Source organism: Bradyrhizobium sp. 137 (assembly GCF_023074095.1).
In the GTDB taxonomy this organism is placed as follows: domain Bacteria; phylum Pseudomonadota; class Alphaproteobacteria; order Rhizobiales; family Xanthobacteraceae; genus Bradyrhizobium.
In genome coordinates this window covers 224,407-274,654 of the sequence record NZ_JADPKU010000099.1, presented here as the reverse complement: position 1 = coordinate 274,654, position 50,248 = coordinate 224,407, and the positions used below count along the sequence as shown (strand labels likewise).

Below are 50,248 nucleotides of genomic sequence, written 5' to 3'. Positions count from 1 at the left end.
AACCACAGACCCCATCAGGCCTTGGCAGGACAAACTCCCAAGGCCTTCGCCGCTACCAAGACCACCGCGATCCAATCAGCGAATTATTGAACATCGACAATTGCGAGCGCAGCGAAGCAATCCAGAGTCTTTCCGCGGAGGGATTCTGGATTGCTTCGCTCCGCTCGCAATGACGCGGAGAGGCCGGTCGGCCGCTCCAGCATTCCTGCCTGGCTCACATTCGCGACGACAACGGCGGGCCTACACCCCCGCCATCATCACGTATTTGATCTCGACATATTCGTCCATGCCGTGATGTGAGCCTTCGCGCCCGAGGCCGCTCTCCTTGACGCCGCCGAAGGGGGCCACTTCCGTGGTGATGAGGCCGGTGTTGACGCCGACCATGCCTGATTCCAGCGCTTCGGCGACGCGCCAGACGCGACCGAGATCGCGGGAGTAGAAGTAAGAGGCGAGGCCGAACGGCGAGGCGTTGCACATCGCGATGACATCCGCTTCGTCCTTGAAGCGGATGACGGGCGCGAGCGGACCGAAGGTTTCCTCCTGCGACACCAGCGAGTCCGGCTTGACGTCGGCAAGCACCGTCGGCTCGAAGAACGAGCGTCCAAGCTCGCTGCGCTTGCCGCCGGTGACGACCTTTGCTCCGCGCTTGACGGCGTCGGCGATATGGCGCTCGACCTTGTCGACCGCCTTCATGTTGATCAGCGGACCCTGCATGACACCGCTCTCGGTGCCGTCGCCGATCTTCATCGCCGCGACCTTCTTCGACAGTTTCTGCACGAACTCGTCGTAGATCCCGTCCTGGGCGTAGAGTCGGTTGGCGCAGACGCAGGTCTGGCCCATGTTGCGGTATTTCGAGACGATGGCGCCTTCGACTGCCGCGTCGATGTCGGCATCGTCGAACACCACGAACGGCGCGTTGCCGCCAAGCTCGAGGCCGAGCCGCTTCACGCCGACGGAGGCCTGCTGGTAGAGGATCTTGCCGACGGCGGTCGAGCCGGTGAAGCCGACGAAACGCACCGCCGGATGCTCGCACAGCACCTTGCCGATCGGCGGCGCGTCGCCCGTGATGATGTTGAACACGCCTTTGGGCACACCAGCCTTCTCGGCAAGCGCCGCGAGCGCCAGCGCCGAGAGTGGCGTTTCGTTCGCGGGCTTCAGCACCACGGTGCAGCCGGCCGCGAGCGCCGGCGAGACCTTTCGCGTGATCATCGAGTTCGGGAAATTCCACGGCGTGATCGCGCCGCAGACGCCGATCGGCTGCTTGATCGCGAGCAGCCGCGCATCGCTCCGCTGCGTCGGAATGGTCTCGCCATAGACGCGCCTCGCTTCCTCCGCGAAGAACTCGACATAGGCGCCGCCGATATCGACCTCGCCGAGCGCCTCGGCGAGCGGCTTGCCCTGCTCGGAGGTGAGGATCAGCGCCAGGTCCTCGCGGTTGGCGACGATCAGCTCGAACCATTTGCGCAAGATGTTGGAGCGCTGCTTGGCGGTGAGCTTGGCCCAGGCCGGAAACGCGCGCTCGGCGGCTTCTACCGCCTTGGTGGTATCGTCCGCGCCAAGTTGCGGGACTTTTGCAAGCTCGATGCCGGTGGCGGGATTGTTGACGGCGAAAACCGGCGAGCCGACCCAGACGCCATCGATGTAGCAGGCTTCCTTCAGCAGCGACGGGTCCTTCAACCGGTCGCGCAGATTGGACGAGGCTTGCGGGGCGCGGGCGGCGGCGGTCGGGGTCATGGCGTTACTCCTCAGGGGGCGATCGGATCGGCCCGGAATATAGGGACAGACGGCGCGCAATGCACCGCCCGGCAACGCACATCTGCTGGGAGTTAAACTGAGAGCCGCAGGTCCCTTATCTCTCTCCAGCCGGGAGAGGTAAGGCATCGCGATCGCCGACATAGCTAGGCCGCGCCGCTCAGGTAAGTCTCGCGGCGGCCGATCATGCGCTCGGCTGCGGCCTTGGCGTCGGCCTTCGAGGATGTCGCACAGGTGCGGTATTCGAGATCGGGGACATGAGAGGTGTCGCGGCGACCGAACCAGGATTTTGAACCGACCGGCAGCAATGCGAGCGCCTGCGCCAGGTTGTCGACCGCGCCGAAGGAATACAGCGCGCCGGTACCGGCGATGCGGACTTCGTAGATCCCTGGCGAAATAGGCGCCTCCAGATTCTCGCCCCGTCCGGGACGGGGATAGCGCTTCCATTCACTCCAGGTCGAAATCATCTGAGGTCCCCCTCGCCGGTCGGCAACATTTGCATCAAGTCTTAATCGGTCCATCGATCGGGCCGGGTGCTGAACGCGACAGCTCACGAAATGTTTCAAGCGCTCGAAAACTCACGAACATATTGCCTGAAGCCATTCAAGGTGAGCGCGAAGTGCGGTCGTCCACCGCAGATTGTGTCACCGTTCAGCCGCTGTCGTGCTGCGCTGGTCGGGGGCCGTCAAGTCACGACATCGCGACCGCCGCGGCAGTTGAGATGCTTGCTGCACGCGACCTCCGGGAGGACAATCGATCACTTCCAACAATAATCAAACCGGAGGAAACCCGCATGCAAAGCCAAGCCCAGATCGACGAAGTTCTGCGTCAGAAGAGCGACGCCAAGGAAATTCCCGGCGTCGTCGCCATCGCCGCCAGCGGCAACGACGTGCTGTATCAGGGTGCGTTCGGCAAGCGCGACCTATCGAAGCCCGACGCGATGACTGCGGACAGCGTGTTCTGGATCGCATCGATGACGAAGGCGGTGACCACTGCCGGCGCGATGCAGCTCGTCGAACAGGGCAAGCTGTCGCTGGATGCGCCGATCGGCGAAGTGCTGCCCGACCTTGCCGAGCCGCAAGTGCTCGAAGGTTTCGACGCCAAGGGCGAGCCGAAGTTGCGGCCAGCTAAGGGGCAGATCACGCTGCGCCAGCTCATGACCCACACCGCCGGCTTCTGCTACAACATGTGGAACGGCGATCTCGCGGTCTATCTGGACAAGACCGGCATTCCCGCCATTACCACCTGCCAGAACGCGGCGCTGAAGACGCCTATCATGACCGATCCCGGCACGCGCTGGGAATACGGCACCAATATCGATTTCGTCGGCAAGGCGGTGGAGGCCGTCAGCGGCAAGCGGCTCGATGCCTATTTGCGCGATAATATGTTCGCGCCGCTCGGCATGAGCGACACCGCCTTCAAGATCACCGACAGCATGCGCAAGCGCCTGGTCGGCATGCATGCGCGCGGCGAGGACGGCCAGTTCGCATCGATCCCGTTCGAACTCGAGCAGGAGCCGGAATTCCACATGGGTGGCGGCGGCCTCTATTCGACCGCCGGCGACTATATCAAATTCACCCAGATGATTCTCAACAAGGGCCGCGGCAACGGCAACCAGGTGCTGAAGGCGGAGACGGTCGCGACGATGGGGCAGAACCACATCGGCGATCTTGCCATGGGCAAGATGACCACGGCGGCGCCGATGTACACCAATGACGTCGATCTCTACCCGGAGCAGATCAAGAAGTGGGGTCTCAGCTTCATGATCAACACCGCCAAGACCGCGGAAGGGCGTAGCGCAGGCAGCCTGGCTTGGGCGGGCCTCGCCAACACCTATTACTGGATCGACCCTTCGCGCGACGTCACCGGCGTCATCCTGATGCAGCTGTTGCCGTTCGCCGACGCGAAATGTTTGGAGGCGTTCGCGGGCTTCGAGCGAGGGGTTTACGCCGGGCTCGATGCTGCTGGGAGCGGGCAGAAGGCGGCGTGAGGAGCTGATGCTCTCGCCATTCGCGGCGGATCGGCTGTGTCGAAGTGAGACGGCGGCAGAGACGTGAACTCCCATCCTGCCCTGGAGGGGGAGGATCGGTTCGCATGTAGCAAGGCTGCATGCGAACCGAGGTGGGGTGAAACCGCGGCGAAGATCTCATGTAGAAGGCCATGTAAAGGCCGCGAATGCACGCGAGCCAGAACGCACCACCGAACGCGCTGAAAGACCTTCACCCCACCCCGCTCGCGCTGCGCGCGATCGACCCTCCCTCTCCAGGGGAGGTAGGAGCTACCCCGTCACCCCGCGCTGCTCCGCGAGCTCCTTCAGCGATACCTGCGGGCGGGCGCCGATATGCTGGATCACTTCGGCGGCGGCGAGCGCGCCGAGCTGGCCGCACTGCTTGTAGGGCAGGTTGCGCGCCACGCCATAGAGGAAACCCGCGGCGAAGAGGTCGCCGGCGCCGGTGGTGTCGACCACCTTGTCGACCGGGAATGCCGGCGCGGCAACGGAATCTTCCGCTGACACCACCATGCAGCCCTTCTCGCTGCGGGTGACGACGCCGAGATTGACGTCGTTGCGCAGCTGCTTCAGCGCGGCATCGAAGTCGGACGTCGTGTAGAGCGAATGCAGCTCGGCCTCGTTGGCGAACACGATGTCGACGGTGCCGTTACGCATCAAAGACAGGAACTCGTCGCGATAGCGATCGACGCAGAAGGAATCCGACAGCGTCAGCGCCACCTTGCGCTTGGCGTCATGGGCGATCTTGGCCGCCTTGACGAAGGCGTCCTTGGCGTTCTTGGGGTCCCAGAGATAGCCTTCGAGGTAGACGATGCTGGCGCCAGCGACCTCGGCTGGATCGATATCGGCGGGCGACAGATCCTGCGCCGCGCCGAGATAGGTGTTCATGGTGCGCTCGCCGTCGCCGGTGACCAGGATGTAGGAGCAGCCGGTGGCGGGGCCGTCCGTTGCGGCTGGCGTGTTGAAAGCGACCCCGGCGGCGCGGATGTCGTGGATATAGAGCTTGCCGATCTGGTCGTCCTTGACCTTGCCGACATAAGCGGCGCGTGCCCCTAAGCTGCCGATGCCGACGATGGTGTTGGCGGCCGAGCCGCCCGAGACTTCCGTCGCCGGGCCCATGTCCTTGTAGATGGCGGCCGCCCGTGCCTCGTCGATCAGGGACATGCTGCCCTTGGTCATGCCATGCTTGGCCAAAAAGGCCTCGTCGGTCCTGACCAGCACGTCGAACAGCGCGTTGCCGATGCCGAGAACGTCATATTTCACGTCAGCCATTCACCTTGATCCTGTTGCCCGATTGCGATTACCGGGGAAATCCGCTTCCTGTCGGCCTGAAATCCGGTTCGCGGCCTATCACGACCAGCCCTTCGCGGGCAAGCAACGGTATTATTGCGCCCGATGATCCGCTCCTTCCTGACCGTCTCGACGGGAACGCTGGCCTCGCGGCTGCTGGGCTTTGCCCGCGATTCCCTGATTGCGGCGCTGCTCGGCACCGGCGCCGTGGCGGACGCGTTCCTGGCCGCGTTTCAACTCGTCAACGTGGTGCGCCGGCTGCTCAGCGAGGGGGCGCTGAATGCGGCGCTGGTCCCGGCCTGGTTGCGCGTCCGCGACCGCGATGACGAGACGGCTGCGGCGGCATTCGCGGGACGGGTGCTCGGCACGGTCTGCGCGGCCCTGGTCGCGATCTCGATCGGCATTGCAGTGTTGATGCCGCTGATCATCACGGTGATCGCGCCGGGATTTCTCGGTAGCGGGACGCTCGATCTCGCCGTGCAGAACGCGCGGCTGATGCTGCCTTATCTCGCTTTCGCCGGCCCCGTCACCGTGCTGATGGGGCTGCTCAACGCGCAAGGGCGGTTTGCGCTGACGGCGTTCTCGCCGCTGCTGTTCAACATCGCGCTGATCGCCGCGATCGCGGCGCTGTTGCTGTGGCACGCCGATGCGGCCCTCGCTGGGTGGATGCTCGCCGCCACCGTCGGTATTGCCGGTCTGCTGCAATTGCTGATGCTGCTATCGCAGCGAAGCGCGCGCCTTGCAACGCCACTGCGCGTGAGTTTTGACAAGGAGATGCGGGCCTTTTTTGCCAAAGCTATTCCCGGCATGATCGCAAGCTCGGGCCCGCAATGGCTGATCGTCGCGGGCGCGATCATCGCCTCCGCAACACCGTCGGCCGTATCCTGGCTCTATTTCGCCAACCGCTTGGTCGAGCTGCCGCTTGGCATCGTCGGCGTCGCCATGGGTACGGTGCTGGTGCCGGAGCTGACCCGCGCGGTCGGTAGCGGCGACCACGTCGCGGTGGCGCACGCGGAATCGCGTGCGCTGGAGCTGGCGACTGGCCTCGCCGTGCCGGCCACGTTCGGTCTGATCGTGCTGGCCGACCCGATCGTACGGCTATTGTTCGAGCACGGCGCCTTCAGCGCCGATGACAGCGCGGCCACCGCGCAAGCACTGGTGTCGCTGGCGCTGGGCCTGCCGGCGCATGTGCTGATCAAGGCGCTGTCACCGGCCTTCTATGGCCGCAGCGACACGATGACGCCGCTGCGCGCAATCGCCAACGGTTTCGTGGTGACCGTCGTACTCGCGCTCCTGCTCGGTCATGTCTTCGGCGCGAGCGGGATCGCGGCGAGTATCGCGGCCGGTGCCTGGAGCAGCGCGCTCTCGCTGCTCCGGAAAGGCACGAGCGAGTTCGGCTTCTCGGTTGACGCGAGCGCCCGCACGCGATTGCCGCGGATCGTGCTGGCCGCCTCGGCGATGGGCGCCCTGCTCTGGCTGACCAGGGGTCTCGTACCTGCCGAGACCCATGGCTTCATCAAATTCGTCGCGCTGGGTGTGCAGATCGCGACCGGGATCGTCGTCTACGGCCTGCTCCTGCAAATTCTCGGCGCAGCCTCCTGGCGCGAGGCGGTTAACGCGTTGAAACGACCGGCCTAAATCGCGAGCCGCCCGAATTGCCCTTGACGGGGCTGCGCCGCTGTTGGAAACGACGGCCGAATAGCTTCAGGAAGGCTTGCCAGGAAAACTAACCATGCCATTCGTTGAACGGGTATTTTCGGGCGTCCAGCCGACGGGCAATCTGCATCTCGGCAATTACCTCGGCGCGATCGTCAATTTCGTGAAGATGCAGGAGACCCACAACTGCATCTATTGCGTCGTCGACATGCACGCGATCACGCAAGGGGTCGACGTCTGGGGCGGGCCGGCCGAGCTCACGCGCAACACCCGCGAGGTGACCGCGGCGTTCATCGCTGCCGGCATCGATCCCAGGAAGCACATCGTGTTCAACCAGAGCCAGGTCTCGGGACACGCCGAGCTCGCCTGGATCTTCAATTGCGTCGCGCGCATGGGCTGGCTCGGCCGCATGACCCAGTTCAAGGAGAAGGCCGGCAAGGACCGCGAGAACGCCTCGGTCGGGCTGTTCGATTATCCCGTGCTGATGGCGGCCGACATCCTGCTCTACCGCGCCACCCACGTGCCCGTCGGCGAGGACCAGAAGCAGCATCTCGAGCTGTCGCGCGACATCGCGCAGAAGTTCAACAACGATTTCGGCGACTCGATCCGCAGCCAGGGCGGCAATGACGGCCTGTTCTTCCCGCTGCCGGAACCCCTGATCACGGGTCCGGCAACGCGCGTGATGAGCCTGCGCGACGGCACCAAGAAGATGTCGAAGTCCGATGCGTCGGACAATTCGCGCATCAATTTGACCGACGATGCCGACACCATCGCGCAGAAGATCCGCAAGGCGAAGACCGATCCGGAGCCGCTGCCGACCGAGGAGAAGGGCCTGGAGGCACGCCCCGAAGCCGACAATCTCGTCGGCATCTTCGCCGCGCTCTCCGGCCGCTCCAAAGCCGACGTGCTGCGCGATTTCGGCGGCGGCCAGTTCTCCAGCTTCAAGAACGCGCTGGCCGAGCTGTGCGTGACCAAGCTCGCGCCGATCGCGGGCGAGATGAAGCGCCTCGTGGCCGACCCCGGCCATATCGACGCGATCCTGAACGAAGGCTCGGACCGGGCCCGCGCCATCGCCGACGAAACGATGAAGCTTTCGAAAGACATCGTCGGCTTCATCCGCCGGCGCTGATCAACGCGTCTGGCCGGCGTCATAGCGCCGGCCACTCCCCTCTCCCAAACATTGCGGGAGTGTGGCAGCATGCCAGCCGTGCACACGCCGGGACATGCATGACCAGCAAGCGACTTTGCTTCGAGCCGGGTCACAAGCCCAAATGCCTCGTCGTCGTCGATGACACCGCCGAATGGGATCGCGCGGTTTATTACGCCAGCCGCTGGGCGATCCGCGGCGGCGGCGGCGTGGTGATGCTTCGCATCATCGAGCCCGACCAGCAGAGCCAAGAATGGCTGGGCGTCGCCGACATCATGCGCGCCGAGGCGCATGAAGCGGCGGAAGCCGCGCTCGACCGCGCCGCCGGGAGAGCCAACGGGATCGCGGCGATCACGCCGGAACGGGTGATCCGGGAAGGCGCCGCGATGGAACAGCTGCTCGCAGTGATCGACGAGGACCCCGACATCGCCATGCTGGTGCTGGCCGCAAGTCCTGGTGCGGAGGGACCGGGGCCATTGGTCTCGCTGCTTACGCATGCGCTTGGAACGTTTCCCGTTCCTGTGACGATCATCTCGGGTGCGCTGAGTGACCAAAGCGTGGACTCGCTGTCGTAGCGGTGCCTCTTACCCTCCCCTGGAGGGGGAGGGTCGGCACGCGATCGAGCGAAGCGAGACGGGTGACGGGGTGGGTGATCTCTCCGCTCGGGCACCGCATCCCTGGAGAGACACCCCGCTATGCATTGCGCTTCGCTTCATGCGTAGCGACCTTCCCCCTCCAGGGGAGGGTAAATGGCCCAAGTCTCTGATTTTCATTAACTAATGTCTCTTCTCCCCTTGATCGTGCGTTCCCCATCGCCATCTGCTAGGGAAGAGAGCACGCGCCGGCCTTGAACCGGCGACGTCTGGAGAGAACCATGTTCATTCAAACCGAAGCCACCCCCAATCCCGCCACGCTGAAGTTCATTCCCGGCCGCGTCGTCGTCGACGGCAGCCCAATGGAATTTTCGAGCCGCGAAGCCGCAAGCCGCTCGCCCCTCGCCGAAAAGCTGTTCGACGTGCCCGGCGTCACCGGCGTGTTCTACGGATCGGACTTCATCACCGTGACCAAGGCGAGCGGTGAGTGGCAGCAGCTCAAGCCCGCAATCCTCGGCGCCATCATGGAGCACTATATGTCCGGCGCGCCGCTGCTCGCCGACGGCACAGCGCAAAGCGATGCCGAGCTCGACGACGAGGACGAGTTCTTCGATGAGGCCGATGCCGAGACGGTCGACATGATCAAGGACCTGATCGAGACCCGCGTGCGGCCGGCGGTCGCCAATGACGGCGGCGACATCACCTTCCGCGGCTTCAAGGACGGTATCGTCTATCTCAACATGAAGGGCGCCTGCTCGGGCTGCCCGTCGTCCACCGCAACGCTCCAGCACGGGATCCAGAACCTCTTGAAGCATTTCGTGCCCGACGTCATCGAAGTCCGGCCGATGTGAGTTGCACGGTCTGCGCATCGATTTCGCGCCGTCATGCCCGGGCTTGTCCCGGGCATCCACGTTTTTTGGGGCCGCAAAGTCGTGGATGGCCAGGTCAAGCCCGGCCATGACGGCCAGAACTTTAGGCATCATCCAATTGCCAATGCTATGATCGCGTTATGCTGATCCTCGCCATCGATACTGCGCTCGACGCCTGCGCGGCCGCGGTGCTCGACACCGAAACGGCCGAGCTGCGCGCGCAGGAATCGGTGCCGATGAAGCGCGGGCATGCCGAAGCGCTGATGCCGCTGATCGCGCGGGTGATGAAATCGGCAGAGCTCAGCTTCACCGTGCTCGACCGCATCGCGGTCACGGTCGGTCCCGGCAGCTTCACCGGCCTGCGCGTCGGTATTTCGGCGGCGCGCGGCTTTGCGCTCGCGGCGAAGCGGCCGGCCATCGGCCTGACCACCTTGTCGGCCTATGCGGCCGCCGTCGTCGGCCAGAACAGATCGGCGCCCGTGATCTCCGCGATCGACGCGCGGCACGACCATGTCTATTTCCAGATCGTCGCCGGCGACGGCAGCCAGCTGGTGCGACCGAGGGTCGCCGGCATCGATGAGGCGATCGCGGCCTCGCAATTCGGCGCGCCGCATCTAGTCGGCAATGCCGCAAACATTCTCGCCGAGCGCTGGCCGAAGGATGCACCGCAACCCGTCGCGGTCGACGCACAGGCTGCGCCTGATATCGGCTGGGTCGCCTGGCTCGGCGCCGCGGCCAATCCCGACACGACCCCAGCGCGGCCGTTCTATCTGCGCGCGCCCGATGCCAAGCCGGCCGCGCAGCCACAGCTCGCAGCAAAAGCCGCAACCTCATGATGAGATGGTTATCGCAATGGTGGCGCGGCGGCACCGCCGCCGTTGAGCCCGCGTCCGCGCGCGATGCCGCACGGCTGGCGCAGCTTCACGGCGCCTGCTTCGCACGCGGCTGGGGCGAAGGCGAGTTTGAGACCATGATCAGCGAGCGCAACACGCTGGTGCATCGCTTGCGTCTCGGCCGCAAGACGATCGGCTTTGCGGTGTCGCGGATCGGCGCGGACGAAGCGGAAATCCTCTCGATCGCGGTCGATCAGGCTCATCGCGACCGGGGTCTCTCCCGCACGCTGCTGATGACCCATCTCGGCCATCTCGCGGGACGCGGCGTGCGCACAATATTTCTCGAAGTCGAGGAAAATAACCAACCGGCGCGCCGACTCTACGATCGGGCCGGATTCACGGTGGTCGGACGGCGCGAACGCTACTATAAGCAGCCGACCGGGGAACAGCTGAACGCCCTTCTGATGCGACGTGACTTGGCGTAACATTGATGGCAGAAAGCGCCCCGTCAGGCAGACAATCATGACCGCACTGAAAACTTCTTCCGCATCCAAGGCGTCCGGCATCGAGGCACGGTGCGCCGCCACCGGCATGCGCATGACCGAGCAGCGCCGCGTCATCGCCCGCGTGCTCGCGGAATCGGTCGATCATCCTGACGTCGAGGAACTGTACCGGCGCTGCGTCGCCGTCGACGACAAGATCTCGATCTCGACGGTCTACCGAACGGTGAAGCTGTTCGAGGATGCGGGCATCATCGAACGCCACGATTTCCGCGAGGGCCGCGCGCGCTATGAGACGATGCGCGACAGCCATCACGACCACCTCATCAACCTGCGCGACGGCAAGGTGATCGAGTTCACCTCGGAGGAGATCGAGAAGCTCCAGGCCGAGATCGCCCGCAAGCTCGGCTACAAGCTGGTCGATCACCGGCTCGAGCTCTATTGCGTCCCGCTCGACGACGACAAGCCGACGTCTTAGTTTAGTGCCTATCGATCTCATCATCTTCGACTGCGACGGCGTGCTCGTGGACAGCGAGGTGATCTCCTGTCGTGCGCATGCGGATGTGCTGACCAGGCACGGCTATCCGATCACGTCGGATCAGGTGTTCGAGCGCTTCCTCGGCCGCTCGACGCGGCAGGCCAATCTCGAGATTGAGACCGAGCTCGGTCGCAAGCTGCCCGAGGCCTATCACGGCGATCTGCAGGACGAGCTATTCCGCTCCTTCGAGGCCGACCTCGAAGCGATCCGCGGCATCCATGATGCGCTCGATATCGTTACCCAGCACGTCTGCGTCGCCTCGAGCGGCTCGCACCAGCGCATGCGCGTGAGCCTGGGGAGCACGGGCCTCTACGAACGCCTCGCGCCGAACATCTTCTCGGCCTCGCAGGTGAAGAACGGCAAGCCGGCGCCGGACCTGTTCCTGTTCGCGGCAAAGCAGATGGGCGTGCCGCCGGGGCGCTGTGTCGTGATCGAGGACAGCCTGGCCGGGATTGCCGGCGCCCGGGCGGCCGGGATGGCGGTGTTCGGCTTTTACGGTGGCAGCCATTGCCGCGACGGCTACGCCGAAACGCTGCGCCAAGCCGGCGCCGACCTGCTCTTTGCCGACATGCATCGGCTGCCGGAGCTGATCCGGCGGGCCGAGGCGAAGGCCCTGGCGGGCTGATTTTCGGTCTCTGACCGCCATCCGGGTCGGCGCGAGGCGCGTGAACCCGGAATCGCGCCAAAACCTCTGGATTCCGGACTTTGCGACTGCGTCGCGCCGGAATGACGGCCCAAGGGGGCGCCATTCGCTGGATTTTCGCCGCTCCAGCCTATATCTGAGGGCCGTCCTCCACCTCAATTCCGGGTTCCATGACGCCGCCGCGCAAGCTGCACATCAAATCATATGGCTGCCAGATGAATGTCTACGATGCGCAGCGCATGGTGGACACGTTGGCTCCGGAAGGATTCGTGGAGACGGCCAGCGTTGATGACGCCGACCTCGTTATCCTCAACACCTGCCATATCCGCGAGAAGGCCTCGGAAAAAGTCTATTCCGAACTCGGCCGGCTGCGCGTGGCCAAGGACGAGGCGGCGCGGGGCGGCCGCGCGATGCAGATTGCGGTCGCGGGCTGCGTGGCACAGGCCGAGGGCGAAGAAATCGTGCGCCGCGCGCCCGTCGTCGACGTCGTGGTCGGACCACAGAGCTATCATCATCTGCCCGAGCTGTTGAAGCGCGCGAGCGACGAGGGTCGCGCGATCGAGACCGAATTTCCCGCTCAGGACAAGTTCGGCTTCCTGGCGCAGCCGAAGCCCGACGCGATTCGCGCGCGCGGCATCTCCGCCTTCGTCACTGTGCAGGAAGGCTGCGACAAGTTCTGCACGTTCTGCGTCGTGCCGTATACGCGCGGCGCCGAAGTTTCCCGTCCGGTGGCAAAGATCGTGGAGGACGTGAAGCGGCTCGCCGACAACGGCGTGCGCGAGCTGACGCTGATCGGGCAGAACGTCAACGCCTATCACGGCGAGGGGCCGGACGGAAAAACCTGGCCGCTCGGCCGGTTGCTCGAGCATCTGGCGCAAATCCCGGGCATCGCGCGGCTGCGCTATTCGACCAGCCATCCCCGCGACGTCGATGACAGTTTGATTGCGGCCCATCGCGATCTCGGCCCGCTGATGCCGTTCGTGCACCTGCCGGTGCAGTCGGGCTCGGACCGGATTCTGGCCGCCATGAACCGCAAACATACCGCCGATGATTACCGGCGGGTCATCGATCGTTTCCGCACCGCACGCCAAGACATTGCTTTTTCATCAGATTTTATCGTCGGCTTCCCCGGCGAGAGCGAGCAAGATTTTCTCGCCACTCTCGCGCTCGTCACGCAAATCGGCTACGCTGCGGCTTATTCGTTCAAATACTCCGCCCGGCCGGGAACGCCGGCCGCGGATATGCAGGAGACGGTGTCCCCCGCCGAGATGGACCAGCGATTGGAGCGGCTCCAGGAACTGATCGACAGCCAGCAATCGGCCTTCAACAAGGCTGCGATTGGCTCAACGGTGGACGTGCTGTTCGAGCGTCCAGCCCGCAAGGAAGGCCAGATCGTCGGCCGCACCGCTTACCTCCAGCCCGCGCATGTGATGGCCTCGGCCGACATCATCGGAGAGATCCTGTCGGTCCGGATCGACAGCCTCGAACGCTACAGCTTTCTCGGCGAGCTCGTGACGCCGCGCAACGCGCGCGAGCCCGCTTTATCGCAAGCCACTGGAGCCTGAACCCTTGCCAAAAAGCGCATCGGATTCGCCTTCGTTCGCTCCCAGCCGCAAATTTGACCGCGACATGCAAGTTCCGCCCGAGACCCAGGTCGTCATCGACTTCGACGACAACCGTGCCGCTTCCGCGCTGGTCGGCCCCTACGGCCAGCATCTCGCGCAGATCGAGCGGCGCCTCGGCGTGGTCGTGGACTCCAAGGGCAACCACATCACCATCGGCGGCACGCGCGACGGCTGCGATGCCGCACGCCGCGTGCTGGAGACGCTCTACGCGCAAGCCGTGAAGGGACAGGATCTCGACCAGGGCGAGGTCGACGGCGCGATCCGGGCCGTGATCGCCCAGGGCTCGCTCTTCGAGTTCGACGCCAAATCGGCCAAATCGACCTTCGACAGCATCAATTTGCGCAAGCGCCCGGTGCGCGCGCGCACGGCCGCGCAGGATTCCTACATTCGCGCGCTGAAGCGCCACGAGCTGGTGTTCGGCATCGGTCCCGCCGGCACCGGCAAGACCTGGCTCGCGGTCGCGCATGCCGCGCAGCTGTTCGAGCGCAAGGAGGTCGACAAGATCATCCTGTCGCGTCCGGCGGTGGAAGCCGGCGAGCGGCTCGGCTTTTTGCCCGGCGATCTTCGCGAGAAGGTCGATCCCTATCTGCGGCCGATCTACGACGCGCTCTACGATCTCATGGATGCGCGCATCGTCGAGCGGGCGCTCCAGACCGGCGAGATCGAGATCGCACCGCTCGCCTTCATGCGCGGCCGCACGCTCACCAACGCCGCCATCATCCTGGACGAGGCGCAGAACACCACGTCGATGCAGATGAAGATGTTCCTGACCCGCCTTGGCGAGAACAGCCGCATGATCGTGACGGGTGATCCCTCTCAGATCGACCTGCCGAACGGCCAGACCTCGGGACTGGCGGAAGCAACCCGGCTCCTGAACGGGGTCGAGGGGATTGCGCAAGTGCATTTCAAAGCCGAGGACGTGATCCGCCACGAGCTCGTGGCGCGGATCGTCGCCGCCTACGAAGGGTCGCCGCAGCGGCCGGCCACCGGTCAATCCTGACGAGACAACAGCCGGACCAAGCGGGCGCGGACGGCGCCTTTTCGTCCCAAACAGCACAATGTCCCATCCCAACCTTCCCATCACCGAGGTCCTCGTCGTCGCCGATTGCTGGCAGAGCGAGCCCGATTCCGAGACCGTGATCCAGCGCGCGCTTGCGGCAGCCGCCGAGAGCGTCGACGAAGACGTCGCCGACGCGGAAGTGGCTGTGATGCTGACCGATGACGCCGGCATCCGCACCCTCAACGGCAACTGGCGCGGCATCGATAAGCCAACTAATGTGCTGTCATTCCCCGCGCTCCAGCCCGAGGGCGAATGGAAGCCGGGCGATGCGCCGCGCATGCTTGGCGACATCGCGATCGCCTACGAGACCATGCGGCGCGAGGCGGACGAGGAACACAAGCCATTCGATCATCATTTGAGCCATCTCGCCGTGCACGGTTTCCTGCATCTGATCGGCTACGACCACGAGGACGACGACGACGCGGAGGAGATGGAAGCGCTGGAGACGCAGATCCTGGCGCATCTCGGCATCCCCGACCCCTATGCTGACCGCCCGGGGACGAACTGAGATGCCGGATTCCGATCCAATCCAGGACAACCCGCGCAACACGCGCAATTTGCCCGCCGTCGTGACCCAAGGTGAGGTGATGCGGCCGACCGCGGAAGGCTGGCTGCTGCGCGCCATCCGGACGCTGTTCGGCTGGAAGGCGGGATCGGTGCGCGACGATCTCCAGGTCGTGCTCAACGCGGCCACCCCTGACGACACCGGCTTCTCCGCGGTCGAGCGCACCATGCTGCGCAACATCCTCGGCCTGCACGAGCGCCGCATCGCCGACGTCATGGTCCATCGCGCCGACATCATCGCGGTGAAGCGCGACATCCCGCTCGGCGAATTGATGGACCGCTTCGAGAGCGCCGGCCATTCGCGTCTCGTCGTCTACAACGAGACGCTGGACGATCCCGTCGGCATCGTCCACATCCGCGACCTGCTCGCCTTCATGACCGCCCGTGCGCGCGTGTCGGAGGCCACCAAGACCAAGCGCAAGAAACCGCTGCCGGCCGGGCTCGATTTGCGCGCCGTCGATCTCGCGCTGCCGCTTCACGATGCGCGCATCATCCGCAAGCTGCTGTACGTGCCGCCCTCGATGCGGGCGATCGACCTGCTCGCGCAGATGCAGGCCACGCGCATCCACCTCGCGCTGGTGGTCGACGAATATGGCGGCAGCGACGGGCTGGTCTCGCTCGAGGACATCGTCGAGCAGATCGTCGGCGAGATCGACGACGAGCACGACAGCGACGAGCCGCCCTCGATCGTGCGCCTGCCGGACAACGCCTTCATCGCCGATGCCCGCGCCAGCCTCGACGATGTCCGCTCGGTGATCGGCGAGGATTTCGTCACCGGCGAGGCCGGCGAGGAAGTGGAGACGCTGGGCGGCTATCTGGTCAGCTTCGTCGGGCGCCTGCCGGTGCGCGGCGAAGTGATCTCGGGCCCCGGCACGTACGAGGTCGAGGTGCTCGATGCCGATCCGCGCCGCGTCAAGCGGCTGCGCATCTCGACGCGGAAGGAACGTCCCGCGCCCCGCACCCAGCGCGAGAGCCGACGCCGCGAGGCTGCGCCGGAGAGCGGCCAACCACCGGCCAGTGACACGCCCACCCCGCCGCCAAGCGACGGGACCGGTCCGCAGTGAGCCCATTAGAACGATTTTGGCAGATTGCGCTTGCCGTCATCCTCACCTGGGGATGGAAGCGCGCCGTCATCGCCATGGCGGCCGGGGCACTGTCGGTGCTGGCGCTGGCACCGTTCAACCTGTTTCCGGTGCTGTTCCTCACCTTCCCGGTGCTGGTCTGGTTGATCGACGGCGCCGGCGCCGGACGATATGGCGGCGTTCCGGCCGCCGCGCTGACCGGCTACTGGTTCGGGCTCGGCTATTTCGTCCCCGGTCTCTACTGGATCGGCTACGCATTCTTCGTCGACGCCGACGTGTTCGCCTGGCTCACACCATTCGCCGTGCTGGGCCTGCCGGCCTATCTCTCGATCTTCACGGCAATGGGCTTTGCGCTGGCGCGCCTGCTCTGGACCAAGAACGCCACGCGCGTGCTGGCGCTCGCAGCAAGCCTCACCATCAGCGAATGGCTGCGCGGCCACGCGCTGACCGGGTTTCCCTGGAACGCGTTCGGCTACGCGCTGTCCGAGCCGCTGCCGCTGGCGCAGACGGCATCGCTGATCGGCCTGTGGGGCATGACGTTCCTGACCGTCGCGATCTTCGCGAGCCCTGCGACGCTGATCGATCGCGCGCCCGATCGCCGCCTGCAATGGCGCGCACCGGCCGCCGCAATCGCGCTTCTGATCGTCATGAGCATCTTCGGCGCGATCCGCCTGTCGCTGCATCCGACCACGATGGTTGCTGGCGCCAAGCTGCGCCTGATGCAGCCGAACCTGCAGCAGGACGCGAAATTCAACTACGCCGCCAAGGCGGAGGTGATGAAGAAATATCTGGCGCTGTCAGACCGCGCCTCTGGTCCGCAATCGACCGGCGTTCGCGATGCCACCATCCTGATCTGGCCGGAATCCGCCTTTCCCTTCTTCCTGACCCGCGAAGCCGACGCGATGGCGCAAATCGCCGATCTGCTGCCGAAGGGCACTGTGCTGATCACGGGGTCGGTCCGCGCGCCGGACCTGCCGCGGGGCACACCGATCACGCGCGCCTATAATTCGATCTACGTGATCGACCACGATGGCAGCGTGCTCGCAATGTACGATAAGCTGCATTTGGTGCCGTTCGGCGAATTTCTTCCCTATCAGGAGCTGATGGAGAAGCTCGGTTTCGAGCAGCTGACGCGCGTGCGCGGTGGCTTCATTGCCGGCACCGTGCGACATGCGCTGCCGGTCGCCAGCGCGCCGCCCGCGCTGCCGCTGATCTGTTATGAAGTCATTTTCCCCGGTGAGGTGGCTGCACGCAGCGAACCTCCGGGCTGGATCGTGAACCTCACCAATGACGGCTGGTTCGGCATCTCGACCGGCCCCTATCAGCATCTCGAGCAGGCGCGGATGCGCGCGATCGAACTCGGCCTGCCGCTGGTCCGCTCCGCCAACACCGGCATCTCCGCAGTGATCGATCCGATGGGACGCACCATCGCCAGCCTCGGTCTCGGAATCGAAGGCATTTTGGATGCAAACCTGCCCGCCGCGATCCCATCGACTGTCTATGCGCGCGTCGGCGACGTGCCCGCGGCCATGCTCGTCGCGCTCGCGGTGATTGTGGCGGTCCGCCGGCGTGTCGCCAAACGGCACCCCTGATCGCCTCGCCGCGGACGTGGCTGTATCCTTGACAACCGTAGTCCCACGGTTGACAGACTGCAGGCGGGCTCCTCAATCTGCGCCGGCTGCGAAAGACAGCGGTACATTGCTAAATTTCTCCGCAATGTTTCCCAATAAGAGGGTTCGATTTGACGGTGCTGGCACCCGAGGCAGGCCTGATGATTGCGCCGAGGGTGATGTTTGGAGGGCTGAGGAAATGTCGAAAGCGCCCAACCCTGTTGACAAATATGTCGGCAGTCGCGTGCGTATGCGCCGCATCATGTTGGGCATGAGCCAGGAAAAGCTCGGTGAAGCTTTGGGCCTGACCTTTCAGCAGATCCAGAAATACGAGAAGGGCACCAACCGGGTCGGCGCGAGCCGCATTCAGCAGATCGCCGAGATTCTCCAGGTACCTGTGTCGTTCCTGTTCGAGGGCGGGCCGAGCGGTGTGCCGGGCCCGGATGGCTTCAGCGAAGGCGCCTCGCCCTCTTACGTCTCTGACTTCCTCGCGACATCAGAGGGACTCGCCTTGACCAAGGCGTTCACCCGAATCACCGATTCCAAGATGCGCCGCTCCATCGTCGATCTCGTCGAGCAGATCGCCGCGCGCGAAGGCCCCGACAAGCGCTGACGTGCCCATCGCAATTGGCGATTTGAGACTGCGCCAAATCTGGCCTATGTCGTCATTTCCGACCGCGCCCTCGATGCGCGTTCTCTCCGATGATGCAGTTCAAGGGCATAGATGCGTTCATGGCCAGCTCCAATTGGTTCGATTCCCAAACCATTCTCGATGGCATCCGCCGCTGGGTTGAGATCGAGACGCCGACGGAAGCGCCCGAGCAGGTCAACAAGCTGATCTCCGTGGTCGCCGAGCAATACCGCGGGTTGCCCGCCACGCTCGAGCGCGTCGCTGGGGTCAATGGCTGCGGCGATCATCTCGTGGCGCGCTCGACCTGGGGCCAGGACCGGCCGGGCATCCTGGTGCTGAGCCACCTCGATACCGTTCATCCCCTGGGCTTCATCGAGCGCCTGCCCTTCAAGGTCGAAGGCGACAGCGCGTTCGGTCCCGGCATCTACGACATGAAGGGCGGCGCCTACATCGCCTACCATGCCTTTCGCGCGCTCTGCGCCGCCGGCGACCGTTCGCCGCTCGGCATCACCCACATGTTCACCTCCGACGAGGAGATCGGCAGCCCGACCTCACGTGCGCTGATCGAGCAGGAAGGTCGCCTGGCCAAATACGTGCTGGTGACGGAGCCGGCGCGCGACGGGGGCAGGATCGTCACCGGACGCAAGGGCGTCGGACGCTTCCAGGTCCTCATCAAAGGCGTGCCCGCGCATGCGGGCTCCCGGCCGGAGGACGGCCGCAGCGCCGTCCGCGAGCTCGCCAACGTGATCCTGGCGCTGGAAGGGATGAACGACCTCAAGCGTGGCGTCACCGTCAATGTCGGCGTGGTGCGCGGCGGCACGCGCCCCAACGTGACGCCGGAAGAGGCCTATGCCGAAGTCGATCTGCGCGTGTTGAGCCTCAAGGATGCGGACGAGTTCGTCGGCAAGATCCTCGCGCTCACGTCGAAGACCGACGGCGTCACCGTTGCGGTCGCCGGCGAGCTCAATCGCCCGCCTTACGAGAAGAGCAATGCCGGCGCGGCGCTCTACGAGCATGCGAAGACGCTTGCCGCCGAGATCGGCTTCGAGCTGATCGACACCCACACCGGCGGCGGCTCGGACGGCAACTTTACCGCTGCGCACACCGCGACGCTCGACGGGCTCGGCGTCGACGGCAAGGGCGCACACACGCATTATGAGCAGCTCTACGTCTCCTCGCTCGCGCCGCGCGCGCGGCTGCTCCATCGCCTGTACCAGACGCTGCGATGAGCGAGCGCAAATCAGATCCCGCGCGCGATGACAGCGAGCGCGCCTTCTTCGGACGCCGCAAGGGTCACAAGCTCAGGCAGCACCAGGCCGGGCTGATCGATCAGCTGCTGCCGCATCTTGCGCTCGACATCGCGAGCGAGGCACCGGCGAATGCCGGCGAGATCTTCGACCCCGCGGCGAGCGAGGTGCGGCTCGAGATCGGCTTCGGTGGCGGCGAGCATCTGGCGGCCGAGGCGCAAAGCTTTCCCGCTACCGGCTTCATCGGCTGCGAGCCCTATGTCAACGGCATGGCCAAAATCCTCGCGCAGATCGAGGCGGCCAACATCGGCAACATCCGCCTGTTCGCCGGAGATGCCGCCGAGCTCTTGGCCTGGCTTCCGCAGGCCTCGTTGTCGCGGATCGACCTGATCCATCCCGATCCCTGGCCGAAACGGCGGCACTGGAAGCGGCGCTTCGTCCAGGACAGGACCATTGCCGCAATGGCGCGCGTGCTGAAGCCTGGCGGCGAATTCCGTTTCGTCTGCGACATCGACGATTACTGCGCCTGGACGCTGTCGCATCTTGCCCGCTCTTCGGATTTCGTTTGGCTTGCCGAACGCGCCGACGATTTCCGGCAGCCATGGGTGGGCTACACCATGACCCGCTACGGCCGGAAGGCCGCGCGCGAAGGACGTAAGGCGGCCTATCTGCGGTTCAGGAGAGTGTAGTCCTCATTCCCGGGCGCGCGCAGCGCGAACCCGGATCTCGAGGTTGCGGGTTCGATGCTGCGCACCGCCCGGGGACGATAGGACCTCAAATCGTCTGCCGGTTGCGCCAGAAATTCACGACGCGCTCGGCGGTCGTCGGCATGAGGCGCGTGAAGTTCATGCGCGCGGCCTCGATGTCGGCATCGGCCGGGGTGCGATGCGGCCCGTACCACAGCAGGATGAGCGCGCGCACCGTGGGCCAGCCGAGATTGAGCACGCGCCCCAGGATCAGAATCGGATCGTAGCGATCGCCCGCGATCAGGCGGTCGAGAATCGCGAGGCGGACGCCGGTCATCGCCGAGAGCGAGGCGATCGATTCCTCGTATTTGAGTGCCTTGGCGAAACCGAGCAGCGCGCTCTCACCGAGATGGCCCTCGCGATGCAGGGCCGTCACCGTTCGCTGTGCCGCCGAGAAGTCACGGCGCGGCCCCGGCGGCCGCGCCGCCTCCTCGATGGCCTCCATCGCGCGCTTGATCTCGACCTGGCGCGCGGGATTGACCACGCTGGAGAGGCGGCGGCGGATGACGTCGAGCGTGCCGTTGAGAAGCTCCTTCAGGTGCTCGCCGGAGAGATCGTTGCGCTGACCGATCTTGAGCGTCAGCACGCCGTCCTGCGCGGCTCGCTTGATCAGCTCGGAATAGCTGCCGGGCGAGAAGACAGCACCTGCATTGCCGGCTGCGCGACGCACCACGTCGCGATCACCCCGCTCGACCAGCACGTCGGTGACGACGGCCGGCAAGGTGGGGCGCTCCGTTATTGCCAGCAGATGGCCCTGACCCTTCAGCCGCGCGATCTCGACCAGGGCGCCCTCGTCGAGCACGGGCGAGCGGCGCAGCACGGGGCCGGCCACCGTGATCTCGTTTTCGCGTGCGAACTGGTTCACCAGATGCGGCGGCGCGTTGCCGAGGCGCGAGAAGCGCTCGGCGAGATCGGCGCGCGAAGCGAGTTCGGCATGCGGGACGAGATCGATCAGGAGATTGTCGAACAGATCGATCAGCTCGGGACGGAGTTTTTCGGCATCCCGGAAAAATAATGCGGAGATGGCCCGCGCGATCTCGCCGCGACGTCGGGGGTCGCCGCGTTTGACGATATCGTCCAATCCAGGAATCAGCGAGGTGGCAACGGTCATGGAACGCAACTCGGGGATCTGGCACGCCGTGGGCGCGCCATAGCTCAAGCCGCCCCACAATCGGGGAATCTAGGCCTGCTTGATGAAGGAAGCGTTGCGGGGCGAGCCGCCCAAAGGACGCAAAAAGCGTCCTCTGCCCTGCAATGGGCCTTGTCCGGGAGGGGCGAAAGGGCTATATCAGCGGCAATTCATCTTCTCATACGATCCGCGTAGTGAGAGTGGGCCCGAAAGGACCCGCTCTTTTTTATTACCTGAACGCGGCTTGGCGGAGGATGCGGCCCGACGCGTTGTCGGGAGAGTTCCGAAGCGGGCTTTGACATTAACCCAGCCTTAACCAATCGAGCGCCTGACCCCTGCTATGACCGAACCGAACTCTGGTTCCACGGATGCCGAATTGCTGTCCGAGCCGCGGCTCGTGGTCGAGCCGGGCGTCGCGGCCCGGGTGTCCGCGGTCGCAGCTCCCGTGCTCCAGGGCATGGGCTATCGCCTGGTGCGTATCCGTATCTCCGGAGAGGCCGGCTGCACGGTGCAGATCATGGCCGAGCGGCCGGACGGCTCGATGCAGATTGAGGATTGCGAGGCGATCTCGCGGGCGCTGTCGCCTGTGCTCGACGTCGCCGACCCCATCGATCGCGCGTACCGGCTGGAAATCTCCTCGCCGGGAATCGACCGGCCGCTGGTGCGCCGCTCCGATTTCGAGCGCTATGCTGGACATCTGGTGAAGGTCGAGATGGCGGTCGCCCATGAGGGGCGGAAGCGGTTCCGCGGCACGCTCGGTGCTGTCGAAGGCGATCGCGTGCATCTGCATCGCGACGACGTCAAGGCTGGCGATGACGCCGACGTTCTCCTGACCATGGAGGATATTGGCGAGGCGCGGCTGGTGCTGACTGACGAGCTGATTGCGGAGTCCATGCGCCGCGGCAAGGCCGAGGCGCGCGAGATGCGTCGCAATCTTGGCCTCGAGCCGCCTCCGGCGCCGCACGCCCAGATTAGCGAGAAGATCACCAAGAACACCAAGCCGAAAAAAAAGCCGGCACCGACCAATACAAAGAAACATCGCCTGGCCGCCGAACGCGCGCGACGGGGCGAGATCGAGCCTGACGAAGGAGACTAGCCATGGCAGTCAGCGCCAATCGACTTGAATTGCTCCAGATCGCGGACGCCGTTGCGCGCGAGAAATCGATCGACCGCGGCATCGTCATCGCCGCGATGGAGGACGCCATCGCCAAGGCGGCGCGGGCCCGTTACGGCAGCGAGACTGACGTTCACGCCGAGATCGACCCGAAGAAGGGCGAGCTGCGGCTGTCGCGCCACATGCTTGTGGTCGAGAAGGTCGAAAACCCTTCAAACCAGATCTCGCTGGTGGATGCACAGCGCGCCAATCCCGGTGCCCAGGTCGGCGACACTATCGCCGACACGCTGCCGCCGCTGGAATATGGCCGCATCGCCGCCCAGTCGGCCAAGCAGGTGATCGTGCAGAAGGTGCGCGAGGCCGAGCGCGACCGGCAATATCAGGAATTCAAAGACCGCATCGGCGACATCGTCAACGGCGTCGTCAAGCGCGTCGAATATGGCAGCGTGATCGTCGATCTCGGCCGTGGTGAAGCCATCATCCGTCGCGACGAGATGCTGCCGCGCGAAGTCTTCCGCAACGGCGACCGTGTCCGCGCCTATATCTTCGACGTCCGCCGCGAGACGAGAGGCCCGCAGATCTTCCTCTCCCGCACCCATCCTCAATTCATGGCGAAGCTGTTCGCGCAGGAGGTGCCGGAGATCTATGATGGCATCGTCGAGATCAAGGCGGTCGCCCGCGATCCCGGCTCGCGCGCGAAAATCGGCGTGATTTCCCGAGATTCCTCGGTCGATCCGGTCGGCGCCTGCGTCGGCATGCGCGGCTCGCGCGTGCAGGCGGTGGTGAACGAATTGCAGGGCGAGAAGATCGACATCATTCCCTGGTCGCCCGACATCGCGACCTTCGTGGTCAACGCGCTGGCACCGGCCGAAGTCTCGAAGGTCGTCATCGACGAAGACCGCGAGCGCATCGAGGTCGTCGTGCCCGACACCAACAACCAGCTCTCGCTGGCGATCGGTCGCCGCGGCCAGAACGTGCGTCTGGCTTCGCAGCTCACCGGCTGGGACATCGACATCCTGACCGAGCAGGAGGAATCGGAGCGTCGCCAGGCCGACTTTGAAAACTCCACCCGCGTCTTCATGGAATCGCTCAACGTCGACGAGGTTGTCGGCCAGTTGCTGGCGTCCGAAGGCTTCACCTCGGTCGAGGAACTCGCGATGGTGGACGTCAAGGAACTCGCCAGCATCGAGGGCTTCGACGAGGAGACCGCGCAGGAGCTGCAGAACCGCGCCCGCGAATATCTTGAGCAGCAGGAAGCCGAGCTCGAGGCCAAACGCAAGGAACTCGGCGTCGAGGACGCCCTCAAGGACGTGCCCGGCGTGACCTCGAAAATGCTGGTGAAGTTCGGCGAGAACGACATCAAGACCGTCGACGATCTCGCCGGCTGCGCCACCGACGATCTGGTCGGCTGGACCGAGCGCAAGGAAGGCAGCGAGCCAACCAAGCACGCTGGTGCGCTCGACGGCATCGACATCTCCCGCGACGATGCCGAAGCGATGATCATGCAGGCCCGCGTCAAGGCCGGCTGGATCACCGAGGCCGATCTTGCCAAGCCCGCTGAGGAGGCTGAGGCGACCGAAGATCAGCCGGCTTAAGGGCGAAGGAGAATGTCACCCGGATGCTCGCCAGCACTGACAGCGAACTCGACCATGGGCCGCGGACCGAAAGGTCCGCGACCATGCGCATGTGCGCGGTCAGCCGCAAGGTCCGGCCGATCGACGAGCTGATCCGCTTCGTCGTCTCGCCGCAAGGCGACATAGTTCCCGACCTCAAGCGCAAGCTGCCCGGACGCGGCATGTGGATCACCGCCTCGCGGCAGGTGGTTGCGGAAGCCGTGCGGCGTCACCAATTTAACAAGGCCTTCAAGCGCGAGCTGCGCGCCCCTCAGACGCTTCCCGCCGACATCGAAGCGCTCCTGGTTCGGAGCGTGACGGAAGCCCTTGGGATCGCCGCCAAGGCGGGCCAGGTCGTGGCCGGCTTCGGCAAGGTCGAGAGCGCCCTTCGGGAAGGTACGGTCGAGGTCCTGATCCACGCCAGCGACGGGGCCGCGGACGGAATCCGCAAATTGGACATGCTGGCGCGTCAAAATGCCGGAAATCGCGGCGCCAAGCCGCAGATTCCCGTCGTCACCGCGCTGAAATCGATAGAATTGGATTTGGCACTGACCCGGTCAAATGTGATACATGCTGCGCTGCTCGCGGGCCCGGCGAGCAGGTCATTCCTGTCACGTAGCCAGATGCTGGTCCGATACCGGATGGCGGACGATGACAAGACGGCCGAAAAACACGGCCAGGATTTCTGAGAGACAACGACGAACCGATATGACGGTGCGGCAACGCACAACGACAACAGATCAGGATTAGGACTGCTGAATGGTTGATACCAAGACCCCTGGCGACAAGAAGCTGAGCGTTCCGAGCAAGACGCTATCGCTCAAGCCGCGCGTCGAAACGGGCACCGTGCGCCAGAGCTTCAGCCACGGCCGGAGCAAGCAGGTCGTGGTCGAGAAGCGCGGCAAGCGCCGCATTGGCGACGGCCCCGAGCCGCACACGCCTGAGGTGACGGCGAAACCGGCCCCGGCCGCACCCGCGCCGTCGCGCCCTGCCCCGCCGCCCGCCCCACCGCGCAACGCCGGTTCCGGGGTGGTGCTGCGTACCCTGACCGAAGACGAGCGTTCGGCCCGCGCCAGCGCGCTGGCCGATGCCAAGCTGCGCGAGGTCGAGGAACGCCGTCAGGCCGAGGAAGAGGCGCAGCGCCGCGCTGCCCGCGAGGCTGCCGAACGCGCCGAGCGCGAAGCCGCCGAAGCCCGTCGCAAGGCCGAGGATGAGCGTCATCGCCACGAGGACGAAGCCAAGCGGAAGGCCGAGACCGAGGCCAAGAAGCGTTTTGGCGAAGGCGAACAGCCTTCTGCCGCACGTCCCGCAACGGCAGCTCCGGCGACTAGCGCTCCCCGCTCCGCGCCAGGTACGGCGCGACCTGCGGCGACCACCACTGCGCGCCCGACAACGACCACTCAGCGGCCGGCCGGCCCGGCGGGGCGCGCTCCCGCGGTTGCGGCCGGACCCGACGAGGACGATGGTCCGCGCCAGATCCGTCGCGGTCCCGGCGGTGTTGCGCGTCCTGCGGCCGCCCCCAAGACCACCCACAAGCCCGGTCCACAGAAGGAGCGCGGCCGCCTCACCGTCGTCACCGCGCTCAATGCCGATGAGGTGCGCGAGCGTTCGATCGCCTCGTTCCGCCGCCGCACCCAGCGCCTCAAGGGCCACGCCTCGAACGAGCCCAAGGAAAAGCTCATCCGCGAGGTGACGATTCCGGAAGCGATCACCATCCAGGAGCTCGCCAACCGCATGTCCGAGCGCGCGGTCGACGTCATCCGCATGCTGATGAAGCAGGGCGCGATGCACAAGATCACCGACGTGATCGACGCCGACACCGCGCAGCTGATCGCGGAAGAGCTCGGCCACACCGTCAAGCGCGTTGCCGCCTCGGACGTGGAAGAGGGCCTGTTCGACCAGGTCGACGATTCCACCGACACCGAACCGCGTTCGCCTGTCGTGACCGTGATGGGTCACGTCGACCACGGCAAGACCTCGCTGCTCGATGCGCTGCGCCATGCCAACGTGGTTTCCGGCGAAGCCGGCGGCATCACCCAGCATATCGGCGCCTATCAGGTGCTGTCGCCGGAGAGCGGCAAGAAGATCACCTTCATCGACACGCCCGGCCACGCTGCGTTCACTGCGATGCGCGCCCGCGGCGCCAAGGTCACCGACATCGTCGTGCTGGTGGTCGCGGCCGATGACGGCGTGATGCCGCAAACGGTCGAAGCCATCAACCACGCCAAGGCGGCAGGCGTGCCGATCATCGTTGCCATCAACAAGATCGACAAGCCTGATGCCAAGCCCGAGCGCGTCCGCACCGAGCTGCTCCAGCACGAGGTTCAGGTCGAATCCTTCGGCGGCGAAGTCGTCGACGTCGAGGTGTCCGCCAAGAACAAGACCAATCTCGACAAGCTGCTCGAGATGATCGCGCTGCAGGCCGAAATCCTCGACCTCAAGACCAATTCGGAGCGTCCGGCCGAAGGCACCGTGATCGAGGCCAAGCTCGATCGCGGCCGTGGTCCGGTCGCGACCGTGCTGGTCCAGCGCGGCACGCTCCGTGTCGGTGATATCATCGTCGCAGGCGCCGAGATGGGCCGCGTCCGCGCGCTGATCTCCGATCAGGGCGAGACGGTGCAGGAGGCCGGTCCTTCGGTGCCGGTCGAGGTGCTCGGCTTCAACGGTCCGCCGGAAGCCGGCGATCGTCTCGCGGTGGTCGAGAACGAAGCCCGCGCCCGCCAGATCACCAGCTACCGCGCGCATCAGAAGCGCGAGAACGCGGCTGCCTCGATCTCCGGCATGCGCGGCTCGCTCGAGCAGATGATGTCCCAATTGAAGACCGCGGGCCGCAAGGAATTCCCGCTGATCATCAAGGCCGACGTGCAGGGCTCGCTGGAAGCGATCCTCGGCTCACTGGAGAAGCTCGGCACCGACGAAGTCGCAGCCCGCATCCTGCATGCCGGCGTCGGCGGCATTTCGGAATCCGACGTGACGCTCGCGGAAGGCTTCAACGCCGCGATCATCGGCTTCTCGGTTCGAGCCAACAAGGAAGCGGCCGCGGCGGCCAAGCGCAACGGCATCGAGATCCGCTACTACAACATCATCTACGACCTCGTGGACGACGTGAAGAAGGCGATGAGCGGCCTGCTCGCGCCGACCTTGCGCGAAACCATGCTGGGCAATGCCGCGATCCTGGAGATCTTCAACATCTCCAAGGTCGGCAAGGTCGCCGGCTGCCGGGTCACCGACGGCACCGTGGAACGCGGCGCCAATGTGCGCCTGATCCGCGACAACGTGGTCGTGCACGAAGGCAAGCTCTCGACGCTGAAGCGCTTCAAGGACGAAGTGAAGGAAGTCCAGTCGGGCCAGGAATGCGGCATGGCCTTCGAGAACTATCACGACATGCGAGCCGGTGACGTAATCGAGTGTTATCGCGTGGAGACGATCCAGCGCTCCCTGTAAGTCCAAATCTTACCGAAGCGTTCGGATCTTTTTGAACTGAGATTGCGGGAGTGCGATGGCCGGATTTTTCCGGCCCTCCACCCCTCTTCGTTTCAACAAGACAAACGACAATGCCCGTGTCCCAAACACGGGCATGACGAGGTGATTTTCGAGAATGCCACGCCATCATCAGAAGAAGAGTTCCGCGCCCGGCGGAGGCTCGCAACGCCAGTTGCGCGTCGGCGAGCAGGTTCGCCATGCGATGGCCGAGATTCTGGCGCAAGGCAACGTGCATGATGCGGATCTCGAAGGTCACAACATCACCGTGCCGGAGGTGCGGATGTCGCCCGACCTGAAGCTCGCAACGATCTACGTGATGCCGCTCGGTGGCCGCGACACCGAGATCGTCATCAGCGCACTCGAGCGCAACAAGAAGTTCCTGCGTGGCGAAGTCGCGCGGCGCGTTAACCTGAAATTTGCACCTGACATTCGCTTCCGCGTCGATGAGCGATTCGATGAAGCGGAACGGATCGAGAAGCTTTTGCGAACACCTGCGGTGCAGAAGGACCTGGAACAGGATTCGGATCGGGAAGAAGAACGATGACGATGGACCCGGCTCACGACACGATCAGCGGCGAACAGGCCGATCAACGCGACGTGCAGACAAATAATTTTGCGGATCTGGGCAGCAATTCTCAGCCGCACCAGGAGCCGCGCCGCGTCAACAATGATCCCCGCGCCAAGCAGCAGCAGAAGGGCAACCAGCCGCGCCGCGACCGGCGCGACGTCCACGGCTGGGTCGTGCTCGACAAGCCGATCGGCATGACCTCGACGCAAGCGGTCGCGGTGCTGAAGCGCCTGTTCAACGCCAAGCGCGCGGGACACGCCGGCACGCTCGATCCGCTCGCCTCGGGCGGCCTGCCAATCGCACTCGGCGAAGCCACCAAGACCGTCCCCTTCGTGATGGACGGCCGCAAACGCTATCAGTTCACCGTGTGCTGGGGCGAGGAGCGCGATACCGACGACATCGAAGGGCGGGTGACCGCGACCTCCGACCAGCGCCCGACCCGGGAAGCCATCATGGCCCTGTTGCCCCGGTTTACCGGGGTGATCGAGCAGATCCCGCCGCGCTATTCCGCGATCAAGGTCCAGGGCGAGCGCGCCTATGACCTCGCGCGCGACGGCGAGGTCGTAGAGCTGGCGCCCCGCCCCGTCGAGATTCATCATTTAACCCTTGTCGATCAACTGGATACCGACCGGGCCGTGTTCGAGGCGGAGTGCGGCAAGGGCACGTATGTGCGGGCGCTGGCCCGCGATATGGGTCGGATTCTCGGCACTTTTGGCCATATCTGCGCGCTGCGGCGGACCCTGGTCGGCCCATTTGGCGAAAACGACATGATTCCGCTGGATCAGTTGGAGGCTTTGTGCCATAGAGCCGCGTCCGGCGAGGGCAGCCTCGCCGACGCGCTTTTGCCCGTTGAGACCGCGCTGGACGACATCCCGGCACTGGCCGTCACTCGGGCTGATGCGGCAAGGCTCCACCGGGGCCAGGCCGTTTTGTTGCGCGGACGGGATGCGCCCACTTGTAGCGGCACAGTCTATGTCACGGTGGCAGGCCGTCTTTTGGCGCTTGCCGAAGTTGGCAATGGCGAAATCATCCCCAAGCGTGTGTTCAACCTGACCGGCCTGACTGCCAGCCCCGGTCGCAACGAGAGAAATTGACGATGTCGATTGCCGCAGAACGCAAAGCGGAAGTCATCAAGACGAATGCCACCAAAGCCGGTGACACCGGCTCGCCTGAGGTTCAGGTCGCGATCCTGTCGGAACGCATCAACAACCTCACCAACCATTTCAAGACCCACGTGAAGGATAACCATTCGCGTCGCGGCCTCTTGAAGCTGGTCTCGACCCGCCGCTCGCTCCTCGACTACCTCAAGAAGAAGGACGAGGCGCGGTACAAGGCGCTGCTCGAGAAGCACAACATTCGTCGCTAAAGAGTTCCTGCGCGCGCCACTGGCGCGCGTTTTCGCGCGTGGTTTCGAACGAAAGCGCTTCTTTAAAGGTTTTTGATTGAGGCTGCGTGCGCGTCGGATGCGAGCCGTTGACGGTTGGCATCCGGGCATGATGGCGAAGACCACGGTTCGGTGTTCGCGTTCGTACCGACTGACAGTCCAGCAGCAATCCGGCGGCTGGGCACAACGGGCAAGGCGCCCGTATGACCCGAAAGGATGGACGCCATCCGAAATTCAAAAACCATGGCAGGATCGCAGGCCGCTGGTCATCACGCCGATCAGCGTCCCGCAATCTTGCGCATGGTTTTTGTTTTTCGAAGCGTCCCTTCTTTCGAGAACCCATGAAAGAAGACCTCCTATGTTCAATAAGCATTCAGTCGAGATCGACTGGGGCGGACGCCCTCTCAAGCTTGAAACCGGCAAGATCGCCCGCCAGGCCGACGGCGCCGTCGTCGCCACCTATGGCGAGACCGTGGTGCTTGCCACCGTCGTCGCGGCGAAGACACCGCGCGAAGGCGTCGACTTCCTGCCGCTCACCGTCGATTACCAGGAGAAGACCTACGCTGCGGGCCGCATTCCCGGCGGCTATTTCAAGCGCGAGGGCCGTCCGACCGAGAAGGAGACACTGGTCTCCCGCCTGATCGACCGACCGATCCGCCCGCTGTTCGTCGACGGCTGGCGCAACGAGACCCAGGTGATCGTCACCGTGCTCTCGCACGACATGGAAAACGATCCCGATATCGTGGCGATGGTCGCGGCCTCCGCCGCGCTGACGCTGTCCGGCGCGCCCTTCAAGGGCCCGATCGGCGCAGCCCGCGTCGGGTTTGCCAATGACGAATTCGTCCTCAACCCGACCCTGGACGAGATGGTCGACACCCAGCTCGACCTTGTCGTCGCCGGCACCGCCGACGCCGTGCTGATGGTGGAATCGGAAGCCAAGGAGCTCAACGAAGACATCATGCTCGGCGCGGTGATGTTCGGTCACCGCCACTTCCAGCCGGTGATCAACGCGATCATCGAGCTCGCCGAGAAGGCCGCGAAGGAGCCGCGCGAAGTCACCGTGATCGACAATTCGGCGATCGAAAAGGAAATGCTCGGCTTGATCGAGCAGGAGCTGCGCGCCGCCTACGCGATCCCCGTGAAGCAGGAGCGCTATGCCGCCGTCGGCCTCGCCAAGGAAAAGGTGATGGCCCACTACTTCCCGGAAGGGCAGGAGGCGAAATACGACAAGCTCCGCATCGCCGGCGTGTTCAAGGAGCTCGAGGCCAAGATCGTCCGCTGGAACATCCTCGACACCGGCAAGCGCATCGACGGCCGCGACTCCAAGACCGTGCGCAACATCGTCGCCGAAGTCGGCGTGCTGCCCCGCGCCCACGGCTCGGCGCTGTTCACCCGCGGCGAGACCCAGGCGATGGTCGTGACCACGCTCGGCACCGGTGAGGACGAGCAGTACATCGACGCGCTGTCGGGGACGTACAAGGAAACGTTCCTGCTGCACTACAACTTCCCGCCCTACTCAGTCGGCGAGACCGGCCGCCTCGGCGGCACCAAGCGCCGCGAGATCGGCCACGGCAAGCTCGCCTGGCGCGCGATCCACCCGGTGCTGCCGCCGCATCACGAGTTCCCCTACACCATCCGCGTGGTGTCGGAGATCACCGAATCCAACGGCTCCTCGTCGATGGCATCGGTCTGCGGCGCCTCGCTGGCGCTGATGGACGCCGGCGTGCCGTTGAAGCGGCCGACCGCGGGCATCGCGATGGGCTTGATCCTCGAAGACAAGCGCTTTGCGGTTCTCTCGGACATCCTCGGTGACGAGGACCATCTCGGCGACATGGACTTCAAGGTGGCCGGCACCGAGCTGGGCATCACCTCGCTCCAGATGGACATCAAGATCGAGGGCATCACCGAGGAGATCATGCGCGTCGCCCTCGGCCAGGCCAAGGATGGGCGTATCCACATCCTCGGCGAAATGGCCAAGGCGCTCACCAATGCCCGCGCCGAACTCGGCGAATACGCGCCGCGTATCGAGACCTTCAAGATCCCGACCGACAAGATTCGCGAAGTGATCGGCACCGGCGGCAAGGTAATCCGCGAGATCGTCGAGAAGACCGGCGCCAAGGTCAACATCGAGGACGACGGCACCGTGAAGGTCGCCTCCAGCGACGGCGAGGCGATGAAGGCCGCGATCAAGTGGATCAAGTCGATCGCGTCCGAGCCGGAAGTCGGCCAGATCTATGACGGCACCGTCGTCAAGGTGATGGAATTCGGCGCCTTCGTGAACTTCTTCGGCTCCAAGGACGGCCTCGTCCACATCAGCCAGCTCGCGTCCAACCGCGTGCAGAAGACCTCCGATGTGGTGAAGGAAGGCGACAAGGTTAAGGTCAAGCTGCTCGGCTTCGACGACCGCGGCAAGACCCGCCTGTCGATGAAGGTGGTCGACCAGACCACCGGCGAGGACCTCGAGGCCAAGGAGAAGGCTGCCGAGGGCGAGAAGGCCCCGCGCGAAGCGGCGGGCGAGTAAGTCTCGCCACACGGACAAAAACACGAAGGGCGGCCGAGAGGCCGCCCTTTTTCTCGCCCCTGGGGAGCGCTGCGCTCCCTCTCCCGCAAGCAAGCGGGAGAGGTGCAGAGCCTCAAGCCGTGAGATCGAACCGGTCGAGATTCATCACCTTGGTCCAGGCCTTGGCGAAGTCCTTGACGAACTTCTCCTTGGAATCCGACGTGGCGTAGACCTCGGCGAAGGCGCGGAGCTGCGAGTGCGCGCCGAAGATGAGATCGACGCGCGTGCCGGTCCACTTGACCGCGTTGGTCTTGCGGTCGCGGGCCTCATAGGTGCCGTCAGCGCCGGCCGGCGTCCACTGCGTGCTCATGTCGAGCAGGTTGACGAAGAAGTCGTTGCTTAGCGTTCCCACCTTGGCGGTGAAGACGCCGTGCTTCGAACCGTTCGCATTGGCGCCGAGCACGCGCAGGCCGCCGACGAGCACCGTCATCTCCGGGCCGGTGAGCCGAAGCAGCTGCGCACGATCGACGAGCGCCTCCTCGGGCATCATAAACTGATGCCGCTTGCCGATATAGTTGCGGAAACCATCGGCCCGCGGCTCCAGCGGCGCGAAGGAAGCAGCATCCGTCTGCTCCTGCGAGGCATCCATGCGGCCCGGCGTGAAGCCGACCTTGACCTCGACGCCGGCATCCTGGGCGGCCTTCTCGACCGCGGCGGTGCCGCCGAGCACGATCAGGTCTGCGAGCGAGACCTTCTTCGCGCCGGACGAGGCGTTGAAGTCCTTCTGAATCGCTTCGAGCTTGCCGAGCACCTTGGAGAGCTGAGCGGGCTGGTTCACCTCCCAGTCCTTCTGCGGGGCGAGACGGATGCGCGCGCCGTTGGCGCCGCCGCGCTTGTCCGAGCCGCGGAACGTCGAGGCCGACGCCCAGGCGGTCGAGACCAGCTCCGATACGGACAGACCCGAGGCGAGGATCTTCGTCTTCAGCGAGGCGATGTCCTGCTCGCCGACCAGCTCGTGATTCACGGCCGGAATCGGGTCCTGCCAGATCAGCGTCTCCTTCGGCACCAGCGGGCCGAGATAGCGCTGGATCGGACCCATGTCGCGGTGCGTGAGCTTGAACCAGGCGCGGGCGAAGGCGTCCGCGAACTGATCGGGATGCTCGAGAAAGCGTCGCGAGATCTTCTCATAGGCCGGATCGAAGCGGAGCGAGAGGTCCGTGGTCAGCATCGTCGGCCGATGCTTCTTCGACTTGTCGAAGGCATCAGGAATGATCGCCTCGGCATTCTTGGCCGTCCACTGGTGCGCGCCGCCGGGGCTCTTCGTCAGCTCCCATTCGTACTTGAACAGGTTCTCGAAGAAGTTGTTGCTCCACTTTGTCGGCGTGGTCGTCCATGTCACCTCGAGACCACTGGTGATGGAATCGCCCGCGAGGCCCGTACCGTGCTTGCTCTTCCAGCCGAGGCCCTGATCTTCCAGCGCGCCCGCTTCCGGCTCCGGACCGACCAGCGACGGATCGCCCGCGCCGTGGGTCTTGCCGAAAGTATGGCCGCCGGCGATCAGCGCGACGGTTTCCTCGTCGTTCATCGCCATGCGGAAGAAGGTCTCACGGATATCCTTGGCCGCGGCGATCGGATCCGGCTTGCCGTTCGGACCTTCCGGATTGACGTAGATGAGGCCCATCTGCACTGCGCCCAGCGGCTCGGCGAGCTGACGCTCACCGCTGTAGCGCTCATCGCCCAGCCAGGTCCCTTCGGGACCCCAATAGAGCTCTTCCGGCTCCCAAACGTCGGCGCGGCCACCCGCAAAACCAAACGTCTTGAAGCCCATCGATTCCAGCGCGACGTTGCCCGCGAGCACCATCAGGTCGGCCCACGAAAGCTTGCGGCCGTATTTCTGCTTGATCGGCCACAGCAGCCGGCGCGCCTTGTCGAGGTTGGCGTTGTCGGGCCAGCTGTTGAGCGGCGCGAAGCGCTGCTGACCGGCGCCGGCGCCACCGCGGCCGTCGGTGATGCGGTAAGTGCCCGCGCTGTGCCAGGCCATGCGGATCATCAGGCCGCCGTAATGACCGAAGTCGGCCGGCCACCACTCCTGCGAGTCCGTCATCAGAGCGGTCAGGTCCTTGATGACCGCGTTCAGGTCGAGCGACTTGAACTCCTTGGCATAGTCGAATTCTTTGCCCATCGGATCGGACAGGTCGGAATTCTTGTGCAGCACCTCGATGTTGAGCTGCGTCGGCCACCAGTCGCGGTTTGAGCGCGCGGGTTTTCCGCCCGAAAACGGGCATTTCGAAGTGTCGTCCATGAATACCTCCTCTGGCGGCGGCGAACTCGCGCCCTTGACCAGGTAGAACCACTCTAAGCATCGCCTCCTATCAGGGGAAGTTGACTTTAATGATCGCTGCGATAGGATTTTCTGATGATAAACCTGACGCTGCGTCAGCTTCGCTATTTCGATGCGCTGGCGCGCCACGGCCATTTCGGCCGCGCCGCCGAGGCCTGCTCGATCTCGCAGCCAGCCTTGTCGATGCAGATCAAGGAGTTGGAAGGGACCCTCGGCGGCCTGCTGCTGGAGCGTAGCGCGCGGCAGGTGGCGCTGACCCGGTTCGGCGAGGAGCTCGCGCAACGCGTCCGCGAGATTTTGCGCTCGGTCGATGAGCTCGGCGATTTCGCCCGGGCTTCACAGGATCGCTTCGCCGGCCGCCTGCGCATTGGCATGATCCCGACCATCGCACCGTATCTCCTGCCCAAGATCACCAAGAATCTCACGCGCATGCATCCCGAGCTCGACATCCGCGTGCGCGAAACCATGACGCCGCGGCTGATCCAGGAGCTGGTCGAAGGCCGGCTCGACACCGCCATCGTCGCGCTGCCGGTGTCCGAACCCTCGCTCACCGAGGTCGCGCTGTTCGACGAGAAATTCCTGCTGGTGCGGCCGGGCGCGGACGAGGGCACCCCGGTGCCGTCGCGCGAGATGATGCGCGAGATGCGGCTATTGCTGCTCGAAGAGGGGCACTGCTTCCGCGAACAGGCGCTGTCCTTCTGCAACATGCAATCGGCGCCGCCGCGCGAGATGCTGGATGCGAATTCGCTCTCGACGCTGGTCCAGATGGTCAGTGCCGGCATCGGCGTCACCCTGATTCCGGAGATGGCGGTGCCGGTGGAGACGCGATCGGCCTCGGTCTCGCTGGCGCGCTTCCGCGACCCCGAGCCCTCCCGCACCATCGGCATGGTCTGGCGCAAGACCAGCCCGCTGGCGCGACAGCTGCTGCAAATCTCCGAGGTGGTGTGCCTGTCGGCCGGCAAGGCGCGCCCACGTCAGGCGGCGCGCAGCCTCAGAGCCTGAGTTGCCGGATGTCGCAACCGATCATCCGCATCGCGCGCGCAGACGAATATGACGAGATCGCCCGCGTCTGGATGCTGAGCTGGGTCTCGACCGGCCTCGCCGAGGTCAGCGATTTCCTGCTGGCAAATCTCCGCGTCCGGATCCGACGCGAGATCGAGGACGGCTGGAGCCTGTTCGTCGCCGACGACAACGGCACGATCGCCGCGATGCTGGCGCTGCATCTGCCGAAGCGCTATCTCGACATGCTTTTCGTCGCGCCCGCTTATCAGGGCCAATCGCTCGGCCGGCGATTGCTCGCCTTCACACGCACGCAACTGCCTGACGAGATGTACCTGCGTTGCGTGCGCGAGAACGAAAAGGCCTGGCGCTGGTATGAGCGCGAAGGTTTCGTGTTCGAGACGGAAGAGATCGAACCGTCGAACGGGTTCGTGATGAAATATTATCGATGGAAGAATAAAGGAGACGCGTCATGATCAAGCTTTATTGGTCACCCCGGTCGCGCTCGTTCACGACGCTCTGGTTGATGGAGGAGAGCGGTCTGCCCTACGAGCGCGTGCTGACCGACATCTCGACCGGCGCGCAGAAGGCGCCGGATTATTTGAAGATCAACCCGATGGGCAAAGTGCCGGCGTTGACTGACGGCGACGCCGCGCTCGGCGACGCCGCTGCGATCTGCGCCTATATCGGCGATCGCTATCCCGAGACCAAGCTCGCGCCCGCTGTGATCGATCCGCGCCGCGCGCGCTATCTGCAATGGCTGTTCTTCTCGCCGAGCTGCATCGAGCCCGCCATCATCCAGATCTTCACCAAGATCGAGATCCCGACCTCGACCGCGGCCTGGGGCAGCGCGACGCAGGTCTTCGACGTGCTGGAAGCGGCGCTCGAGAAGGGACCGTGGATCTTGGGCGACAATTTTTCCGCTGCTGACATCACAATCGGCTCGGGCCTGAACTTCGCGGTGCGTCTGTTCAAGATGGTGCCGTCGCGTCCGGTCTTCGACACCTATCTCGCGCGCTGCATGGCCCGGCCGGCGTTCCAGCGCGCAGAGAAGATCGCGGCCGGCTAGTCCGGCGACTTCAAGTCGTCCGGCTTCGGCATCAGGATGATGTTGTACCCGGAATCGACGTAGTGAATCTCGCCGGTCACGCCGCCCGACAGATCCGACAGCAGATACAGCGCCGAGCCGCCGAGCTCGTCGAGCGTGACGCCGCGGCGCAGCGGCGCATGTTTCTGCTGGAATGCGAACATCGCCCGCGCCTCACCGATGCCGGAGCCGGCGAGCGTACGGATGGGGCCTGCGGAGATCGCGTTGACGCGGATGCCGCGCGGCCCGAAATCCGCGGCGAGATAGCGCACTGAGGCTTCCAGCGCCGCCTTGGCCACACCCATCACGTTGTAATTCGGCATCGCCCGCATCGAGGCGCCGAAGGTCAGCGTGATCATGCTGCCGCCCTCTGTCATCAGCTCGGCGGCGCGCTTGGCGACTTCAGTGAAAGAGAAGCAGGAGATCACCATGGTGCGCGAGAAATTCTCGCGGGTGGTGTCGGCGTAGCGGCCCTTCAGCTCGTTCTTGTCGGCGAAGCCGATCGCGTGGATCACGAAGTCGAGCTGGCCCCACTTGTCGCGGAGCGCTGCGAAGGTCGCATCGACGCTGGTGATGTCCTCGACGTCGCAAGGCAGCACCAGATCGACGCCGAGCTGCTCCGCCAACGGCTTGACGCGCTTGCCCAAGGCCTCGCCCTGAAAGGTGAAGGCCAGCTCGGCGCCCTGGGCATGCAGCGTCCTCGCCATGCCCCAGGCGATCGAATGATCATTGGCGATGCCCATGATCAGACCGCGCTTGCCTTTCATCAAACCTTCCATTGCTTCTTTGCTCCCACTATTCCGGGGTCATCGCCCGCGCAGGCGGGCGATCCAGTATTCCAGAGCCGTATGTGATAGATCGAGAAGCCACGGCACACTGGATGCCCGCCTTCGCGGGCATGACAGCATCGCTAAAATCACACATCCAGCCGGCTGAACACCAGAGTGGCGTTGGTGCCGCCGAAGCCGAAGGAGTTCGACAGCACGGTGCCGATCTTGACGTTGTCGATGCGCTTGCGCACGATCGGCATATCCGCGAACACGGGATCGAGCTCCTGGATGTGCGCGCTCTCGCAGATGAAACCATTGTTCATCATCAGCAGCGAATAGATCGCCTCCTGCACGCCGGTAGCGCCCAGGGAGTGGCCGGTCAGCGCCTTGGTCGCGGAGATCGGCGGGCACTTCTCGCCGACGCCGAACACCCTTCGGATCGCCTCGATCTCCGGCGGATCGCCGGCAGGCGTCGAGGTCGCGTGCGGATTGATGTAGTCGACTTTGGTCTTCACCGTCGACATCGCCATGCGCATGCAGCGCTCGGCGCCTTCGCCTGATGGTGCGACCATGTCGTGACCGTCCGAGGTCGCGCCATAACCGACGATCTCGCCATAGATGCGCGCACCGCGCGCGTTGGCATGCTCGAGCTCTTCCAGCACCAGCACGCCGGCGCCGCCGGCGATGACGAAACCATCGCGATTGACGTCGTAGGGACGCGAGGCCGTGGCGGGCGTGTCATTGTACTTCGAGGACATCGCACCCATGGCATCGAACAGCACCGATAGCGACCAGTCCAGCTCCTCGCAGCCGCCTGCAAAGATGACGTCCTGCTTGCCGATCTGGATCGTCTCGTAGGCATTGCCGACGCAATGGTTCGAGGTCGCGCAGGCCGAGGAGATCGAGTAGTTCACGCCCTTGATCTTGAACCAGGTCGCCAGCGTCGCGGAGGCCGTGGAGGACATCGCCTTCGGCACCGCAAACGGGCCGACGCGCTTCGGCCCCTTGGTGCGGGTGATGTCGGCGGACTCGACGATGGTTCGCGCCGAGGGGCCGCCGGAGCCCATGATGATGCCGGTGCGGACGTTGGAGACTTCGTCGGGCGACAGACCGGAATCCTGGATCGCCTGCTCCATCGCGACGTGATTCCACGCCGCGCCCTGACCGAGGAAACGCATGGCGCGGCGGTCGACCACCGTCGATGGATCGAGTGTGGGCTCGCCTTGTACCTGCGAACGGAAGCCGAGCTCGGCATATTTCTCAGCCCGCGAAATGCCCGACTTCGCCTCGTGAAGGCTCGCAAGCACTTCCTGGGTGTTGTTTCCGATCGACGAGACGATGCCCATCCCGGTGACCACAACCCGCCTCATGACAGCCTCGCCTCAATCGTTGCCTTCTTGGTGATGCGCTCAGCCCAGGCTCGTGCCCTGCTTGAACAGGCCGACCTTCAGATCCTTGGCGCGATAAATAATCTGGTCATCGACCGAAAGCCACCCGTCGGCGATACCGAGCACGAGCTTTGCGCGCATCACGCGTTTGATATCGACGTTGTACACAACCTTGCGCGCGTCGGTCAGCACCTGGCCGCCGAACTTCAGCTCGCTGAGGCCGAGCGCGCGGCCGCGACCTTCGCCGCCGCTCCAGCCGAGATAAAAGCCGACCATCTGCCACAGCGCATCAAGACCGAGGCAGCCGGGCATCACCGGATCGTTCTTGAAGTGGCAGCCGAAGAACCAGAGGTCGGGCTTCACGTCGAGTTCGGCGCGCACTAGGCCCTTGCCGAACTCCCCGCCATTGTCGGTAATTTCCGTAATGCGGTCGAACATCAGCATCGGCGGCAGCGGCAACTGGGCATTGCCCGGGCCGAACATTTCGCCGCGGGCACACGCCAGCAGATCTTCGTATTCGTAACCGTTGCGCCTGTTCAGCATGCACGAGCCTCTGTTCTAATCCCGATTGAGCGGCGTTTTTTGGCGAAAATGGGCCCCGTCTCGGTCGGAGAGCAACGCCAATTGCCATCGTCAGGGGCACCTCCCGCAAGCCCGGATGGACTGCGGACCGGGCCACCATGCTTGGCTGCGCCAAATCGGCTAGGCGGAACCGCGCGCTCTCTAACACAGGCCATTTCGAGTGGCAAAGCGCGTCTATGAAGGTAAAATGACCGGCGCTTCGCGCGGTTCCAAGCTTGATTAGAACCTCTCTACTTGCGAGAAACTTGCACCTGCATCTTTCTGTCCTTATATTGCAAGAGACATATAGTTCACGCGCGCCCGAAATCTGGATAATGAGCGAGAATACCGCGCCCCCTCACGACGACGACGTCCATTCCGCAGCCCTCTTGTCCGGCCGCCAGCCGGCCCTGACCGGTTGCCCGTGGCACGACGTCAACGAAATGCTCCAGTCCGCCGGGCTCCGTCCGACGCGCCAGCGCATGGCGCTCGGCTGGCTCCTGTTCGGCAAGGGTGCGCGCCACCTCACGGCTGAAATGCTCTACGAGGAAGCGACGTTGGCCAAGGTTCCGGTGTCGCTGGCGACCGTCTACAACACGCTGAACCAGCTCACCGATGCCGGCCTGCTCCGTCAGGTCAGCGTCGACGGCACCAAGACCTATTTCGACACCAACGTCACCACCCACCACCACTATTACCTCGAGAACAGCCATGAGCTGGTGGATATCGAGGATCCGCATCTGGCGCTGTCCAAGATGCCCGAGGTGCCCGAGGGTTACGAGATCTCGCGCATCGACATGGTCGTGCGCCTGCGCAAGAAGCGCTGAGATTTGCTGAGATAAATCTGAGATCGTCGTGGCCGGGCTTGTCCCGGCCATTTTTCGTTTGCCCAGCCGTCCTGGACGACGCCTGCGGCGTCAATTCACCTGCTCGTCCGAGTACACGCCCCAGAGGCGCTCCTGCTGGATCCAGCCGTCAAAGCCGCTGCCGGTGACGTGACACCAGCCTGCGCTGCACTTCTTCACTTGCGTGACGACGCCGGCCTGGAGCTTGGCTGCGACCGCGCTGTCGGGATCGGGACGGTCGTAGATCGGCGCGAGGTCGTCCTTGTGCTTCATGGTGACGACCGCGGTACGGCGGCCCGACAGCAGCGAGTGATAGACCCAGCCCTCGGCGCCTTCGGAATCACGCACCCGGCGCCAGTTCTCGAATTCAGCAGTGATTTCCACCGGCAGGCCGGCGCGGGTATAGACCCAGGCCACGTCATTGTCCTTGGTCGGGCCGGCGCGAACGTTGACGTGATCCGACTTGAGGCTGACATAGCGCGGCACCGGCAGTCCGCTGGCGGTCTGGGGGGTGGTGTCCTTCGCCGAATGCGAGGGGCTGACCGAGGCGCTCAACCAGGTGCAAACGAGCGCCATCACCGAACAAAAACGCCCCAACGCCATCAACCCGTCTCCTGTCGAAGACCCGCCCGAGGCGGGTCCTCACCCCAAAATCCAAAACCCTGCCGCGTCAGCCCCTGTCCCGCCCCACGCGGGTGTTCCCCAGAAACGAGGTCCGCAAGCCCTGACCCGTGGTTCTTGTCTTGGCCCGGCCTTCTGCTAGAGAGGACGGACGCTTGAACAACCAGTTTGCCCCGATTTTCCGGCCGGAAATATCGGGAGAGCTTGAAGGAAACGCCGGGGACGACACGGCTAGGGCAGTGTCGAACAACCGGGTTAATGAGGCCTCAACGGCCAGCTTTTGGTGACAGAGGCGGGCTGCGACGCCTCATGAGGGCAGGACATGTCGGTGAAGAAAAAGCCCCTCGTCGTTGTGACGCGCAAGCTGCCGGACTCGGTCGAGACGCGCATGCGCGAGCTGTTCGACGCGCGGATCAATCTCGACGATACGCCGATGTCGGCCGAGCAGATCGCGGAAGCCGCGCGCACCGCCGACGTGCTGGTTCCGACCGTGACCGACCACATCAGTGCCGATGTCATCAATCAGCCAGACTGCAAGCTCCGCCTGATCGCCAATTTCGGCAATGGCGTGGACAATATCGACGTCGAAGCCGCGCATGCCCGCGGCATCACCGTCACCAACACGCCAAAAGTTCTGACCGAAGACACCGCCGATATGACCATGGCGCTGATCCTCGCCGTACCCAGGCGGATGATAGAAGGCGCTTCGATCCTGACGGAAGGAAAGCCGTGGGCAGGCTGGTCGCCGACCTGGATGCTCGGCCATCGCATCGGGGGAAAACGGCTCGGCATCATCGGCATGGGCCGCATCGGCCAGGCGGTGGCGCGCCGCGCCCGCGCCTTCGGCCTGCAGATCCACTATCACAACCGCCGCCCGGTCGCGCCGAAGATCGCCGAAGAGCTGGGCGCGACCTATTGGGAGAGCCTCGACCAGATGCTGGCGCGGATGGACATCATCTCGGTGAACTGTCCGCACACGCCGGCGACCTATCATTTGCTCTCGGCGCGGCGACTGAAGCTGATCCGGAAAGACGCCTACATCGTCAACACCGCTCGCGGCGAAGTGACCGACGAGGACACGCTGATAAAGCTGATCGAAGGCGGCGAGATCGGCGGCGCCGGCCTCGATGTCTACGAGCATGAGCCTGCGGTCAACCCAAAACTGGTGCGGCTCGCCAAGGCGGGCAAGGTGACACTGATGCCGCATATGGGCTCCGCCACCATCGAAGGCCGCGTCGAGATGGGCGAGAAGGTCATCATCAACATCCGCACCTTCCTCGATGCCCACAAGCCGCCGGATCGCGTGCTGCCGAGCATGCTCTAGGATCGATCCGTCTTGCGCTTCCGCCAACCTGCGACGAAATCGATGAAGGCCCGCAGCGCCGGCGGCACCTGGCGGCGGCTCGGATAGTAGAGGAACGGTCCGGGAAACGGCTCGCACCAGTCCTCCATGAGGCTGACCAGCGCGCCGGACTTCACGGCGTCATGGACGTAGCCATCGAGCGTTGCCCAGATGCCGGCGCCGTCGAGTACAGCGCGCATGGAAAGATTCATATTGGTCGAAATCAGCTTGGCCGGCGGATCCACCTTCACGATTTGGCCGGCCTTCTCGAATTCCCAATCGTGCATGACGCCGCTTGAGTAGCGTGCGCGGATGCAATCATGGTCGAGCAGGTCCCTCGGATGTTTCGGCCTGCCGCGGCGCGCGACGTAGTCGGGCGATGCGACGACAATATAGCGCTGCGAGCCGCTTAGCGGAATCGCCACCATGTCCTGCGCGAGATGTTCGCCATAGCGCACGCCGGCATCGTAGCCGGCGCTGACGATGTCGACGAAACCGCTCTCGGAGACGATGTCGAGATCGATTTGCGGATATGCTGCGAGGAACGGCCCCGCCATCGGCGCCAGCACGAGGTCGACCGCCGGCGGCGGCGCATTGATACGCAGGCGGCCCGAGGCGACCTCGCGCAGGCCCCGCACCAGATCCAAGGCATCGCCGACGTCGCGCAAGGCCGGTGCGACGCGCGATAGCAGCAGTTCGCCCGCCTCGGTCAGCGCGACACTGCGGGTGGTGCGGTTCATCAGGCGGACGCCGAGGCGCTCCTCCAGGTCCCGTAGTCGCTGGCTAAGGCTCGACACCGACACGCGAATATCCTGCGCCGCACGCCGGAAATTGCGGGTGCGGGCGACCGCCACGAAGACATCGAGATCGCGCAGGTCAGGCTCGGCCATTATTCGCCAGAATGAACAAGCTATTCTGGATTGTCCAGCTTATCGGGGCAATGGACCAAGGGCATATCTGGCCTCGTCACGCGGCGCATTCAGCCTGCCGCACCTTTCGAGGAGAGCCATCATGGAACAGCGCAAACTCGGTTCAACCGGCCCCACGGTTTCCGCCTTTGGGCTCGGCTGTATGGGCATGTCAGAGGTCTACGGCCCCGCCGATCGCGGCGAGGCCATCGCCACGGTCCATGCGGCACTCGATGCCGGCATCACGCTGCTGGATACCGGCGACTTCTACGCGATGGGCCACAACGAGATGTTGGTCCGCGAGGCGCTGAAGGATACTTCGCGCGACAAGGTCCAGATCAGCGTCAAATTCGGCGCGCTGCGCGGCCCGGCCGGCGAATTCGCCGGCATGGATTGCCGCCCCATAGCGATCAAGAATTTCCTGGCCTATTCGCTGCAACGTCTCGGCACCGAGTATATCGACATCTACCGCCCGGCCCGGCTCGATCCGAACGTACCGATCGAGGAGACGATCGGCGGCCTCGCCGAACTGGTGAAGGCCGGCTACATCAGGCATATCGGCCTGTCCGAGGTCGGCTCCGACACCATCCGCCGCGCGCATGCCGTGCACCCGATCGCCGACCTCCAGATCGAATACTCGCTGATCGAGCGCGGCATCGAACGCGATATCCTCAAGACCTGCCGCGAGCTCGGCATTGGCATCACGGCCTATGGCGTGCTGGCGCGTGGACTGATCAGCGGCCATTGGACGAAGGACAGCGGCAAGGCCGGCAAGGACTACCGGCTGATGACACCACGTTTCCAGGGCGCGAACCTCGACGCCAATCTCGCGCTGGTGGAGCAGCTTCGCGCGGTCGCGAACGACATCCGCGCAACGCCGGCACTGGTTGCGATCGCCTGGGTGGCGGCGCAGGGCCAGGAGATCGTACCGCTGGTCGGCGCGAGAACCCGCACCCGTCTGGCCGAAGCACTCGGCGCAACCAAGGTGACGCTGACACAGGCTCATCTCGCAGCGCTGGCAAAGGCATTTCCGCCGGATGTCGCCGCCGGCACGCGCTATGCGGCCGAACAGATGGCGCATCTCGACAGCGAGAAGCCGGCCACGCGGTAGCGGCGATCAGGTGCGATGAGCGCTGAGATCAGTGATGACGGGCCCATCGCCGTTGAGCGGATTGGCGGGATCGCGCCCATAGCGCAGCGTTTCGAAGCGCATCGCGCGCGCATCGATCATCAGGAGGCGGCCGATGAGGCCGTCGCCAAAGCCGACGATCTCGCGGATCGCCTCCAGCGCCATCATCGAGCCGAGCACGCCCGCCAGCGCCCCCATGACGCCGGCCTCCGCACAGGCCGGCACCGTGCCAGGCGGCGGCGCCTCGGGAAACAGGCAGCGATAGGTCGGATTGAATTCGCCCTGCTCGTTCATCTCATGTGCACGGATGGTGGTGAGCGAGCCGTCAAAGGTTCCGAGCGCCGCGGTGATCAGCGGCCGCTTTGCAAAGAAGCAGGCGTCCGAGACCAGATAGCGCGTTGAGAAATTATCGGAGCCGTCGAGCACGAGATCGTAATCGCCGATCAGGCCGAGTGCATTGTCGGCGTTGAGCCAGGTGGCGTGGCCGACGAACCGGACATGTGGATTGAGTGCCGCGATCCGCTCGGCCGCGCTTTCGACCTTGTGCCGGCCGATGTCGGGCGTCGTATGGATCACCTGTCGCTGGAGGTTGGACAGCGACACCACGTCGTCATCGACCACGCCGAGCGTGCCCACGCCGGCGGCGGCCAGATACATCAAGGCGGGCGCGCCGAGCCCGCCGGCGCCGATCACCAGCACCGAGGCCCGCTTCAGCGCAGCCTGTCCGGGACCGCCGACGTCGCGCAGCACGATATGACGGGCATAGCGTTCGAGTTCGTCCGGGCTCAGCATCGTCGTACGCCTCTCTACACCCTCGCTATCGACCCTCGCGGTGCGGAGCGCGGAACGCGCTCTCCGGACGATGCTTCGCATCGCCCGGCGAACCATGAAGGCCCGGATCTCGCCTGCGGCCATCCTTCGAGACGCCGCTTGCGCGGCTCCTTCAGGATGAGCGGCACCGTCTGAACCACCGCGAGATTGTTCGCGACCAACGAGATGTGCTTCAATGACATGGCGTTCAATGGGCTGGCTGGATTTGTCATGAGATCGATGCTTGCGGCAACACTGATGTTTGCGGCCGCCACAGGCGCGAACGCCCAGATGACGGCGCCACAGGTCCCCGGTACCAAGCCGAAGACGGTCCAAACCGTACCGACCCGGCCTCCCGCGATGCAGACTCCGTCGGCCACAATGGATGCCATGGCAAGAGCTGAGCGGCTGGCGCTTCAGTCAGACCTCGCCTGGGTCGGCCAGTATAATGGCGCCATCACCGGCGACGCCAGTGAGCGCATGGTCAATGCCATCAAGGAGTACCAGAAGGCCAAGGGCAGCAAGCCGACCGGCGTGCTCAATGCGCAGGAGCGCGCCGCGCTGGCTGAGGCGGCACGAAAGAAACAGGAGAGCGTCGGCTGGAAGATCGTGACCGAGCCGACCACCGGCGCCCGGCTCGGCATCCCCGGCAAGCTGGTGCCGCAGCAGGCGAGCGACGCCAGCGGCGCGAAATGGACTTCCCCGACCGGCACGGTTCAGGTGCTGCTCAGCCGCCGCCAGGAGGTGAATCCGACATCGGCGAGGCTCGCCGATCTGGAGAAGGAGCCGTCTGGGCGCAAGGTCGATTACACTGTGGTGAAGCCCGACTTCTTCGTGCTGTCGGGATTGCAGGGTCTGAAGAAGTTCTACGTCCGCGGCACCTTCAAAGGCGACGAGGTTCGCACCATGACGATCCTCTACGACCAGGCAGCCGAGAACGTTGTCGAGCCGGTCGTGATCGCGATGTCGAGCGCCTTCAATGCGTTTCCGTCGGGGCCGCAAGCCGCGCCGCCGCCGCGCAAGACCGTCGACTACGGCACCGGAATTGTCGTCAGCGATGATGGCGCGATCGTCGCCGACCGCCTCGTCACCGATGGCTGTCTCACCATCACGATCGGCGGCTATGGCAGTGCCGACCGTCTCGCCGAGGACAAGGAGCACGATCTGGCGCTCCTGCACGTCTACGGCGCACGCGGCCTGAAGCCGCTCAGCCTCGCCGGCGACGCAGCGAAGGCGAGTGCGGATGTCATCGGCATCGCCGATCCACAGAGCCAGGGCGGCGCCACCGGCGTGTCGAGCCTCAAGGCTGCGCTGGCACCGGTGACAAACAGCAATTCCGCGCTGTCGCCTCCGCCGGCGCTCGGCTTCTCCGGCAGCCCGGCCATCGGCGCCGACGGCAGGTTTGCGGGCATCGCGCTGCTGAAGCCGGCGACGGTCGCGGGTCCCGCCACATCGGTGCCGGCGTCACAGGGGGTGATGATCGCCGCCGAGACGGTGCGCGATTTCCTCAAGGCGAACGGTGTTGCGGCGAATGGCACATCGACGGATGCGAAAGCCGCGGTCGTACGCGTGATCTGCGTGCGGAAGTAGGGTGCTGCAAGCATCTCCATTCTCGTGTCCCAGGCGTTGATGGCAGTTGGTGAGACCGATGTAGCCGCGAGCTCCCGACCCTCTCCCGCAAAGCTTGCAGGAGAGGGAGCGCACCACACCTCGATCAGCATGGCCGAGTTATTTCTGACATTTCGGGCACCAGAAGGTCGACCGGCCATTCTGCGTAAACCGCTTGATCGTGCCGCCGCAGCGAGGCATCGTGCATTTCTCGCCTTCGCGGTCGTAGACCTTGAAGGAGTGCTGGAAATAGCCGAGCTCGCCCGAGGTCTGGCGATGGTCCCGCAAGCTCGAGCCCCCGGCCTTGATCGCATCGTTCAGCACGGTGTGGATCGCGCCGACCAGGCGCTTGGCATGGTCCGTCGGCTCACCCTTCTTGGTCGATAGCGTCGCGGCGATCCGGCGCGGCGAAAGGTGCGAGCGATGCAGCGCTTCGCAGACATAGATGTTGCCGAGCCCCGCCACCACACGCTGGTCGAGCAGCGCCGCCTTCAAGCTCGTGGTCTTGCCGGCACAGGACTGCGCCAGCATCGCGGCATCGAACTCGTTGCCGAGCGGCTCGGGACCGAGTCCGCGCAGCAGCGGCTCTTCATCAAGCGCATCGCGCGCGATCACTTTCATGTAACCGAAGCGGCGCGGGTCGTTGAAGACGATGTCCGCTCCGGAGGACATCCGAAACAGCACGTGGTCGTGCGCGGAATCCTTGGCTCGCGGATAGTGAAACTCGCCAGGCTGCGCGTCGTTGTCCGGTCTGATGACACGAAACGAACCCGACATGCCCAGATGCATCAAGAGCACGTCGCCGGAGGCGAGATCGGCCATGAGATATTTTGCGCGGCGGCCGAGGCCGGTGACGACCTGCCCCTTGAGCCGCGCGACGAAGTCCGGCTGGAACGGAAAGCGCAAATCCGCCCGCCGGGCCTCCGCCTTGAGGATTTTCGCTCCCTCCATGACGGGCTGAAGGCCGCGGCGGACGGTCTCGACTTCGGGCAATTCAGGCATGGTCGGGCATTCACCTTATGAGAGCGGTGTGATAGCGCCATTGCGGCGGGCGCGCTATGGTCCGCCAGTGGAGTAGAGTAATGGATCGGCCGGGCGAAACCACGCATTTTGGCTTCAGGGACGTGCCCTTAGGGGACAAGCAGACGCTGGTGAACGACGTGTTTCACAGCGTGGCCGCGCGCTATGATCTGATGAACGATCTGATGTCCGGTGGCCTGCACCGGGTCTGGAAGGACATCATGATCAACGCGCTCGACCCGCCGAGGAGCGATCGGCCGTTCGCGCTGCTCGACGTCGCCGGCGGCACCGGCGACATCTCGTTCCGCGCCGCCAAGGCGGCAGGCGCTGGCTTCCACGCCACTGTCTGCGACATCAACACCGACATGCTGGCCGTCGGCCGCGAGCGCGCCGCCAAGCGGCATCTCGAGACTCAGGTCGATTTTGTTGAGGGCAACGCCGAAGCACTCGCCTTTGCCGATCGCAGCTTCGACGCATACACGATCGCTTTCGGCATCCGCAACGTGCCGCGGATCGATCTGGCGCTGCGCGAGGCCTATCGGGTGCTGAAGCCGGGCAGCCGCTTCCTATGCCTGGAATTCTCGACCGTCGAAATGCCCGGGCTCGATCGTCTCTATGACTTGTTCTCGTTCAAGGTGATCCCGCCGCTTGGCCGCATGGTCACGGGCGACGCCGAGTCCTACCAGTACCTGGTCGAATCGATCCGCAAGTTTCCAAAGCCCGGCGCCTTCGCCGACATGATCCGCGACGCCGGCTTTTCTCGCGTCAGCTGGCAGACACTCACCGGGGGTATCGTCGCACTGCATTCAGGCTGGCGTTTGTGATCTCTGCCATCACCCACATTTCGCGCCTGATCCGCGCCGCGTTCGTGTTCGCGCGCGAGGGCGTGTTCGGTTCGGTCGATCCGAGCCTGGTGCCGCCGCCCGGGCAACTCGCGCTGAAGCTTGCGCGCCTGATCGAGCGGCGCGGCGTCAAGCACGGCCCGCGAATATCGCGCGCCCTCACCCGAATGGGCCCGGCCTATCTCAAGCTCGGGCAGTTCCTGGCAACGCGCCCCGACGTCGTCGGCGTCATCATCGCGCGCGACCTCGAAAGCCTCCAGGACCGCCTGCCGCCGTTTTCGCAAGCCGAAGCGGAAGCCACGATCACGATATCGCTGGAACGGCCGCTGAAGGATGTGTTTGCAAGCTTCGGCCCGCCGGTCGCCGCCGCCTCGATCGCACAGGTGCATCGCGGCGAGGTCTTGCGGGGCGGCATCCGTAGGCCGGTGGCGATCAAGGTGCTCCGGCCCAATGTCGCCGCACGTTTCCGCCGCGACCTCTCCGACTTTTTCTTCGTCGCGCACAAGGCCGAAGCCTATTCGGCCGAGGCGCGGCGCCTGCGCCTCGTCGAAGTCATCAACACCATGTCGCGCTCGGTCGCGATGGAGATGGACCTCCGGCTCGAAGCCGCCGCGCTGTCGGAGATGGCGGAGAACACGCGCGACGATCCTGATTTTCGCGTGCCGGCCGTCGACTGGGACCGCACCACACACAACGTGCTGACGCTGGAGTGGATCGACGGCATCGCGCTGAACGATCACAAGCGCCTTGCGGAGGCGCAGGTCGACCTGCCCGATCTCGGCCGCAAGGTGATCCAAAGCTTTTTGCGGCACGCGCTGCGCGACGGCTTCTTCCACGCCGACATGCATCCGGGCAATCTGTTCCTGGACGATGCCGGCCGTCTCGTCGCAGTCGATTTCGGCATCATGGGCCGGCTCGGCATGAAGGAGCGGCGCTTCCTCGCCGAGATCCTGCTCGGCTTCATCACCCGCGATTATCGCCGCGTCGCCGAGGTGCATTTCGAGGCCGGCTATGTGCCCGCGCATCATTCGGTCGAGAACTTCGCGCAAGCGATCCGCGCCATCGGTGAGCCGATCCACAACCGCACCGCCGAGGAAATCTCGATGGCGCGGCTGCTGACGCTGCTGCTCGAGGTCACCGGCCTGTTCGACATGACGACGCGGCCCGAGCTGATCCTGCTTCAGAAGACCATGGTCGTGGTCGAGGGGGTGGCGCGGGCTTTCGATCCCAAGCTGGATATCTGGAAGATTGCCGACCCCGTGGTGCGCGAATGGATCGAGCGCAACCTCGGTCCGATCGGCCGGGTCCAGGGCGCGCTGGCGGGCACCGGGGACATTGCGCGGGTGCTGATGCGGCTGCCGGAGATCGCCGAGCGGTCGGTGAAGGTGCTGGAGCAGCTCGAGACCATGACGCGGGACGGCATAAGGCTGTCGCCGGAGAGCATCGCGGCGATGGGCCGCAGCGAGGGCCGCAAGAACCGCTGGCGCACCGTGGCGCTCTGGATCATCGCCGCGACCTTCATCGGCATCCTGATCGCCGTCCGGAATCTATGATTGCACTGCAATCACACGAATGATAGCATCGCGATCATTCCGTGTTGGAGGGCGTCATGGCAAGCCTGACCATCCGCAAGCTCGACGATGCCGTCAAAACCTATCTCCGGCTGCGCTCGGCCAAGAACCGCAGGTCGGTCGAGGAAGAGGTCCGGGTCATCCTGCGGGAGCTGATCGAGGGCCGCGAGGAGCCGCTGACGCCGTTTGCGGTCCCACCTGCGGCATCCTCCTCAGCTCCG

The 50,248-nt window shown here is 64.8% G+C and carries 47 protein-coding genes (1 of these 47 cut by a window edge); 35 read left to right on the top strand and 12 right to left on the bottom strand.

Features of this window, described 5'->3' with window-relative positions; translation table 11 throughout:
• Nucleotides 1–240: 240 nt before the first annotated feature.
• On the bottom strand, nt 241–1,734 hold the full coding sequence (locus IVA78_RS26870) for an NAD-dependent succinate-semialdehyde dehydrogenase (protein ID WP_247276461.1): 1,494 nt from the start codon (nt 1,732–1,734) through the stop codon (nt 241–243).
• Between the two features lie 164 nt (nt 1,735–1,898).
• A complete protein-coding gene (locus IVA78_RS26865; protein WP_247276462.1) occupies nt 1,899–2,219 on the bottom strand; it encodes a hypothetical protein in 321 nt (106 codons plus the stop codon).
• A 326-nt stretch (nt 2,220–2,545) separates the two neighbouring features.
• On the opposite strand from IVA78_RS26865, the gene IVA78_RS26860 reads away from it, so the two are divergent.
• Nucleotides 2,546–3,742, top strand: coding sequence for a serine hydrolase domain-containing protein (locus tag IVA78_RS26860; RefSeq protein WP_247276463.1), 1,197 nt, complete (start codon nt 2,546–2,548; stop codon nt 3,740–3,742).
• A 288-nt stretch (nt 3,743–4,030) separates the two neighbouring features.
• Here the strand turns inward: IVA78_RS26860 and IVA78_RS26855 are convergent, their stop codons facing one another.
• Nucleotides 4,031–5,032 carry an adenosine kinase gene (locus IVA78_RS26855; RefSeq protein ID WP_247276464.1) on the bottom strand — a complete coding sequence of 334 codons (1,002 nt, stop codon included), beginning with the start codon at nt 5,030–5,032 and terminating at the stop codon, nt 4,031–4,033.
• Between the two features lie 123 nt (nt 5,033–5,155).
• On the opposite strand from IVA78_RS26855, the gene murJ reads away from it, so the two are divergent.
• From murJ to trmB, 16 genes are all read left to right on the top strand, one after another.
• Nucleotides 5,156–6,688 carry a murein biosynthesis integral membrane protein MurJ gene (gene murJ / locus IVA78_RS26850; RefSeq protein ID WP_247468679.1) on the top strand — a complete coding sequence of 511 codons (1,533 nt, stop codon included), beginning with the start codon at nt 5,156–5,158 and terminating at the stop codon, nt 6,686–6,688.
• Nucleotides 6,689–6,782: 94 nt separating this feature from the next.
• The gene (trpS, locus tag IVA78_RS26845) at nt 6,783–7,835 is read left to right on the top strand and encodes a tryptophan--tRNA ligase (protein ID WP_247276465.1); all 1,053 of its coding nucleotides are present in this window, start codon (nt 6,783–6,785) and stop codon (nt 7,833–7,835) included.
• Nucleotides 7,836–7,933: 98 nt separating this feature from the next.
• Entirely contained in the window at nt 7,934–8,428 is a 495-nt protein-coding gene (locus IVA78_RS26840; protein ID WP_247276466.1) for a universal stress protein, read from the top strand.
• Nucleotides 8,429–8,727: 299 nt separating this feature from the next.
• Nucleotides 8,728–9,297 (top strand): NifU family protein, encoded by a 570-nt coding sequence (locus tag IVA78_RS26835; RefSeq protein WP_247276467.1) that lies wholly within the window; start codon nt 8,728–8,730, stop codon nt 9,295–9,297.
• 158 nt (nt 9,298–9,455) lie between these two features.
• Entirely contained in the window at nt 9,456–10,151 is a 696-nt protein-coding gene (gene tsaB, locus IVA78_RS26830) for a tRNA (adenosine(37)-N6)-threonylcarbamoyltransferase complex dimerization subunit type 1 TsaB (protein WP_247276468.1), read from the top strand.
• Entirely contained in the window at nt 10,148–10,633 is a 486-nt protein-coding gene (gene rimI / locus IVA78_RS26825) for a ribosomal protein S18-alanine N-acetyltransferase (protein WP_247276469.1), read from the top strand. Before tsaB ends, rimI begins: the two co-directional genes overlap by 4 nt.
• Nucleotides 10,634–10,670: 37 nt before the next feature.
• Nucleotides 10,671–11,126 (top strand): Fur family transcriptional regulator, encoded by a 456-nt coding sequence (locus tag IVA78_RS26820; protein ID WP_247276470.1) that lies wholly within the window; start codon nt 10,671–10,673, stop codon nt 11,124–11,126.
• Between the two features lie 4 nt (nt 11,127–11,130).
• Complete coding sequence (locus IVA78_RS26815; protein WP_247276471.1) at nt 11,131–11,811, top strand: HAD family hydrolase; 681 nt, start codon at nt 11,131–11,133, stop codon at nt 11,809–11,811.
• Between the two features lie 188 nt (nt 11,812–11,999).
• Complete coding sequence (miaB, locus tag IVA78_RS26810) at nt 12,000–13,394, top strand: tRNA (N6-isopentenyl adenosine(37)-C2)-methylthiotransferase MiaB (RefSeq protein ID WP_247468671.1); 1,395 nt, start codon at nt 12,000–12,002, stop codon at nt 13,392–13,394.
• A gap of 64 nt (nt 13,395–13,458) precedes the next feature.
• Nucleotides 13,459–14,454, top strand: coding sequence for a PhoH family protein (locus IVA78_RS26805; RefSeq protein WP_247276473.1), 996 nt, complete (start codon nt 13,459–13,461; stop codon nt 14,452–14,454).
• A 58-nt stretch (nt 14,455–14,512) separates the two neighbouring features.
• A complete protein-coding gene (gene ybeY, locus IVA78_RS26800) occupies nt 14,513–15,022 on the top strand; it encodes an rRNA maturation RNase YbeY (RefSeq protein WP_247276474.1) in 510 nt (169 codons plus the stop codon).
• Between the two features lies 1 nt (nt 15,023).
• Nucleotides 15,024–16,142: a hemolysin family protein gene (locus tag IVA78_RS26795; RefSeq protein WP_247276475.1), complete on the top strand. Its 1,119-nt coding sequence runs from the start codon at nt 15,024–15,026 to the stop codon at nt 16,140–16,142.
• Entirely contained in the window at nt 16,139–17,752 is a 1,614-nt protein-coding gene (gene lnt / locus IVA78_RS26790) for an apolipoprotein N-acyltransferase (RefSeq protein ID WP_247276476.1), read from the top strand. The genes IVA78_RS26795 and lnt overlap by 4 nt, the downstream gene beginning before the upstream one ends.
• A 217-nt stretch (nt 17,753–17,969) precedes the next feature.
• Entirely contained in the window at nt 17,970–18,383 is a 414-nt protein-coding gene (locus IVA78_RS26785) for a helix-turn-helix transcriptional regulator (protein ID WP_018319423.1), read from the top strand.
• A gap of 89 nt (nt 18,384–18,472) precedes the next feature.
• Nucleotides 18,473–19,630: a M20 family metallopeptidase gene (locus IVA78_RS26780; RefSeq protein ID WP_247276477.1), complete on the top strand. Its 1,158-nt coding sequence runs from the start codon at nt 18,473–18,475 to the stop codon at nt 19,628–19,630.
• Nucleotides 19,627–20,337, top strand: coding sequence for a tRNA (guanosine(46)-N7)-methyltransferase TrmB (trmB, locus tag IVA78_RS26775; RefSeq protein WP_247276478.1), 711 nt, complete (start codon nt 19,627–19,629; stop codon nt 20,335–20,337). The genes IVA78_RS26780 and trmB overlap by 4 nt, the downstream gene beginning before the upstream one ends.
• An 85-nt stretch (nt 20,338–20,422) precedes the next feature.
• Here the strand turns inward: trmB and IVA78_RS26770 are convergent, their stop codons facing one another.
• Complete coding sequence (locus tag IVA78_RS26770) at nt 20,423–21,505, bottom strand: DUF2336 domain-containing protein (protein ID WP_247276479.1); 1,083 nt, start codon at nt 21,503–21,505, stop codon at nt 20,423–20,425.
• A gap of 358 nt (nt 21,506–21,863) precedes the next feature.
• On the opposite strand from IVA78_RS26770, the gene rimP reads away from it, so the two are divergent.
• The 8 genes from rimP (at nt 21,864) to pnp (ending at nt 32,206) form a co-directional block, all read left to right on the top strand.
• Nucleotides 21,864–22,619: a ribosome maturation factor RimP gene (gene rimP, locus IVA78_RS26765; protein WP_247276480.1), complete on the top strand. Its 756-nt coding sequence runs from the start codon at nt 21,864–21,866 to the stop codon at nt 22,617–22,619.
• Nucleotides 22,620–22,621: 2 nt separating this feature from the next.
• A complete protein-coding gene (nusA, locus tag IVA78_RS26760) occupies nt 22,622–24,232 on the top strand; it encodes a transcription termination factor NusA (RefSeq protein WP_247276481.1) in 1,611 nt (536 codons plus the stop codon).
• A gap of 23 nt (nt 24,233–24,255) precedes the next feature.
• Entirely contained in the window at nt 24,256–24,939 is a 684-nt protein-coding gene (locus IVA78_RS26755; protein ID WP_247276482.1) for an RNA-binding protein, read from the top strand.
• Nucleotides 24,940–25,009: 70 nt separating this feature from the next.
• The gene (gene infB, locus IVA78_RS26750; RefSeq protein WP_247419792.1) at nt 25,010–27,694 is read left to right on the top strand and encodes a translation initiation factor IF-2; all 2,685 of its coding nucleotides are present in this window, start codon (nt 25,010–25,012) and stop codon (nt 27,692–27,694) included.
• Nucleotides 27,695–27,848: 154 nt separating this feature from the next.
• Nucleotides 27,849–28,277, top strand: a complete 429-nt coding sequence (rbfA, locus tag IVA78_RS26745; protein ID WP_247468668.1) for a 30S ribosome-binding factor RbfA — start codon at nt 27,849–27,851, stop codon at nt 28,275–28,277.
• Nucleotides 28,274–29,395 carry a tRNA pseudouridine(55) synthase TruB gene (gene truB, locus IVA78_RS26740; protein ID WP_247276485.1) on the top strand — a complete coding sequence of 374 codons (1,122 nt, stop codon included), beginning with the start codon at nt 28,274–28,276 and terminating at the stop codon, nt 29,393–29,395. Before rbfA ends, truB begins: the two co-directional genes overlap by 4 nt.
• Before the next feature lie 2 nt (nt 29,396–29,397).
• The gene (rpsO, locus tag IVA78_RS26735) at nt 29,398–29,667 is read left to right on the top strand and encodes a 30S ribosomal protein S15 (protein ID WP_008540131.1); all 270 of its coding nucleotides are present in this window, start codon (nt 29,398–29,400) and stop codon (nt 29,665–29,667) included.
• Nucleotides 29,668–30,043: 376 nt separating this feature from the next.
• Nucleotides 30,044–32,206, top strand: coding sequence for a polyribonucleotide nucleotidyltransferase (gene pnp / locus IVA78_RS26730; RefSeq protein WP_247276486.1), 2,163 nt, complete (start codon nt 30,044–30,046; stop codon nt 32,204–32,206).
• 112 nt (nt 32,207–32,318) lie between these two features.
• On the opposite strand, the gene katG is transcribed toward pnp, so the two are convergent.
• The gene (gene katG / locus IVA78_RS26725) at nt 32,319–34,487 is read right to left on the bottom strand and encodes a catalase/peroxidase HPI (RefSeq protein ID WP_247448988.1); all 2,169 of its coding nucleotides are present in this window, start codon (nt 34,485–34,487) and stop codon (nt 32,319–32,321) included.
• 114 nt (nt 34,488–34,601) lie between these two features.
• Here katG and IVA78_RS26720 point away from each other — a divergent pair, with 114 nt between their 5' ends.
• From IVA78_RS26720 to IVA78_RS26710, 3 genes are read left to right on the top strand one after another with little or no spacing between them, the layout of a single operon-like run.
• Nucleotides 34,602–35,528: a hydrogen peroxide-inducible genes activator gene (locus IVA78_RS26720; protein WP_247276488.1), complete on the top strand. Its 927-nt coding sequence runs from the start codon at nt 34,602–34,604 to the stop codon at nt 35,526–35,528.
• A gap of 8 nt (nt 35,529–35,536) precedes the next feature.
• Nucleotides 35,537–36,001 (top strand): GNAT family N-acetyltransferase, encoded by a 465-nt coding sequence (locus tag IVA78_RS26715; RefSeq protein ID WP_247276489.1) that lies wholly within the window; start codon nt 35,537–35,539, stop codon nt 35,999–36,001.
• Nucleotides 35,998–36,594: a glutathione S-transferase family protein gene (locus tag IVA78_RS26710; protein ID WP_247468665.1), complete on the top strand. Its 597-nt coding sequence runs from the start codon at nt 35,998–36,000 to the stop codon at nt 36,592–36,594. The genes IVA78_RS26715 and IVA78_RS26710 overlap by 4 nt, the downstream gene beginning before the upstream one ends.
• Here the strand turns inward: IVA78_RS26710 and fabI are convergent.
• From fabI to fabA, 3 genes are all read right to left on the bottom strand, one after another.
• A complete protein-coding gene (gene fabI, locus IVA78_RS26705) occupies nt 36,591–37,391 on the bottom strand; it encodes an enoyl-ACP reductase FabI (protein WP_247276491.1) in 801 nt (266 codons plus the stop codon). The two genes, IVA78_RS26710 and fabI, sit on opposite strands and share 4 nt — an antisense overlap.
• Before the next feature lie 137 nt (nt 37,392–37,528).
• Complete coding sequence (gene fabB / locus IVA78_RS26700) at nt 37,529–38,752, bottom strand: beta-ketoacyl-ACP synthase I (RefSeq protein ID WP_247276492.1); 1,224 nt, start codon at nt 38,750–38,752, stop codon at nt 37,529–37,531.
• A gap of 39 nt (nt 38,753–38,791) precedes the next feature.
• Nucleotides 38,792–39,313 carry a bifunctional 3-hydroxydecanoyl-ACP dehydratase/trans-2-decenoyl-ACP isomerase gene (gene fabA, locus IVA78_RS26695; RefSeq protein ID WP_247276493.1) on the bottom strand — a complete coding sequence of 174 codons (522 nt, stop codon included), beginning with the start codon at nt 39,311–39,313 and terminating at the stop codon, nt 38,792–38,794.
• A gap of 353 nt (nt 39,314–39,666) precedes the next feature.
• Here fabA and irrA point away from each other — a divergent pair, with 353 nt between their 5' ends.
• A complete protein-coding gene (gene irrA, locus IVA78_RS26690) occupies nt 39,667–40,158 on the top strand; it encodes an iron response transcriptional regulator IrrA (protein ID WP_247276494.1) in 492 nt (163 codons plus the stop codon).
• 90 nt (nt 40,159–40,248) lie between these two features.
• Here irrA and IVA78_RS26685 read toward each other — a convergent pair whose 3' ends face one another.
• Nucleotides 40,249–40,779, bottom strand: coding sequence for an SH3 domain-containing protein (locus tag IVA78_RS26685; protein ID WP_247276495.1), 531 nt, complete (start codon nt 40,777–40,779; stop codon nt 40,249–40,251).
• A 340-nt stretch (nt 40,780–41,119) separates the two neighbouring features.
• Between IVA78_RS26685 and IVA78_RS26680 the strand changes: the two genes are divergently transcribed.
• Nucleotides 41,120–42,121: a D-glycerate dehydrogenase gene (locus tag IVA78_RS26680; RefSeq protein WP_247419807.1), complete on the top strand. Its 1,002-nt coding sequence runs from the start codon at nt 41,120–41,122 to the stop codon at nt 42,119–42,121.
• Here IVA78_RS26680 and IVA78_RS26675 read toward each other — a convergent pair.
• A complete protein-coding gene (locus IVA78_RS26675; protein ID WP_247276497.1) occupies nt 42,118–43,029 on the bottom strand; it encodes a LysR family transcriptional regulator in 912 nt (303 codons plus the stop codon). The two genes, IVA78_RS26680 and IVA78_RS26675, sit on opposite strands and share 4 nt — an antisense overlap.
• A gap of 121 nt (nt 43,030–43,150) precedes the next feature.
• On the opposite strand from IVA78_RS26675, the gene IVA78_RS26670 reads away from it, so the two are divergent.
• The gene (locus tag IVA78_RS26670; protein ID WP_247276498.1) at nt 43,151–44,158 is read left to right on the top strand and encodes an aldo/keto reductase; all 1,008 of its coding nucleotides are present in this window, start codon (nt 43,151–43,153) and stop codon (nt 44,156–44,158) included.
• A 6-nt stretch (nt 44,159–44,164) separates the two neighbouring features.
• Here IVA78_RS26670 and moeB read toward each other — a convergent pair whose 3' ends face one another.
• Nucleotides 44,165–44,968: a molybdopterin-synthase adenylyltransferase MoeB gene (gene moeB / locus IVA78_RS26665; protein ID WP_247276499.1), complete on the bottom strand. Its 804-nt coding sequence runs from the start codon at nt 44,966–44,968 to the stop codon at nt 44,165–44,167.
• Between the two features lie 249 nt (nt 44,969–45,217).
• On the opposite strand from moeB, the gene IVA78_RS26660 reads away from it, so the two are divergent.
• Nucleotides 45,218–46,576, top strand: coding sequence for a serine protease (locus IVA78_RS26660; RefSeq protein ID WP_247276500.1), 1,359 nt, complete (start codon nt 45,218–45,220; stop codon nt 46,574–46,576).
• 138 nt (nt 46,577–46,714) lie between these two features.
• On the opposite strand, the gene mutM is transcribed toward IVA78_RS26660, so the two are convergent.
• Entirely contained in the window at nt 46,715–47,596 is an 882-nt protein-coding gene (gene mutM / locus IVA78_RS26655; RefSeq protein WP_247276501.1) for a bifunctional DNA-formamidopyrimidine glycosylase/DNA-(apurinic or apyrimidinic site) lyase, read from the bottom strand.
• An 80-nt stretch (nt 47,597–47,676) separates the two neighbouring features.
• Here mutM and ubiE point away from each other — a divergent pair, with 80 nt between their 5' ends.
• The 3 genes in view from ubiE to coaBC are tightly spaced (at most 56 nt apart) and all read left to right on the top strand, a layout consistent with a single transcriptional unit that may run on beyond the window.
• The gene (gene ubiE, locus IVA78_RS26650) at nt 47,677–48,438 is read left to right on the top strand and encodes a bifunctional demethylmenaquinone methyltransferase/2-methoxy-6-polyprenyl-1,4-benzoquinol methylase UbiE (RefSeq protein WP_247276502.1); all 762 of its coding nucleotides are present in this window, start codon (nt 47,677–47,679) and stop codon (nt 48,436–48,438) included.
• A complete protein-coding gene (gene ubiB, locus IVA78_RS26645) occupies nt 48,435–50,009 on the top strand; it encodes a 2-polyprenylphenol 6-hydroxylase (RefSeq protein WP_247276503.1) in 1,575 nt (524 codons plus the stop codon). The genes ubiE and ubiB overlap by 4 nt, the downstream gene beginning before the upstream one ends.
• A gap of 56 nt (nt 50,010–50,065) precedes the next feature.
• A protein-coding gene (gene coaBC, locus IVA78_RS26640; RefSeq protein WP_247468663.1) for a bifunctional phosphopantothenoylcysteine decarboxylase/phosphopantothenate--cysteine ligase CoaBC crosses the window boundary here: on the top strand, nt 50,066–50,248 show its 5' portion. The gene runs 1,272 nt beyond the window's last position; 183 of the gene's 1,455 nt are visible here — the first part of the coding sequence; it begins with the start codon at nt 50,066–50,068; its stop codon lies off the right edge, out of view.

Excerpts from the sequence above, each read along its gene's own strand:
- IVA78_RS26870 (WP_247276461.1), bottom strand. The coding sequence starts at position 1,734 with ATGACCCCGACCGCCGCCGCCCGCGCCCCGCAAGCCTCGTCCAATCTG.
- IVA78_RS26865 (WP_247276462.1), bottom strand. The coding sequence starts at position 2,219 with ATGATTTCGACCTGGAGTGAATGGAAGCGCTATCCCCGTCCCGGACGG.
- IVA78_RS26860 (WP_247276463.1), top strand. The coding sequence starts at position 2,546 with ATGCAAAGCCAAGCCCAGATCGACGAAGTTCTGCGTCAGAAGAGCGAC.
- IVA78_RS26855 (WP_247276464.1), bottom strand. The coding sequence starts at position 5,032 with ATGGCTGACGTGAAATATGACGTTCTCGGCATCGGCAACGCGCTGTTC.
- murJ (WP_247468679.1), top strand. The coding sequence starts at position 5,156 with ATGATCCGCTCCTTCCTGACCGTCTCGACGGGAACGCTGGCCTCGCGG.
- trpS (WP_247276465.1), top strand. The coding sequence starts at position 6,783 with ATGCCATTCGTTGAACGGGTATTTTCGGGCGTCCAGCCGACGGGCAAT.
- IVA78_RS26840 (WP_247276466.1), top strand. The coding sequence starts at position 7,934 with ATGACCAGCAAGCGACTTTGCTTCGAGCCGGGTCACAAGCCCAAATGC.
- IVA78_RS26835 (WP_247276467.1), top strand. The coding sequence starts at position 8,728 with ATGTTCATTCAAACCGAAGCCACCCCCAATCCCGCCACGCTGAAGTTC.
- tsaB (WP_247276468.1), top strand. The coding sequence starts at position 9,456 with ATGCTGATCCTCGCCATCGATACTGCGCTCGACGCCTGCGCGGCCGCG.
- rimI (WP_247276469.1), top strand. The coding sequence starts at position 10,148 with ATGATGAGATGGTTATCGCAATGGTGGCGCGGCGGCACCGCCGCCGTT.
- IVA78_RS26820 (WP_247276470.1), top strand. The coding sequence starts at position 10,671 with ATGACCGCACTGAAAACTTCTTCCGCATCCAAGGCGTCCGGCATCGAG.
- miaB (WP_247468671.1), top strand. The coding sequence starts at position 12,000 with ATGACGCCGCCGCGCAAGCTGCACATCAAATCATATGGCTGCCAGATG.
- IVA78_RS26805 (WP_247276473.1), top strand. The coding sequence starts at position 13,459 with ATGCAAGTTCCGCCCGAGACCCAGGTCGTCATCGACTTCGACGACAAC.
- ybeY (WP_247276474.1), top strand. The coding sequence starts at position 14,513 with ATGTCCCATCCCAACCTTCCCATCACCGAGGTCCTCGTCGTCGCCGAT.
- IVA78_RS26795 (WP_247276475.1), top strand. The coding sequence starts at position 15,024 with ATGCCGGATTCCGATCCAATCCAGGACAACCCGCGCAACACGCGCAAT.
- IVA78_RS26785 (WP_018319423.1), top strand. The coding sequence starts at position 17,970 with ATGTCGAAAGCGCCCAACCCTGTTGACAAATATGTCGGCAGTCGCGTG.
- IVA78_RS26780 (WP_247276477.1), top strand. The coding sequence starts at position 18,473 with ATGATGCAGTTCAAGGGCATAGATGCGTTCATGGCCAGCTCCAATTGG.
- trmB (WP_247276478.1), top strand. The coding sequence starts at position 19,627 with ATGAGCGAGCGCAAATCAGATCCCGCGCGCGATGACAGCGAGCGCGCC.
- IVA78_RS26770 (WP_247276479.1), bottom strand. The coding sequence starts at position 21,505 with ATGACCGTTGCCACCTCGCTGATTCCTGGATTGGACGATATCGTCAAA.
- rimP (WP_247276480.1), top strand. The coding sequence starts at position 21,864 with ATGACCGAACCGAACTCTGGTTCCACGGATGCCGAATTGCTGTCCGAG.
- nusA (WP_247276481.1), top strand. The coding sequence starts at position 22,622 with ATGGCAGTCAGCGCCAATCGACTTGAATTGCTCCAGATCGCGGACGCC.
- IVA78_RS26755 (WP_247276482.1), top strand. The coding sequence starts at position 24,256 with ATGCTCGCCAGCACTGACAGCGAACTCGACCATGGGCCGCGGACCGAA.
- infB (WP_247419792.1), top strand. The coding sequence starts at position 25,010 with ATGGTTGATACCAAGACCCCTGGCGACAAGAAGCTGAGCGTTCCGAGC.
- rbfA (WP_247468668.1), top strand. The coding sequence starts at position 27,849 with ATGCCACGCCATCATCAGAAGAAGAGTTCCGCGCCCGGCGGAGGCTCG.
- truB (WP_247276485.1), top strand. The coding sequence starts at position 28,274 with ATGACGATGGACCCGGCTCACGACACGATCAGCGGCGAACAGGCCGAT.
- rpsO (WP_008540131.1), top strand. The coding sequence starts at position 29,398 with ATGTCGATTGCCGCAGAACGCAAAGCGGAAGTCATCAAGACGAATGCC.
- pnp (WP_247276486.1), top strand. The coding sequence starts at position 30,044 with ATGTTCAATAAGCATTCAGTCGAGATCGACTGGGGCGGACGCCCTCTC.
- katG (WP_247448988.1), bottom strand. The coding sequence starts at position 34,487 with ATGGACGACACTTCGAAATGCCCGTTTTCGGGCGGAAAACCCGCGCGC.
- IVA78_RS26720 (WP_247276488.1), top strand. The coding sequence starts at position 34,602 with ATGATAAACCTGACGCTGCGTCAGCTTCGCTATTTCGATGCGCTGGCG.
- IVA78_RS26715 (WP_247276489.1), top strand. The coding sequence starts at position 35,537 with ATGTCGCAACCGATCATCCGCATCGCGCGCGCAGACGAATATGACGAG.
- IVA78_RS26710 (WP_247468665.1), top strand. The coding sequence starts at position 35,998 with ATGATCAAGCTTTATTGGTCACCCCGGTCGCGCTCGTTCACGACGCTC.
- fabI (WP_247276491.1), bottom strand. The coding sequence starts at position 37,391 with ATGGAAGGTTTGATGAAAGGCAAGCGCGGTCTGATCATGGGCATCGCC.
- fabB (WP_247276492.1), bottom strand. The coding sequence starts at position 38,752 with ATGAGGCGGGTTGTGGTCACCGGGATGGGCATCGTCTCGTCGATCGGA.
- fabA (WP_247276493.1), bottom strand. The coding sequence starts at position 39,313 with ATGCTGAACAGGCGCAACGGTTACGAATACGAAGATCTGCTGGCGTGT.
- irrA (WP_247276494.1), top strand. The coding sequence starts at position 39,667 with ATGAGCGAGAATACCGCGCCCCCTCACGACGACGACGTCCATTCCGCA.
- IVA78_RS26685 (WP_247276495.1), bottom strand. The coding sequence starts at position 40,779 with ATGGCGTTGGGGCGTTTTTGTTCGGTGATGGCGCTCGTTTGCACCTGG.
- IVA78_RS26680 (WP_247419807.1), top strand. The coding sequence starts at position 41,120 with ATGTCGGTGAAGAAAAAGCCCCTCGTCGTTGTGACGCGCAAGCTGCCG.
- IVA78_RS26675 (WP_247276497.1), bottom strand. The coding sequence starts at position 43,029 with ATGGCCGAGCCTGACCTGCGCGATCTCGATGTCTTCGTGGCGGTCGCC.
- IVA78_RS26670 (WP_247276498.1), top strand. The coding sequence starts at position 43,151 with ATGGAACAGCGCAAACTCGGTTCAACCGGCCCCACGGTTTCCGCCTTT.
- moeB (WP_247276499.1), bottom strand. The coding sequence starts at position 44,968 with ATGCTGAGCCCGGACGAACTCGAACGCTATGCCCGTCATATCGTGCTG.
- IVA78_RS26660 (WP_247276500.1), top strand. The coding sequence starts at position 45,218 with ATGAGATCGATGCTTGCGGCAACACTGATGTTTGCGGCCGCCACAGGC.
- mutM (WP_247276501.1), bottom strand. The coding sequence starts at position 47,596 with ATGCCTGAATTGCCCGAAGTCGAGACCGTCCGCCGCGGCCTTCAGCCC.
- ubiE (WP_247276502.1), top strand. The coding sequence starts at position 47,677 with ATGGATCGGCCGGGCGAAACCACGCATTTTGGCTTCAGGGACGTGCCC.